This window comes from Mesocryomonas lacus, assembly GCF_055730105.2.
Window position 1 is genome coordinate 1,012,473 of the sequence record NZ_JBUZWF020000001.1, and the last position, 55,334, is coordinate 1,067,806.

Sequence of the window (55,334 nt, forward strand, 5' to 3'; positions counted from 1 at the left end):
ATCGAGACGCCGCAGAACTTGAATCGCCGCCAGCGCGAGCTGCTGGAGGAGTTCAACGCCATCTCGTCGTCCGACAATTCGCCGGAGTCGACGGGCTTCTTTGCGCGAATGAAGGACTTCTTCGAAGGGCTCAGCGAGAAGTAGCTGGCGGCCGACCGCAAGCCTGCCATCGCGCGGCCGCCCTGCGGTCACCGGGTCGACCGCCCTGTGGTCAAGTGCCGACCGCGCTGCGATCCCTCGACCGCAGCGCGGCAAAAGCGCATCCTGCCGCGAAAGGAACAAGAGTGGGCGCCATGACCGCGGCCGACGATGGTTCCCACAGGCCTTGCCGCCTCCACGCCGCCAAGGGCGGGCGAATGCGGCGAAGAGATCGGCAGGACGCATGACAGTCTCGACGCCGCTGAAAGCCAGCGACCCGCGCAACCGCTCGGAGGACGATGCCCGCTTCTTCAAGGGCTGGCTCCGGCGCCCGTTGCAGATAGGCGCGGTGTCTCCCTCGTCGAAGGCGCTCGGGCGGACGATGGCGGCGGCGGTCCCGGTCGAGGCGGTCCTTGCCGGCGGCATGACGGTGCTGGAACTCGGCCCCGGCACCGGCGTCGTCACGCAGTGCCTGCTGGATGCCGGCGTGCCGGAAGAAAGCCTCGTCCTCGTCGAGTATTCGCCGGAGTTCTGCGTGCTCCTGCGTGCTCGCTTTCCGAAAGCCCGGATCGTCCAGGGCGATGCCTACTGCGAAAGCGCGGATGTCGTCGCGGCGCTGGACGGGCGTCCGGTCGGCGCCGTCGTCTCCAGCCTGCCGCTGTTCACCAAGCCGGATGCGGTGCGCGAGGACGTCATCTCAGGGGCGCTCGCACGCCTGCCGGCCGGCCATCCGTTCATCCAGTTTTCCTATGCGCTGACGCTGCCGGTGAAGCCGGCAAGGGTCGGGGCAGCTGTGGAGATCAGCGCCTGGGTGAAGCGAAACCTGCCGCCGGCGCGGGTTCTCGTCTATCGTCGGCCCTGACGCCGGCCGGCATCGGCGGCAGGAGCACAGCATGAAAGACAATCGCATGGCTGCCGAGGATCGCAGCGGGGACTGGGGCCGCTTCTTCGCCACCTGGGCCCGCAACCCCCTGAAGATCGGCGCCGTCGCCCCCTCCTCGCCAAGTTATGGCGCGATGATGGTCGAGAAGGCGACGACGGCGCTGGAGGGCCCGATCCTCGAGATCGGCCCGGGGCTCGGCGTCGTAACGCGTGCGCTGATCGAAAAGGGCATCGCGCCGGAGCGGATCACCGCCATCGAATACGACCCGGACTTTGCCCGGACGCTGCGGCAGCGTTTCCCCCGTGTCGACGTGATCCAGGGCGACGGCTTCCGGCTCGATGAGACGCTCGGCGCCCGCAAGACGGAGAAATTCGCGGCCATCCTGTTCGCCGTACCCGTCGCCCATCTCGGTCAGGCGGAGAAGCAGAAGTTGTTCTGCGACTACATCGCGCGCCTCTGCCCCGGCGGCAACCTGACCCAGCTCTCCTACCTCATGACCGCACCGGTCAAGCCGGTTGCCGGGATGTTTGGCGTCTCGCATTCGCCGATCGTCTGGCGCAACATCCCGCCGGCGCGGGTGTGGATCTATACGCCCGAAGCCACGCGCGACGACACTGCGGGGAATGCCCGATGAGCCCGCGCATCCTCGTCCTCCCGGGCTCGGTGCGAACCGGCTCCTACAACAAGAAGCTGGCGCTCGAGGCGGCCCGTCTCCTGGCGCTGAGCCATGCGACCGTCTCCTTCGTCGACCTCGCCGACTACCCGCTGCCGCTCTACGACGGCGACCTCGAGGAGGCATCCGGCGTGCCGCAGAAGGCGGTGCAGCTTGCCGAAAGGATCGCCGCGCAGGACGGCATGCTCCTGGTCAGCCCGGAATACAACGCCTCCGTCCCGCCGCTCCTGAAGAACGCGCTCGACTGGGTCAGCCGCGTGCGAAAGGTGGAAGGGCGTCCGCTGCAGCCCTACAAGCAGCTGGTCGTGGGCCTTGCCGCCGCCTCACCCGGCCGCCTCGGCGGCCTACGTGGGCTCATCGCCCTCCGCCCGATCTTCCTGTCTCTCGGCGCCGAGGTGATGACGCCGCAGCTCACCCTCAACGACGCCGCCACCGCCTTCGACGAGCGCGGCCATCTCGCTGACGAGCGCCAGCGCCTCGCCCTCGACGCGCTGATCGAGCAGCTGATCGACCAGGCCCAGGCGCTCGGCCGGCACCAGCCTTAGACGGGCCTGCAGGTTAGTTCAGGGAAGAGCCGTCGTGGCCATCGGCGCTGCGCCTGTCAACTTCTGGATCTGGCCTTGAAAGGCCAGGAGGGACGCGATCACGGCCAGCGACAGCAGCAGCGCCGAAACGATGAACCCCTTGCCGGGCAGGTGCGTCACCTTCTCCTCGAGCCGGACCAGCCGCTCGCGCACGTCGCGCATGTCGGCCCGAAATTCGCGCACATCGAGTTTCAGTTCGCCGACATCCCGCTCGATATGCGCAAGACTCGCCTCCAATCGGGCAATACGCGGCTCCATGCCATCCCCTCCTGATCCCGCTGCCTGACTGCGCGCGATGGACGCGCGAAGGTTCGTTGGCGCTTCTGTCGCGGGAAAGAGGTCGCGGATGGTTTCGGCTGGGCTCATGCGGCCGCGCCGTCCGCCAGCAGATCCTTCACGAAACGCCGCAGGGTCTCCGCCGAGAGTTCGGAGGCGCTGACCATCTTCTCGAGGTCCTGCCAATCCGTGCTGCCGGCGGCCGTATCGGAGATCGCCTTGATCGCCCTCTCCTGAAACGAGATGTTCGACTGCAGGTGGGCGACGAGCAAGGCCAGGGCTGTCGGCCGGATCGTCACCTCCGGCTTTTCCAGCAAGGCGACGAAGGCTTGCTGGACCGAGAGATTTCCGACGCCGCTTTCGGCCGAGGACATCCGCCTAGATCTCCATCCCCAAATGCTTGGCGACCGTGTGCACGTCCTTGTCGCCGCGGCCGCAGAGATTCATGATGATGATCTTGTCCTTGCCCATTTTCGGCGCGCGCTTGATCACTTCGGCCAGCGCGTGGCTCGGCTCGAGCGCGGGGATGATGCCCTCGGTGCGGGTCAGCATCTGGAAGGCAGCGAGCGCCTCGGTGTCCATGATCGGCACGTAGTCGACGCGGCCAGTGTCCTTCAGCCAGGAATGCTCGGGGCCGATGCCGGGATAGTCGAGGCCGGCCGAAATGGAATGGCCTTCCTTGATCTGCCCGTCGCTGTCCTGCAGCAGATAGGTGCGGTTGCCGTGGAGGACGCCGGGCGTGCCGGCGGTCAGCGAGGCGCAGTGCTCCTCGCCATCGAGGCCGCGACCGCCCGCCTCGACGCCGACGATCTCGACCTCCTTGTCGTCGAGGAAGGGGTGGAACAGGCCGATGGCATTGGAGCCGCCGCCGACGGCCGCGACCAGCATGTCCGGCAGCCGGCCCTCGGCCTCGAGGATCTGCTCCTTGGCCTCGCGGCCGATCACCGACTGGAACTCGCGCACGAGCTCGGGATAGGGATGCGGGCCGGCGGCGGTGCCGATGATGTAATAGGTACTGTCGACATTGGTGACCCAGTCGCGCAGGGCCTCGTTCATGGCGTCCTTCAGCGTGCCGTGGCCGGAGGTGACCGGCACGACCTCGGCGCCGAGCAGCTTCATGCGGAAGACGTTCGGCGACTGCCGCTCGACATCGGTCGCGCCCATGTAGACGACGCAAGGAAAGCCGAAGCGCGCGGCGACCGTGGCGGAGGCCACGCCGTGCTGGCCGGCGCCGGTCTCGGCGATGATCCGCGTCTTGCCCATCTTGCGGGCAAGCAGGATCTGGCCGAGGCAATTGTTGATCTTGTGGCTGCCGGTGTGGTTCAGCTCGTCGCGCTTGAAGTAGATCTTCGCGCCGCCAAGCTCTTCCGTCAGCCGCTCGGCGAAGTAGAGCGGCGAGGGCCGGCCGGTATAGTGCTTGTTGAGATAGGCGAGCTCTTCCTGGAAGACCTTGTCCTGCCGGGCGTCCTTCCAGGCATCCTCCAGCTCGAGGATCAGCGGCATCAGCGTCTCGGCCACGAAGCGGCCGCCGAAGATGCCGAAGCGGCCGTCCTCGTCGGGACCGGCGCGGAAGGAGTTGGGAGCGGGCGTCTGGTTCACGATATCATCCGTTCCGGCTCGGCGAGAGCCGCGTGAGGGGAAGGCGTCCCCGGGGAAATTTCGCTGGCGGCGCCGCCGAGCGCATCGAAGAACGCGCCGATGAGGCCGATGTCCTTGACCCCCGGGGCGCTCTCGACGCCGGAGGAGACGTCGATGCCGGATGGCTTCGCCTGCTGCAATGCCGCCTGGATATTGCCGGCGTTGAGACCTCCGGAAAGCATGTATGCGACATCAGCGTCAAGCGCGGCCAGGAGCCGCCAGTCGAAGGCAACGCCATTGCCGCCGGGAAGATCCGACCCTTTCGGCTTCTGGGCGTCGAGCAGCAGGAGATCGGCAATGCCGCGGTAGGCGGTAACGCCCTCGATGTCCTCGGCCGAGCCGACGGAAATCGCCTTGATCACCGGCAGGCCGAAAGCCGCCTTCACCGCGGCGACGCGGGCGGGCGTCTCATGCCCGTGCAGCTGCAGCATGTCCGGCCGAACCCGGCGGACGATCTCGCCGAGCAGCGCGTCATCCGCATCGACGGTGACGACGACGAGCGCAGCGCCCCTCACCGCCGGCCGCAGCGCCGCCATCGCGTCGATGCCGAGATGCCGGGGGCTCTTCGGAAAGTGGATGAAGCCGACATGCGTGGCGCCGCGCGTCAGCACGGCGGCAATCGCCGCCTCGCTCGTCAGTCCGCAGATCTTGATGTCGAGCGTCATGCGCCGTCCTGTCGTGAAGTCAGGCGGATTATCGCCCCGTTCGGCCAGCCATGTAAAGCAAGACGCCCGCCTGGCGGATGCCGGACGGGCGTCTTGCCGGCGTTCCGGCGGGTCGTTGCGGTGCAGTGCGGCGCCTTACCGCAGCTGGGTCATCCGCCCGATCGCATTGGTGCGGAAATAGAACTGCTGCGCCAGCGCGCCGAGGACATGCAGGCCGATCAGCACCAGGAGCGGCGTCCAGAGCAGCGTGTGCAGCTGCGCGAGGCCATCGATGCCCGACAGCCAGGCCGCAAGGCCGAGGGCCGGCATCAGGAGGAGCACGGCATACATTGCGGCATGCGTCACCTTGGACAGGAGCAGCGCCCAGCCAGGCTCGGCGGCCGAGTGCGGCGGGCGACCGTTGCGCAGCCGGTCTGCCAGCCGCAGCGCCGCCGCCACCAGCACGACCGATCCGGTGATGATATGGACCCAGCCGTAGAAATGCGTCTCGGGCGTCAGGAGCCCGCCTTCGGTGGTGGCATCCCAGAGCCCCTCCATCGACTCGCTGACCAGATATTGCACGACGAGGAGAACGACGATCAGCCAGTGAAGGACGACGTTCAGCTTCGTCCAATGGGCGCGGGCGGGAACAGACATACGGATAGGCTCCAGGTGGATGACCCGCGCGATCCTGTCGGGCGGCACGCCGGCTTAGCGTGACCCGCCTCGCCCTGACCTCTCTGTGACTATACGGCTTGGTAATGCGGCCCCCCCGGGGGCTTGCGGCAAGGCGCGGCGGATCGCCTCAGTCGAAGCGGATCGCATGCAGCGTGGCGCCCTCGCGTTTCAGCCAGGCGCGACCCTGGTCCATGTCGGGGCAGAGGCGCCGGCACAGCGCCCAGAAGGCCGGGCCATGGTTCATCTCGCGAAAATGCGCCACCTCGTGGGCGGCGAGATAGTCGAGCACCGCCGGCGGCGCCATGACGATGCGCCAGGAAAAGGCGAGCTTGCGGTCGCTGGTGCAGGAGCCCCAGCGGCTGATGGTATCCTTCAGCGTCAGCGCCCGCGGCTGCAGCCCGACGCTGGCGGCGTGCCGCTCGACGGCGGCCTGCAAGTCGCGCCGTGCCTCGCGCTTCAGCGCATCCTGGACACGCCGGGCGAAATGCTCGGGCTCCCCGCCGACGAGCAGCTGGTCCCCCTCGAAGCGGGCGCTGCGCCGGCCCGGCTGATGCAGCACGGTCAGCGTGCCCCCGCGAAACGGCAGGACGGCGCCCGTCCCGACTGGCAAGGGTGCGGCCGCGCCGGCCATGCGGCTTTCGGCCCAGCCGCGGTGGCGTTCGATGAAGTCGAGGATGGCGCGGTTGGTGGCCCGTGGCGGCGCGGTGACGGAGAGCGAGGCGGCGCCGGGGGCGAGGCGCATGATCAGCCGCTTGGCCCGCGGATTGCGCCGGACCAGCAGCGGCACGCTGCCGGAGGCGAGCTCCACCCGTTGCGGCAGGGCCTCGGCGGTCTGGCGCGCCGGCCGTGTCAGAAATTTCGGGAGCTGCATCGGCCTGGCTCGAATCGGGATCGCATCGCGGCGACTGGACCATGCCGGCCATGAAAAAGCGACGGCAGCCAGGGCCACCGTCGCTTCGTCGTCTGTTCGGCATTGCCCGTTCGGATCGAACCCAGCTCCTTCGCAAGGGCAGGGTCTTACCGCTTCTTGCCTCCGGGGTACGCTGCAGCAGGAGCTGCAGCAGCGTACCCGCTTTACGCGGAGGCTGGTCCTTAGAGGTCGATCGTCGTTGCCGGGGCGCCGGTGCGGCGGCTGGCCATGAAGCGGTCGAACTCTTCCGAGTCCTTTGCGCGGCGCAGCTCGCGCGCATAGGCCTCGAACTCCTCGCTCGCCTGCATCAGCTTCTGGCGCTCGGCGTCGAGCCGGGCGAGTTCCTTCTCGCGCCAGTCGTCGAAAGCGACGTTGCCGGTGCGCGGGGTGGCGAAGGGGTTGGTGGCGCCCGAGCGCTTCAACCCGCCGAAGAAGCGGTCGGTGGAACGGCCGACATCGTGGCGAAAGCTCTCCAGGCGGTCGCCCCAGAGTATATAACCGATCATGGCAAGGCCGAGTGGCCAGTAGACCATAAAGCCGACAACCATCAAAGCAATCGTCGCTGGTGTCCAGGCCGGACGGATCAAAGCACGCGAAGTCATGGAGCTGTTCCTCTCGAAGAAACCTGCGACGCATCCAGCATCGCGATAGTTTCGAGATGGCCCCGATCGTTTTGACTTTCAAGAACGACAGAAATAAATTCGGCAGGCCTTGTACGACACAGCGCCGCCTTCTTCGATGCTGTCGGGAAGGGCCGGCGGCGGCAAGCGGCGGGGCAAGCCCCCGCCGGTGCCATACGGAAGCCGGTTGGCGGTCAGGCCGTCCGCTCCTCGACGATGACGGTATCGATGACGACAGCGGGCTCGTAGAGCCATTTCGCCAGCGCGCCGGCGACGACCGCACCGAGGATGGGCGCCAGCCAGAACAGCCAGAGCTGCCCCACATACTCCCCACCGGCGAAGAGCGCCGGCCCGGTGCTGCGCGCGGGGTTGACGGAGGTGTTGGTCACCGGGATCGAGATCAGGTGGATGAGGACGAGGGCAAACCCGATGGGGATGCCGGCAAAGCCGGTGGCGGCGCCCTTCGACGTCGTCCCGATGATGATGAAGAGGAAGAAGAAAGTGGCGAGGAACTCGGTCAGGAAGCCGGCCGCCAGCGAGAACTTGCCGGGGCTGAGTTCGCCATAGCCGTTCGACGCAAAGCCGCCCGCCACCCAGTCGGCCTTGCCCGAGGCGATGAGATAGAGAACGCCCGCGCCGGCGATGGCGCCCGCGACCTGGGCGAGGATGTAGGGAAGGACGTGCTTGTCGGCGCAGCGTCCGGCGGACCAGAGGCCGAGCGTCACCGCCGGATTGAAATGGCCGCCGGAGATGTGGCCGACGGCATAGGCCATGGTGAGGACGGTGAGGCCGAAAGCGAAGGCGACGCCGAGAAAGCCGATGCCGAGTTCGGGGAAGGCCGCCGACAGCACCGCCGCCCCGCAGCCGCCGAAGGTCAGCCAGAACGTGCCGAAGAACTCCGCACTCGCCCGCTTTAAAGTATCCCTTTCCATTGCTATGCCTCCCTGAGCAATAACCAACGCTATTGTCAGGTGACGCCTTCCCGCTTCTTGCGTCAAGACTGTCCTTGCAGGAACGGCACTGCGGTATTGATCGCTATCGGGACCGACAGGACCATCTGTTACTTGCCGACAGAGCCCGACAACGGCCAGAAGCTGGCCCTGTATGGAGCGCGCTGGCAGCCCTGCCGGCTTGGTAACGCAGCACGACGCATCCGGCGCGGCAGGGAAAGCTTTTTTGGAGATTGACGGGGCAGCATGCTGCCAAGCGGTGGAAAGCGATGAACCGCGGCCTTTCCGTCAAGCCTTGGTCGGCGTCTCCGGCGGGGCGGCGGGCTTTGTCCCGCGCGGCGCCGGAGCGCCCTTCCCGGCCACGGCCACCGGCCGCTTCCCGCGTGCGGACACCGGGGCTTCGGGTCTCTCGGCCTCAGGCTTGTCAGCCGCGGGCTCGACGGCCAGAGGCTTGCCAGCCATCGGCGGCTTGCCCGGGCTTGGCGCCTTCGCGGCAGGCTTCGGCGGGACCGTGCCGACGGGGGCTGCTGGCACCGGCGTGGACGCCGCCGCGGCAGTCCGGACCGGTGAGACGGACGCTGCCTCAGGCGGTGCCGCCGGCTCGGTGACGGCCGCAGGCGCTGCGGCGCCCGCCGCCTTGCGGGGCAGCTTGGCGGAGGCATGGGTGGTGCCGTGGGTCAGCGCGAAGTCGATGATGCGCGGCGCGATCTCGGCGCGGTAGCGCGAGCCGTTGAACACGCCGTAATGGCCGACCTTCGGCTGGAGATAGTGCACCCGCTTCTCCGGCGGGATCGACGAGCAGAGATCCTGCGCGGCCCGGGTCTGACCGACGCCCGAAATGTCGTCGTTCTCGCCCTCGACGGTGAGGAGCGCCGTGCGGCGGATCTTTGTCAGGTCAATGCGCTCCCCGTGATGGCGCATCTCGCCCCTCGGCAGCGCGTGGGTGATGAACACGCTTTCGACGGTCTGCAGGTAGAACTCGGCGGTGAGGTCCATCACCGCCATGTATTCGTCGTAGAACTCGCGGTGCTTCTCGGCGCTGTCGCCATCGTTCTGGACGAGGTGGCCGAAGAATTCTCGGTGCGCCGTGACATGCCGGTCGAGGTTCATCGACATGAAGCCGGAAAGCTGCAGGAAGCCGGGATAGACGTCGCGCATGAAGCCGGCATGCGGAAACGGCACCTTCATGACGACATTGTCGCGGAACCAGTCGATGCCCTTGTCCATCGCCAGCGTGTTGACCGCGGTCGGGTTGATGCGGGTGTCGATCGGCCCGCCCATCAGCGTCATCGTGGCGGGGGCGCAAGGGTCGTCCTTCGCCTCCATCGCGGCCACCGCCATCAGCACCGGCACCGCCGGCTGGCAGACCGCCATGACATGGGTGTCGGGCCCGAGGAACTGCAGCATCTCGATGACGTAGTCGACGTAGTCGTCGAGGTCGAACTTGCCGGCCGCGACAGGCACGGTGCGCGCATCCTCCCAGTCGGCGATGTAGACGTCGGCATAGGGTAGCAGTGCCTCGACCGTGCCGCGCAGCAGCGTCGCGTAGTGGCCGGACATCGGCGCGACGATGAGGAAACGCGGATCGGCCTTGTGCCGGGCCGGCAGCGCGCGCTCGAAGTGCAGCAGCCGGCCGAAAGGCTTTTGCCAGACCGGCTTGTCGACGACGGGAATGCGCAGGCCGTTGACCACGGTCTCGTAGAGGCCGAATTCCGGCTTGCCATAGACCCGCGTCGAGCGCTCGAACACCTCGGCCATCGCGGCGAAGGACCGGCCGGCCTCGGTCTGGGACATCGGGTTCATCGGGTTCTGGTAGAACATCCGCGCGGCTTCGGCGAAGGCGCGCATCGGCGCCACGGCAGCATGGTTCCACTCGTAGAACTGATACAGCATCGAAGCCTCCCGTTATTTTTTCAGCACGCTACCATCTTCTATTGCAGTGCACAAAGTACGCCCGGAGCGGCGACCGTTCAAACGGCGGGGGATGACGTCACAGCCATTTGACCATGACAAGCCTTTCGTCCGGCGAAACGCCCGGCGGGCATTCGGCCTGCCAGCGTTCCTCCAGAATAGCGGGCAAGTCTTGCCGCGAGATTGCGGTGAAGCCGGAAGCTTCGAAGAAGGGGGCGGTCGCCTGCGCGGTGGTGAGGCCGAGGGCACGGTGGAAGAACCAACCGGCGCGCGTGACGACGGCGCCGAGAAGCGCCCGCCCGACGCCTTGCCCCGCTTGTTCCGACGCGACGTAGAGCCCGGCGAGCCAGTAGAGCTCGCCGAGATCGCCCGCGGCCGCAAAGCCGATGGGCACGCCGGCCTTGGTCTCGGCGACGAAGATCTCGTGTTGTAGGAGCCAGGCGACGAAATCGCCGATCGGCTGGACGGGCGCTTGCACGGCGGCGGCAACGCCCGCCGCTTGCGCACGGATCGCCTGCAGCGCCGGTGCCTCGCCCGGTTCCATCATGCGGATGCGGAAACCCTTCGGCGCCATCTTGCGGAACCAGTCACGCTCGCGTTTGGCCATGCGCCTCCCCTTGCCGCCGCGCGCCAGCGCCCTCGCCTCCGGGCGCCCGGCGCCCTCTTCTCAGGGCGCCCGGCGCTTCTGCGGCTGGATCAGGCGACGCCCTCGACGATCAGCAGCTCGGACTCGGCGCATTCCTGCCGGATCTTCACGGCCACCTGGTAGGCCGGGCTGTCGTAGCAGGCCTTCGCTTGCGCAGCGCTCTCGAACTCCCAGACGACGTTGCGGGCCCGCGCCTGGCCCTCCAGAGGGGTCACCGCCCCGCCGCGGACCACGGCCTTCGCACCGAACTCGGCGAAGGCGGGGGCGGCGGCGGCGAGGTAGTCCTTGTAGCGCTCGGGGTCGCGGACATCGACGCGGGCGATCCAGTAGGCTTTCGGCATGCTCATTCCTTCATCGGCTCGGAAAAGGTGTGATCGGCGGTTTCGCGTCAGGCCGCAGCCATTTCCGCGAGGATGGCAAGGGCGGCAGCGCGCGGATCGGCCGCCGCGATGATCGGCCGGGCGACGACGAGGTGCGAGGCGCCGTCGCGGATGGCGTCGGCGGGCGTCGCGATGCGCTTCTGGTCGCCGGACGCGGCTCCCGCCGGGCGGATGCCGGGGGTGACCAGCGCCATGTCCGGCCCGATGATCTCTCGCAAGGCTTCCGCCTCCTGCGCCGAGGCGACGAGCCCGCCTATCCCGGCATCGCGGGCCTGCGCCGCCCGGCGGGCGACGAGATCCTTGACCGTCCCGGCATAGCCGGAGGCGGCAAGGTCTGCCTCGTCGAGCGAGGTGAGGACGGTGACCGCGAGCACCAGGAGCCCGGAGCCCTCGGCCGCCTTCGCCGCCGCCGTCATGGCATGGGGATAAGCATGGATCGTCGTCATCGCCGCGCCCATGCGGGCAATGCTCTCAATGCCCTTCTCGACGGTGTTGGCGATGTCGAGGAGCTTGCAGTCGAGGAAAACCCGCTTGCCGGCCCGGCTGAGCTCCTCCACCAGCGGCAGGCCGCCGGCGAAGGCCAGCTGGTAGCCGATCTTGTAGAAGGACACGCTGTCGCCCAGCCGCTCGACGATCGCCTCGGCCTCGGCCCGGCTGGAGACGTCGAGCCCGACGATCAGGCGCTCGCGCAGGTCGGAAGGGTTCGACATCGACGTCTCCGCATGACACCGGAGAAATCCGGCCTCTTCGGAAGCCGGGACTAGCGCATCCCTCTCGCCCGATCAATCGCGGCAGCCCAGCTGCTTCGGCAGCGAAGGAGAAGCGCGGCGGCGACGTGATGATCTCCCCACCCGAGGGGGAGATGTCGCCGAAGGCGACAGAGGGGGGCACGCTGCCGCAGCGTCTGGCAACACTGAGCGATCGGTCGGACGGATCGGCGTCACTCGAGGCGAGCGCAGCGGCGCACCACCCCCCTCTGCCCTGCCGGGCATCTCCCCCTCAGGTGGGGAGATCGGCTAGTCGCCCACGCTGCCTCAGTGCGCTTCGTCCCAGTTCAAGGCGGCGCGGGCGTCGACCACCAGCGGCACCGACAGGGCGACGCGCGGCACGGCGGCGTTCTCCATCACCGCCTTGACCACCGGGATCGTTGCCTCGATCTCGTCGTCGGGCACCTCGAACACCAGTTCGTCGTGCACCTGCAGGAGCATCCGCGCCGAGAGCTTGGCCTCGGCGAGCGCGTCCTCCATGCGGATCATCGCGCGGCGGATGATGTCGGCGGCGGTGCCCTGGATCGGGGCGTTGATCGAGGCGCGCTCGTTGAAGGCGCGGACCGACGGGTTGGCGTGGCGGATGTCGGGATAGTGCGCCCGCCGGCCGAACAGCGTCTCGACATAGCCGTGGCGCTTGGCGAAATCCTTGGTGGAATCCATGTAGTCGCGGATGCCGGGGAAGCGCTCGAAATAGCGGCGGATGTAGAGGCTCGCCTCCTCGCGCGGGATCGACAGCTGGTTGGCGAGGCCAAAGGCCGAGATGCCGTAGATGATGCCGAAATTGATCGCCTTGGCGCGGCGCCGGACATCCGACGGCATGCCCTCGACCGGGACGCCGAACATTTCCGACGCGGTCATCGCGTGGATGTCGATGCCCTCCTGGAAGGCGAGCGTCAGCTGCGGGATCTCGGCCATGTGGGCGAGGATGCGCAGCTCGATCTGGCTGTAGTCGGCCGACAGCAGCTTGTGTCCCTCGGCAGCGACGAAGGCGGTGCGGATCGCACGGCCTTCTTCGGTGCGCACCGGGATGTTCTGGATGTTCGGCTCGGCCGAGGACAGCCGGCCGGTCGTCGTCGAGGCCATCGAGAACGAGGTGTGGATCCGGTCCTCGCGGTCCATGTAAGCCGGCAAAGCGTCGGTGTAGGTGCCCTTCAGCTTGGTCAGCTGGCGCCAGTCGACGATGTGCCGCGGCAGGACGTGGCCCTCGGCGGCAAGGTCTTCCAGAACCTTGGCGTCGGTCGACCATTGACCGGTCTTGGTCTTCTTGCCGCCGGGAAGGCCGAGCTTGCCGAAAAGAATGTCGCCGAGCTGCTTTGGCGAGCCCGGGTTGAAGGCCTCGCCCGCCATCTCGGCGATCTCGGACTCCAGCGCCGCCGCCTTCTGGGCGAAGCGGCCGGAGAGGCGAGACAGGATCTGCCGGTCGGTGCGGATGCCGCGCTGCTCCATGCGCGCGAGCACGGCGACCAGCGGCCGCTCCAGCCGCTCGTAGACGGAGATCAGCCCCTCGGCGACGAGGCGCGGCTTCAGGACGCGCCACAGCCGCAGCGTCACGTCGGCATCCTCCGCCGCGTATTCGGTGACGCGGGCGATGTCGATGCTGGCGAGCGGCTTCAGCGACTTGCCGGAGCCGCAGAGCTCCTTGTAGCTGATCGGCTTGTGGCCAAGGAAGCGCTCGGAGAGCTCGTCCATCCCGTGCCCCTCGAGCGAGGACGAGGCGTCGAGCGCGTAGGAGATCAGCATGGTGTCGTCAAAGCCGGCGATCGCGATGCCGTAGCGCAGCATCACGAGGTAGTCGTACTTGAAGTTCTGCCCGATCTTCAGGATCGAGGCGTCTTCCAGCACGGACTTCAGTATCTCCAGCGCCGCGCCGAGCGGCACCTGCGCGCCGACGCCCGAGCGGCTCTCGTCGCTGGCGAGGAGGTCGCCGGCCTCGGCCGAGACGTGCGCCAACGGCAGATAGGCCGCCTCGCCTGGCCGGACCGCGAAGGAGACGCCGACGAGCTCGGCCGTCATCGCGTTGAGCGAAGTGCTCTCGACGTCGAAGGCGAGGATCCCTGTCTCGCGGGCCTTGTCCATCCAGGCTCTGAGCGTCGCGGAGTCGCGGATGGTCACGTAGGCGCTGCGGTCGAAACTCTCGGCGGACGCAGCCTCGCGGCGCGCGGCAACGAGATGCGACGGCGCCATCGGCAGCAGGCCCGCCCCTTCCGCCGGAACGAAGCCCGCGGTGCGGCCCGCGCCACCTTGCGGGTCGAGGTCGGGCCCGCGCGCCGGACCGTCGACGGCAATCGACGCTGACGCAATGGCGCTGGCGTCCTCGCCGAGCACGGCGGCGACGCGCCGCGTCAGCGTGTTGAACTCCATCGCCTTCAGATAGGCGATCAGCTTCTCGCCATCGGGCTCGTGGATGAAAAGGTCGTCCAGCGGCACGTCGAGGTCCATGTTCTGGTCGAGCGTCACCAGCTTCTTCGACAGCCGCGCCTGGTCGGCGAATTCGATGAGGTTGTCGCGGCGCTTGGCCTGCTTGATCTCGCCGGCGCGCGACAGCAGCGTCTCGAGATCGCCGAACGTGTCGAGGAGGTCGGCCGCGGTCTTCGGGCCGATACCCGGCACGCCCGGCACGTTGTCGGAGCTGTCGCCGACCAGCGCCTGCAGGTCGATCATCTTCTCGGGGTAGACGCCGAACTTCTCCTTCACCTCCTCCGGGCCGAGGCGCTTGTCCTTCATCTGGTCGTAGAGGATGACGGAGGGACCGACGAGCTGCATCAGGTCCTTGTCGGAGGAGACGATGGTGACGTCGCCGCCGGCCTCGACCGCAAGCCGCGTATAGGTCGCGATGAGGTCGTCGGCCTCAAAACCTTGCTTCTCGATGCAGGGCAGGTCGAAGGCGCGCACCGCCTCGCGGATCAGGCCGAACTGCGGCACCAGATCCTCGGGCGGGGCCGAGCGGTTCGCCTTGTACTGGTCGTAGAGCTCGTTGCGGAAGGTCGTCGAGGAATGGTCGAAGATCACCGCGAAATGCGTCGGCACGACGCCGACCGAGGTGTCGCGCGACTCCTCCACCAGCTTCCACAGCATGTTGCAGAAACCGGCGACGGCGCCGACCGGCGTGCCGTCGGATTTGCGCGTCAGCGGCGGCAGCGCGTGGTAGGCGCGGAAGATGTAGGCCGACCCATCGACCAGGAAGAGATGATCGCCTTTTTTCATGCGCGTTGCCTATCGCGGCGGGCGAAAAGAGTCCATCCGAGCCGCCCCGTCGCCGGCCCTCTTTGCCCCCGTTGAGGCAGCGGGCGGACGGCTGCGGGCCGCCAGCCGCCAAGCCCACGGCATCGCTCGGTTTTGTTGCGAATTCTTGGGAGAGACTTGGCGATCCTTTCCGAATGTTTAGGTTTTTTCACACGCAAGTGACGGATTTAGCCGCTACACTTCTTGATCACGACACCGCCAAGGCGCACATCTTCAGCAACGGCGCGCCAAGCGCCGTCTTCGGCCAGAGCGTCGTCCCCCGCTTTCGAGCCGAATAGAGCCGGCAGGTCCGATCCCCCCTCGTGGACCGCCGGCTGTTGCAACGAAGCCGTCGCGGCAGTCCCCCTCGTGCCGCGGCGGCTTTGTGCTGTGAGGGGCGCGTTCTTTCTTTTTTCTTTCCCTTTTTTTCGTCATCCCGGACTTGATCCGGGATCCATTCCTCAGCGCCGAAGACGTCAGAATCACTACAGAATTGTAGAATTTGTTGCCGGCGGTCCCAGTCCGGAGATGGCTCGGGCATGGATCCCGGATCAAGTCCGGGATGACGAGCGGAGAGGGCGCATCAGGTGATCCACTGGCCCACGGCGAGAGCTACCGGCCGCGTCCCGTCGCGCATACGACCCGCGTCATCTCCAATGCCTGCCCGCGGGCCCACGCCACCTGCTTCGCGCCACCGGACGAAGGCCCCCTGCGCCATGCCAGATCCCCATTGAACCACGCCGCCTCGCCGGTGCCGGAGCGCCGGCCTGCCTTGTCCTCCCGCCGAAACTTTGATCTAGACCCGGCAAGGCGGCAAGCCGCCATTCCTTCGCAAGGAGCCGACATGCCCAGCCTCGACAGCATCCTCGCCTGCCTTGACCTCAACCTCGACCGCTCGGTCGAGCGCCTCCGCGATCTCCTGCGCATTCCCTCGATCTCGACCGACCCGGCCTTTGCCGGCGACTGCCGCCGCGCGGCGGAGTGGCTGGCCGGCGACCTGTCCGCCATCGGTTTCCAGGCGGAGGTGCGCGATACCGCCGGCCATCCGATGGTGGTCGCCCACCACGACGGCCCCGCCGGCACGCCGCACGTCCTGTTCTACGGCCATTACGACGTGCAGCCGGTCGATCCGGTGGCGCTTTGGGACACCGACCCCTTCGACCCGCAGCTCGTGACCATGCCGGACGGCGCCAGGCGCATCACCGGCCGCGGCTCGTCGGACGACAAGGGCCAGCTGATGACCTTCATCGAGGCCTGCCGCGCCTTCAAGGCCGAGACCGGCGAACTGCCCTGCCGGGTGACGATCTTCCTCGAGGGTGAGGAGGAGTCCGGCTCGCCCTCGCTGCTGCCGTTCATGGATGCCAACAAGGCCGAGCTCACCGCAGACATCGCGCTGATCTGCGACACCAACATGTGGGACAAGGACACGCCGGCGATCTCGACGGGCCTGCGCGGCCTCGTCGGCGAGGAAGTGGTGATCCGCGCCGCCGACAAGGACCTGCATTCCGGCTATTTCGGCGGAGCGGCCGCCAACCCGATCCGGATCCTCGCCGAGATCATCGCCGACCTGCACGACGACGAGGGCCGGGTGACGCTCCCCGGCTTCTACGACGGCGTCCAGGAACTGCCGGACAGCGTCAAGGCGGTCTGGGATGCGCTCGGCTTCGACGAGGCCGCCTTCCTCGGCTCGGTCGACCTGTCGGTGCCCGCCGGCGAGAAGGGCCGCTCGGTGCTCGAGCAGACCTGGTCGCGGCCGACCGCCGAGGTCAATGGCATCACCGGCGGCTATGCCGGCAAGGGCTTCAAGACCGTGATCGCCTCGGAGGCCTCGGCCAAGATCTCGTTCCGCCTCGTCTTCGAGCAGAACCCGGCGGCGATCCGCGACGCCTTCCGCGCCTTCGTCACCGAGCGCCTGCCGGCCGACTGCTCGGTCACCTTCCACGAGCACGGCGCCTCGCCGGCGATCCAGCTGCCCTTCGATTCGGCCGTGCTGACCACGGCGCGCCAGGCGCTGTCCGACGAATGGCCGAAGCCGGCGGTGATGATCGGCATGGGCGGCTCGATCCCGGTCGTCGGCGAGTTCAAGCGGCGCCTCGGCATGGATTCGCTGCTGATCGGCTTCGCGCTCGGCGACGACCGCATCCATTCGCCGAACGAGAAGTACGAGCTGACCTCCTTCCACAAGGGCCAGCGCTCTTGGGCGCGGGTGCTCGCGGCACTCGGCGCAACCAAGGCTTGAAGCCGCCTTCCCGGCGCCTTCCCTAGCGGAATTCGAATGTGACGAAATCGCGGCAACGTGTTGCGAATCGTGGCCTTCCTGCAACGTTGTCTGGCCAAACACCGGCCCCGGGACGGTCCCGGCGCCGGTGTGTTGCTTTGGTGATTGCCGGCCCGGCGGTTTCAGACGAGAGCTTCATCCATGCACCGGCTCAGCCACCGAGCCGCCTCCCGGAGTTCGCAGATGTCCCGTACCCTTCTCGCCGCCTCTCTTCTCGCCCTCGTTGCCGCGGCCCCGGCCCTTGCCGCCGACATGACGACCTACGATGCGCCGGCCGAAGCCCCGCTGGTCACCACCAGCACCGACCTTATCATCGAGCTCGGCGTCGGCGGCCGGATCCAGCCGGAATATGAAGGCTCGAAGGACTACGAGGTCTCGCCCTTCCCGATCATCAACCTCGGCTACCTCAACATCCCCGGCGTTCTGGAGCTCGGCAGCACCTCGCCGCAGGGCGGCGGTCTGTCGATCGCGCCGTCCTTCGACTACATCGGCGAGCGCGAGGCGCGCGACTATGACGAGCTGCGCGGCCTGCGCGACGTCGACGCCACCTACGCCGCCGGCATCAAGCTCGGCTACGAGTGGCAGTATGCCGAGATCTACGGTGCCGTGCGCTACGCCTTCGGCGGCGCGGAAGGCTTCATGGGCGAAGTCGGCGCGAACCTCATCGCCCGGCCGACCCCGGAACTCGAGCTGAAGGCCGGCCCGGTCGTCTCCTTCGCCTCGGAAGACTACATGGACACCTATTTCGGCGTCTCGAACACCGAGTCCTTCAACTCGGGCGGCCGTCTCGGCGCCTACGATCCCGATGGCGGCTTCAAGTCGGCCGGCATCGCCGCCGCGGCCCGCTACGAGTTCCGCCCCGACTGGTTCCTCAACGCCGATGCGTCCTGGACCAGCATGATCGGCGACGCCAAGGATTCGCCGGTTGTCCGCGTTGGCGACAGCGACCAGTACACTTTCGGTCTCGGCATTTCGAAGCGCTTCACGCTCGACGTCTTCTGAGAAAACTTGAAGATCTCGGCCTCCGAGAACCGCGTTTTCAAACGATCCCGACATGACGCCATGGCCGGTCCGCAAGGACCGGCCATTTTGCGTTTCGCCCTTGTGCCTTGCCCGCTCACATGGCTGCGAGGAGGGAACACTCCCGGCATCCAGCGATTTGGGACACTCCAGCCCAGCGCCTGCCCTTTGCCCGGCGCCTGCCCTCTGTAAGGAGTCCCGCATGCCTTTCATCAAGACCGCCGACCAGACCGAGCTCTACTACACCGACTGGGGGACCGGCACGCCGATCGTCCTGATCCACGGCTGGCCAGTGACCTCGGCGATGTGGGAGTATCAGGCAGCACCGCTCGTCGAGGCCGGCTTCCGGGTCGTCGCCTATGACCGTCGCGGTTTTGGCAAGTCATCGCAGCCCTATGACGGCTACGACTACGACACGTTGTCGGACGATCTTGCCGCGGTGCTCGACCAGCTCGGCCTCGACAATGCCGTGCTCGTCGGCTTCTCGATGGGCGGCGGCGAGGTTGCCCGCTACATGTCGCGGCATGGTGGCAAGCGCGTCGCCAAGACGGTGCTGGTCTCGGCCGTGACGCCCTACCTCCTGAAGACCTCCGACAATCCGGAGGGCGTCGATGCCAGCGTCTTCGAGCAAATCCTCGACGGCCTGCGCGCCGACCGGCCGCATTTCCTTGCGGGCTTTGCCAAAAGCTTCCTCAACGCGGGCATGCTGAACTTCCAGATTTCGGCCGAGATCCTCGACCAGTTCGTGTCGCTCGCCCTCATGGCCTCGCCGAAGGCGACGCTCGACTGCGTCAACGCCTTCGCGCGGACCGACTTCCGGCCCGACATGGCGCATTTCAAGGTGCCGACGCTCGTCATCCATGGCGACGCCGACCAGACCGTTCCCTTCGCCGCCTCGGCAGAGCGCGTTCCGGCACTTGTCCCCTCAGCCGAACTCAAGGTCTATAAAAGCGCGCCGCATGGCCTCTACTTCACCGAGAAGGATCGCTTGACCGCCGACCTCATCGCCTTCGCCGACCGCTGAAACGACCTTCGACATCTCCATAAGAAGGGGCTGGCACAGGCGTGCCGGCCCCTTTTGCCTGTCGGCAGCGGCCGTCATCGCAGCGGGGTGCCCAAAAGCTGCAAACGGTCCCGTAAAGCCTTTGGCGACGGGCGCCAAATGCGCTAAAGCCGGACGATCCGACGCTGCGGCCTTGCTTAAGGCCCCGTTAAATAGCCGCATTTAGTGTCCAATCGACCCCGATCGCGGCAACGCCCCGCGGCCATCCCAGCGGTTTGGTATCCCGCCGGTCGGTCGCCGTGGCGACCCCCGACAGCAGCGCGTTCCCGCGGAGCGGCAAGGCAAAGGTATTCATGGCCCCACGGCGCAAAGGCGAACGCATCGAACCGAGCTTCGGCGCGGACCGGAAGGAAGATGATTTCCGGCTGTCGGCCGACGATCGTGCCGTCCGCAGCGACAGCGAGCCGTCCCGCAAGGCCCCCCGCCGACAGGCGAAGGCCGAGCCGGCCCTCGAGGATGACGGCCATGCGCGGCGCCGGCGTTTCTTCGGCGGCGGCGGCGGCAATAATGGGGACGGCGGCGGAAGCGGGGATGGGCGGGGCGGCCGGACGCCGCGGCGTCGGCGCAGCTTTTTCGGCCATGTGTTCCGGCTCGCCTTCTTCACCGGGCTCTGGGGCGCGCTCGCGGTTCTCGCTGTTATCGCCTATTTCGCCATCAAGCTGCCGCAGGAGGCCTGGGCGATTCCGGACCGGCCGCCGAACGTCAAGATCGTCTCGGTCTCCGGCGATCTCCTCGCCAACCGCGGCCTGACCGGCGGCGAGGCTGTCTCGCTTGACGAGATGAGCAGCTTTATCCCGCAGGCGGTGATGGCGATCGAGGACCGGCGCTTCTATTCGCACTGGGGCGTCGACCCCGTCGGCATCGTCCGGGCCTTTGCCGAGAACATGGCGGCGGGCGCGACCGTGCAAGGTGGCTCGACGCTGACCCAGCAGCTGGCCAAGAACATCTTCCTCAATCCCGAGCAGACACTGCAGCGCAAGGTGCAGGAGGCGATCCTCTCGATCTGGCTGGAACAGAAGTTCACCAAGGACCAGATCATCGAGATGTACCTCAACCGGGTCTATTTTGGCTCGGGCGCCACCGGCGTCGAGGCGGCGGCCCGGCGCTACTTCAACAAGTCGGCCAAGGACGTCGACCTCGGCGAGGCGGCGCTGCTGGCCGGGCTCCTCAAGGCGCCCTCGCGCCTCTCGCCGGTCAAGGACCCGGCCGCCGCCAAGGCGCGCGCGGCCGTCGTGCTGCAGGCCATGCTCGACGAGAAGATGATCGATAGGGCGCAGCTCGACGCGGCGCTCGAGGAAAAGTCGACGGGCTCTAAGAGCTACTGGAACGGCGCGGAGAACTACGCCGCCGACATCGTCATGCGCGACCTGAAGACGCTGGTCGGCGACGTGAAAGGCGACGTCGTCGTCGAGACGACCATCGACCTCGGGCTCGAGAAGGACGCCGAGAAGGCGATCCGCGAAACGCTCGACGGGGCGAAGGCCAATGCCAGCCAGGGTGCGCTCGTCGCCGTCGACGGCACCGGCGCGATCCGCGCGCTCGTCGGCGGGCGCGACTATGCCGACAGCCAGTTCAACCGCGCGGTCGACGCCAAGCGCCAGCCGGGCTCGGCCTTCAAGCCCTTCGTGTACCAGACCGCGCTGGAATACGGCTGGCGGCCGGAATCCATGGTCGACGACGCCCCGACCAAGATCGGCAACTGGACGCCGTCCAACTACGACCGGAAATTCCGCGGACCAGTGACGGTCGCCTATGCGCTGGCGCATTCGCTGAACACCATCGCCGCGCAGCTGACGAATAATGTCGGGGCCAAGGCGGTGATCGAGACCGCCGCCCGCATGGGCGTGAAGACGCCGCTCGTCGACAATGCCTCGATCGCGCTCGGCACGTCCGAGGTCTCGCTGGTCGAGTTGACCGGCGCCTACGCGCCCTTCGCCAATGGCGGCTACGAGGCGACGCCGCATCTTGTCAACCGCGTCACCGATTCGGCAGGCAAGGTGCTCTACGAGCGCGAGGCCTCGGTGCCGCCGATCATCGTCACCAACGACATCGTGGCGATGATGAACGCCATGCTCGAAGGCGTCGTGACCTCCGGCACCGGCCGCAAGGCCGCGATCCCCGGCTGGCAGGCGGCCGGCAAGAGCGGCACGACGCAGGACTTCAAGGACGCCTGGTTCTTGGGCTACACCGCCAACCTCACCACCGGCGTCTGGATCGGCAACGACAATGGCGCGCTGATGAAAAAGGTCACCGGCGGCGGGCTGCCGGCCGAGGCCTGGCATGCCTTCATGGTCGCCGCCCACCAGGGCCTGCCGGCCATGCCGCTGCCGGGCGACTACCAGATCGGCGGCGAGCATGAGGCGCCGCTCACCGCCTCGACCAATCCGGACGAGCCGACGGGCGGATTCTACGACAGCGAGCTGCCGCCGGCCGGCACCGACCCGAATGCCGGCATGCCGCCGCCGCGCGGAGAGCCGGAGGCCGAGGCGCCATCGGCCGAGCTGCCGCCGATGACGACGCAGCCGACCGAGATCGCGCCGCGCACCGTCGCCCGCGAGCCGGCGCCGCGCCGCCGCGAGGCGCTGCCGGACGACGACATCTACGGCGTCGACCCGCTGCCGCCGGAACAGGACATCTACGGCAGTGGCGAGCTGCCGCCGGAGGACGGCTATTACGACGGCGGCGGCGCCATGCGGGCGCCCGACGAGATCGCCCCCGCCCGCGGTCCCTCGCGCATTGTCCGCCGCGACCGGCCGGAGCCCGGCGCCATCCTGGAGGGCCCAGTCGACAATGGCGGCGGCGGCCGCGCCTCCGACCGCTCGCTGTTCCGCGACCTGTTCGGCGGATAGCCGCTGGACGGTTACCGGCCAGACTGCCGTGGACGACTTGGGCTTGGGATTGTCGCCACTAGGCTGCCGCACGTAAGCGACGCTCTCACAGGTCTTCTTGAGGCTATGCAGCTTGGTCGTCAGGCCCACGCCTCCGGGTCGCGGCGGAACCTTCCCAAGCCGGGCAGGTTGCAGTCTCTAACGGGCCGACAGTTTTAGCGAGCCCTGGGAGAGACGACGTGAGCCATACACCCCCACCCCGCCAGAGCAGCCTCAGCGCCGTCTGGTTCATTCTCGGCGGCCTCGTGGTGCTGGCGGTCCTCTACTTCGCCTTCTTCGCCGGCGGTCCGGCACAGACGCCGACCACGGGCGCGAACACCACGGTCGAGACCCCGGCGGCAACCCCTGTCGCCCCCGCGCCGGAAGCCGCGACCCCGCCGGCCACGGCAACGCCTGAGCCTGCAACCCCGGCTCCGGCAGGCCCTGCGACCCCGGCTCCCGCCAACTAAAGCAGCCAGTCGAGGGGGTGATTTCACCCGCTCGCTGAAGGCAGATCCCGCTACAGCGGGATCTATGGCTTCGGCGAAAATTCGGTGCTTCGAAATACTCTATTCACCAGAAGGCCGCCGGGCGATCCGGCGGCCTTCTGCGTTTTTGTGTTTCACGTGAATCATTCTGGCGGCCTCAGGCCGGCACCGCGATCTCCACCAGCACCACGGAGGCGTCGTCCGGCTTGGACTTCGAGCCGAAGCCGATCCGCTTCACCATCTTCAGCATCTGCGTGTTCTCGCGCAGCACCTCGCCGTGCACCCTGACGATCCCGCGTTTCCCGGCATAGGCGAGGATCTCGGACATCAGCAGCGAGCCGAGGCCGACGCCCTTCAGGTCGGAGCGGACCATCACCGCGAACTCGCCGGCCTCGCCATCGGGATCGGCGATCAGCCGGACGACGCCGCTGATCTCGTCCGATCCATCGGCCAGCGCCACGAAGGCCATTTCGCGGTCGTAGTCGACCTGGGTCAGCCGGGCAGCGAAGGCATGGCTGAAATCGCTGCGCGGGGCGAAGAAGCGCAGCCGGACGTCGTCCTGCGAAGACGCCTGCAGCATCCGCACGATCGCCGCCTCGTCCTCCGGCCGGATCGGCCGGACGGCATAGGCCATGCCCCGGTTCGTGCGGGCGGGATGGGCAAGCTCGCGCGGATAGGGACGGATCGCCGGCGGCGGCCGCCGTGTGCCCGCTGGCCTGAGGACGATCCGGGCGTCGAGCGCCAGCACGCCCCTGGCGCCGGCGATCAGCGGGTTGATCTCGAGCGACATCACATCGGCCAGGTCCGAGGCGAGGTGCGACAGCTGCACCAGCGCCAGCGCCACCGCCGCGCGGTCGACCGCGGTCCCGCCCCGGTGGCCGTCGAACAGTTTCGAGACGCGGGTCCGGGCGATCATCTCGCCGGCGAGGACGTCGTTCAGCGGCGGCAGGCCGACCACCCGATCGCCGATGACGTCGGCCGCCGTGCCGCCCTCGCCGAACAGGATCACCGGCCCGAACACCTTGTCTTCCGAGACGCCGAGGCTGAGCTCGCGGGTCTCGCCGCGGCGGATCATCGGCTGAACGAGGAAGCCGTCGACCACGGCCCCCGGCGCCTTCGCCCGTACCGCGGCCAGCATGTCGGCCGCCGCCTCGCGCAGCACCGCGGCCGAGCCGATGGAGAGATGAACCCCGCCGACGTCGGACTTCAGGTGAATGTCGTCGGACCGGATCTTCAGCACCACCGGAAAGCCGATCGCCTCGGCAGCCGCACAGGCCGCGTCCGCATCGGCGGCGACGGCGGTCTCGACCGTCGGAATGCCGTAGGCCGAGAGCAGCGCCAGCGCCGCCGGGCCGTGCAGCACACTGCGCCCGGCCGCGCGCGCCTCGGCGATCAGCGCCTCCGCCTGCGGACGGTCGAACCGCAGCGCCTCGGCCGTGCCGCCCGGCGTCTGCATCAGGAGATCCTGGTTGCGGCGGTAGTCGTCGAGCTGCACGAAGGCCTGCACGGCCCGCTCGGGGGTGGTGTAGGTCGCGACCTTGGCGCCGTCGAAGATGCGCCGCGCGGCATCGGCCGACTCGCCGCCGAGCCAGCAGGTGAGCACGGGCTTGCGCCGCTTGCCGGCGACCTCGGCCACCGCCTTCGCGGCCGCGAGGCTATCTGCCAGCGCCGTCGGGCAGTTCAGCACCAGCACGGCGTCGGCCGCCCCCGAATCCAGCAGCATCGCGGCGGCCGCGGCATAGCGCGTGCCGTCCGCATCGCCCCGGATGTCGACGGGATGGGCGACCTCGGCGCCTTTCGGCAGCAAGGCCGCGAGCGCCTCGAGCGTTGCCGCCGGCAGTTCGGCGAGGCGCCCCCCGGTGCGGGCGACGGCATCGGCCGCCATCACGCCGATGCCCCCGCCATTGGTCAGCACCGCCAGCCGGTCGCCGCGCACGCGCAAGCCCGAGGAGAGCGTCGCCACCGCCTGGAACAGCTCGCCGAGCGTGTCGACCCGCAGCATGCCGGCGCGCCGGAAGGCGGCGTCGTAGACGGCATCGGATCCCGCGACGACGCCGCTGTGCGCCATCGCCGCCAGCGCGCCCTCGGCCGTGCGCCCCGCCTTCACCACCACCACCGGCTTGGTGCGCGAGGCGATCCGCGCCGCCGAGATGAACTTGCGCGCCTCGGTGATCGCCTCGACGTAGAGGAGGATGATCCGCGTGTGCGGGTCGGATTCGAGAACATCGAGCATGTCGCCGAAGTCGACGTCGCTCATCGCGCCGAGTGACACGATATGGGAGAAGCCGATGCCGCGCTCAGCCGCCCAGTCGAGCACCGAGGTCGCGATCAGGCCGGACTGGGTGAGGAAGGCGATGTTGCCCGGCGCTGGCGCGCGGTGGGCGTAGCTTGCATTGATGCCGCTCTGCGTCGAGATCACGCCGAGCCCGTTCGGCCCGACGATGCGCAGGAGATGCGGCTTTGCGGCATCGAGCATCGCCTGGCGAAGGGCGATCCCCTCGGCCCCGCCATCCTCGCCGAAACCGGCGGTGACGACGATCGCCGCGCGGCATCCGCGCCGGCCGAGATCGTCGATGAGGCCCGGCAGCGTGTCCGGGGGCGTCGCGATGACGGCAAGGTCCGGCGTCACCGGCAGGTCGGCGACGCCGGGATAGGTCAGCACCGAGCGAATCACCCGGCGCTGCGGATCGACCGGCAGGATCGGGCCGTCGAAGCCGCTTTCCATGAGATTGCGGGCGAGCACCGCGCCGATCGAGCGCTCGACGGTGCTGGCCCCCAGCAGCGCGATGGCGCGGGGACGAAACAGGGCATCGAGGTTTCGAACCGACATCGGGATCCTTCCGGGCCGGAGGGCCCCTCTTGCGGGATGTCGCCCCCGCCCCCTGCAATTCAAGGCCTGAAGCATTTCAGGTCGGAGGCGGCGCCGTCCCAGCCCAAAATAAAATCCCAGCATCGTCAGATGCTTAGGTTTGGTGCCGGGCGGACCGTAAGCTCGGCACAGGGTCGAGAACTTAACGCCTTGTTAACGATGACGGGCTTAGATCGTACCGCAACCAAGCCTTAACCAAGATGACCGAAGCGTTAACCATGATCAAACCGGTCCGCCTCCGCGGCAGATCCTTCCTCGCTCTCGTCCTTTCGCCGGAGCTTCCGCTGAAAGACTGGCTGGCGAGCCTCGACGACCTCGCCAAGCGTTCGACCGGCTTCTTCCTGGGCAGGCCGATCGTGCTGGACATCGGCGGCCTCGGCATCGACCGCGAGGCGCTGACCGGCCTCATCGCGGCGCTCGGCGAGCGCAACGTCCGGATCATGGGCATCGAAGGCGCCATCCCCTCGCAGCTGTCGCCCGGCATGCCGCCGGAAATGCGCGGTGGCCGTGCCGCCGAGGACATCGAGGCCGTCGACGACGCCGCGGTTCCCTCGACGACCACGGCACCGTCCGCCGCAACCGCGCCACAACCGTCGCCCATCCTGCCGGCACAGGCATCGCTTCTCGTCGACGTGCCCGTGCGCTCCGGCCAGTCGATCATCTTTCCCGAGGGCGACGTCACTATTCTCGGCTCCGTCGCCTCGGGCGCGGAAGTCATCGCCGGCGGCTCGATCCACGTCTACGGCGCGCTGCGCGGCCGGGCGCTGGCGGGCTCGGCAGGCCAAGCCGGTGCGCGCATCTTCTGCCGCAAGCTGCAGGCCGAACTCATCGCGATCGACGGCCTCTACAAGACCGCCGAAGACATCGAACCTGGCCTTGTCGGCCAATCCATTCAGGCCTGGCTGGACGGCGACGAGCTGAAGACCGCCGTCCTCGCCTGAATTTGACGAATTGAAATAGAAGGAGGCCTGAGATGGCACGAGTGATGGTGGTGACATCGGGCAAGGGCGGTGTCGGCAAGACGACGTCGACGGCAGCCCTTGGCGCAGCCCTGGCCCAGGGCGGACAGAGCGTCTGCGTGGTCGACTTCGACGTCGGCCTGCGCAACCTGGACCTCGTGATGGGCGCCGAGCGGCGCGTGGTCTACGACCTCATCAACGTCGTCCAGGGCGATGCCAAGCTTGCCCAGGCGCTGATCCGCGACAAGCGGATCGACACGCTGCATCTCCTTCCGGCCTCGCAGACCCGCGACAAGGACAACCTCACCGTCGAGGGCGTCGACCGCGTGATGGCCGAGCTGCGCGAAAAGTTCGACTGGGTGATCTGCGACAGCCCGGCCGGCATCGAGCGTGGCGCGACGCTGGCCATGCGCCATGCTGACGTCGCCGTCGTCGTGACCAATCCGGAAGTCTCCTCGGTGCGCGACTCCGACCGCATCATCGGCATCCTCGATGCCAAGACCTTGAAGGCCGAGCGCGGCGAGCGGATGGAGAAGCATCTCCTCCTCACCCGCTACGACGTCGCCCGCGCCGAGCGCGGCGACATGCTGAAGGTCGAGGACGTCCTGGAGATCCTGTCGATCCCGCTGCTCGGCATCATTCCGGAAAGCCCGGAAGTGCTGCGCGCCTCGAACACCGGCACGCCGGTGACGATCAGCGATGCCACCAGCGCCCCGGCGCGGGCCTACATGGACGCCGCGCGCCGCCTAAACGGCGCCGACATTGCGATGACCGTTCCGGGCGACCGGAAGGGTTTCCTTGGACGCCTGTTCGGACGGAGGGCGGCATGAGCCTGTTCAGCTTCCTCAACAAGCGCACCACCGCCCCGGCGGCCCGCGAGCGCCTGCAAATTCTCCTCGCGCACGAGCGTTCGACGATCGGCCAGTCCGATCTGGTGGCGCTGCTGCGCGAGGAGATTCTCGCCGTCATCGCCAAGCATGTCGAAATCGATCGCGACAAGGTGAAGGTGAAGATGGACAGCGGCAATGCCGTCTCGACGCTCGAGGTGGACATCGAACTGCCGATCAGCCCGGTCCGGCTTGCCGCCGCGCATTGAAACGTCCGTCAAACCCCATCAACGGAAAGGAAATGCCATGACACGTGCCGATCTCCTGAAGCGCCTGCAGAACGTGCAGAACGCCCCGCAGCTCAAGGGCCGCGACGTCCGCTCGATCAGTGCCATCCTCAGCATGGACGCGCTGCTGAAGCATGTGGAAGTGTGCGAGGCGACCGCCCGCCAGCCGAACTGACAGGCTCGATGCGCCGGGCGGATCGCCCGGTGCATCCCCGCCAGAACACCGCCAGAACCCTGGTGCGACCAGCACAAACCCGCGGCGCCCACGGAAAATATCCTTCCTCGACAAAGGCAAAATCCGGCCGCGGCTGCCCCTGAAGACGCCTGACGCTGAACAGTGCGTCGCACCTGCCGGGATTTTGCGCTGCGATACGATCGCTTAGGGTCGGTTTACTTCCAACCTAAGGAACGTAAGCGACCATGACACTCGTGAAATCCCTGATCATCGCCTCGACCGCGCTCGTCGGCGTCTCCGCAGCTTCCGCCCAGACCATCGGCGTTCCCGCCGGCAGCTATGTCAGCGACCCCACCCACACCAACCTGCTCTGGTCGGTCAGCCATTTCGGCGTGTCCAACTACATCGGTCGCTTCGACGGCATCCAGGCGACGCTCGAGATCGACCCGGCCGATCCGACCAAGTCGAAGCTCACCGCGACCATCGACCCGGCCTCGGTCGACGTGAACTATCCCAAGGACGACAAGGACTTCGCCGCCGAAATCGAGAGCGACATGTTCCTCGACGCCGGCAAGTTCAAGGACATCAAGTTCGTCTCGACCGAGATCAAGACCACCGGCGCCGACACCGGCACGGTGACCGGTGACCTCACCTTCCACGGCGTGACCAAGCCGGTGACGCTCGACGTCAAGATGAACGCCGCGCTGAACCCGCACCCGATGACGAAGAAGCCGGTCGTTGGCTTCTCCGCCACCGGCACCATCAAGCGCTCCGACTTCGGCGTGGCCACGCTGGTCGGTCCGATCGGCGACGACGTCAAGCTGACGATCGAGACCGAGTTCGGCGCGCAGTAAGCCGCTTCCCGAAGGAAGGGCCCGGTCCAAGGATCGGGCCCTTTCTCTGTCAGCGCAGGAGAAGACGATGCCGGGAACGACGTTCAACCGCGATGCGCTCGACCCCGCCGGGCGTGAGACCGTCCGGGGCTACAATGCCGGGGCGATGCTGCTGCACTGGGCGATCGCGCTGGCGATGCTGTTCCAGCTCGCCATCGGGTTTGCGATGAGCCGGCTCGACATCTTTCCCGATACGCTGCGCTTCACGCTGTTCCAGTGGCACAAGACCGTCGGCCTCCTGGTGCTGACGCTCACCTTCGCGCGCATCGCCTGGCGGCTGTTCAACCCGCCGCCGCCGCATGGGGCCATGCGCCCCACCGAGGCCGCCCTCGCGGGCCTCGTGCATTTCCTGTTCTACGTCCTGATGCTGGCGGTACCGCTGTCCGGCTGGGTACTGGTCTCGGCCTCGCCGACCCGCATCCCGACGCTGCTCTTCCTCTCCGACCTCCTGCCCTGGCCGAACCTGCCGGTGGCGGCGAGTGCGACCACCGAGGAGACCGCCGAGACCGTCCATATCTGGCTCGCCTACTCCGTCGCCGGCCTGATCGTCCTCCACGTCGCCGGCGCGCTGAAGCATTCCCTCGTCGACCGCGCGCCGTCCTTCTCCCGCATGCTGCCGGTGGGCCGGCTGCCGCGCCAGTCGGCCGCGCTCCTCGCCATTCCCATTGCCATTGCCGCGAGCGCCATCTTCCTCGGCGGCGGCCTCGCCGTCGGGGGCGGGAGTGCCGCGACCGGGGCGACGAACGCTGCCGTGGTCGCCGCCCCGGCGGCATCCGGCACCCGCTGGTCCATCGACAAACCGGCCTCGACACTTGGCTACACCGCGACGTTCTCCGGCAAGACCGTCGGTGGTACGATCGGCAACTGGGATGCTTCCGTCGTCTTCGACCCCGAAAACCTCGCCAGCGCCTCGGCGAAGGTCGTCGTCGACAGCGCATCGGTGACCATCGACGACGCTTTCGTGCGCTCCAACCTTGCCGGCCCCGACGGCCTCGACGCCGCGGCGCAACCGCAGGCGAGCGTCGCGCTCGGTGCTTTCGAGAAGACCGCGAGCGGCTTTCTCGGCAAGGGCACGATGACGATCAAGGGCACCAGCCAGCCGATCGAGGTGCCTTTCAGCTTCACCGAGAACCCGGACGGCACCGCGCACGTCACCGGCACCGCAGGCTTCGACCGCATGGCCTACCGCCTCGGCGCCGAGAACGACGCGACCGGCCAGTGGCTCGCACTGACGGTCACCATCGCCTTCGACCTCAAGGCCCGCCGGCATTAGGGAGCGGCGGGGGGGATCACCGGCCGGTCAGGCTCCCGGGCGCTGACACAGCTGCCGTTTCGGCGCGCGCGGATCACTTCGCTGCGACGAGCGACCGCATCGGCGGCCAAAGGGCCCGTCAGGGTTGATCTTGACAGGGCCGGCATGGTCCAACGTCGATCATGATCCTGCCTGACCCCAGACGCTGCCGCCCGCTTTCCCCGGGGGAGCCTTCCATCCGCGACGCAAGCGGCGCGGAATGCCGGCTCCAAACGCGCGCCGGGCGGCCGGGTACGCTCGTGCCGGCCCTTCTCGCCGCAACCTTCGTCCTCGGCTTCGCCGCCCTTCCCGCCCCCGCGGCCGCAGCAGACGGGCCGCTGGCTGTCTGCACCGAGGCCAGCCGGAGCGACCGTAAGGCGACCTGCATCGAGGAGGGCGACATGGGCATAGAGAAGGGCCTCGCCTGGGTGCTGCTCGACGTCGACACGCCCTCGATCGCCAATCCCGGCTGTTCTGCGGAGAAGGCGGACGGCGAGGCGGCGCGGGCCCGGCTGATCGCCTTGATGGCACCCGGCTACAGCCTCATCGACAGCGGCCGGCGCGACCGCAGCCGAAGGGCGCGCGTCACCATCCAGCTTGCCGACGGGCGCGATGCCGGCAGCGTGCTGATCGCCGAGGACCTGGCGCAGCCCTGGCGGAGCAAGGGCAATGTCTGGTGCGGCTGGTAGGCGGCTGGCCGGTTCTGCGGGCCGTTTGAGCGCCCGTGCGCACCTCTCTCACGACCGAATGAACCAAACCGTACGCTGCGCATTTTCTTCCCCAGCGACACGGATGTCCGCGGGAGAAAATCGATGGGTAGCACGGGCGATAAGATTTCGGGCCTCGCCAACGAGGCAGTCGGCAACCTCAAGCAGGCGGCCGGCAAGGTCACCGGCAACGAGCGTCTGCAGGCCGACGGCAAGGCGCAGGAAGTGAAGGGCGAGGCCCAGCAGGCCGTGGGCGACGCCAAGTCCTCGGTGAAGAGCGGCGCCGACAGCCTCAGCGAGGCTGCGCACCGCAAGCTCTAGTCTTTCAGGACTGAAGCGGAAGGGCGGGAACCATGACGGTTCCCGCCCTTTTTCTCGTCCAGCTACGCGTACCCCTATATCCCCTGCGTCTCTCGGATCCACCGCCTTTCCAGCGGGATTCGGCACGGCCCGGGACTGACGCCAAGGACCGGCATGCCCCGCTCGACCGTTTCCATCCTCGTCCTCACGGCGGCCTTCGTCCTGCTTCTCTGGCTGACGCCGGACGTGCTTCTCGTCGTCTTCGCCGGCATCCTGATGTCGGTTTTCCTGCGCGGCGGCGGCAACTGGATCGCCGACAAGACCGGCATGGCACGGGGCACCGGGCTCGCGGTCTTCTGCGTCGGCCTGACCGTCCTCGCGCTGGTGTTCCTCGGGCTCGCGGGCGCCGCCCTCGCCGACCAGGTGCAGCAACTGTTCGACCGGCTTCCGGTGGCGCTGCGAACGGCGCGCAGCTACATCGACGACCATGCCTGGATCAACGATACGCTGCAGAAACTCGATCCGAGCAGCATCGCGCCGTCGAGCACCGGCGCCAAATCGGCGCTGTCCTCGACTTTCGGAGCTTTCGGGAACGCCGTCATCATCGCCTTCATCGGCCTCTACGGCGCCGCCAGTCCCGGCACCTACATGACCGGTTTCACGCTGCTCCTCGCCCCTTCCGCCCGGCCGAAAGGAAAGTCGATGCTGGTGGAAGCCGGCATCGCGCTGCGCGGCTGGCTGAAGGCGCAGTTCGTCTCGATGGCCGTCGTCGGCGTGCTGACCGGGATCGGGCTCTGGCTGCTCGGCGTGCCCCTCGCGCCGATCCTTGCGGTCCTCGCCGCGCTGATGACTTTCATCCCGAACATCGGGCCGGTCCTCGCGGCCGTGCCGGCCGTGCTGCTCGGGCTCTCGGATGGGGTGACGACGGCGCTCTGGATCGTTGGGCTCTACATCCTCGTCCAGACCATCGAGAGCTATCTCATCACCCCGCGCGTCCAGGAGAGCGCGGTCTCGCTGCCGCCGGCGCTGACCATCTCGGTCCAGCTGCTGTTCGGCACGCTCTTCGGCATCCTCGGCCTCGCGCTTGCGACGCCGCTCGCCGCCGTGGCGCTGCGCGTCGGGCGCAAGTTCTACGTCGAGGACTATCTCGACGCCGAGCCGAAAGTCCCCGCGGATGTCACCGCAACCGCCTGAAGCCGCCCGCTTTTCGTAAACACGGGAGTCAAGTGTTCGCGAGGCTGGTGGCGGAACCGCCTTCGCTGTGCCACCTCGAAGGGAGTTCGATGCGTCCCGCTTCCCGAGGAGACCTGCACGATGTCCCGATCCCCGTTCGCAACACGCCATTTCGATCGCCGCGCCGGAATGCTGGCGCTGGCGCTCGGCATGGCCCTGCCGGTCCTTCCGGCCGCCGCGCAGACCGCCGAATGCGCCGCCACGGAAACGATGCGCGGCGGCAAGAACAACTATGTCGCCAATGCCCCGCTCGTCGACGATCTCGGCAAGGGGTTCACCGTCTCCGGCACCGTCCGCAAAGCCGGCAGCTGCGAGGGCCTTGGCAATGTCCGGGTGCAAATCTGGGCATCGACCGAGCGGGGCGGCGAGGGCGAGGCCAGCAACCGCGGCAGCGTGATGACCGAGGCGGACGGGTCTTTCCGGCTGGAAACCTCGCCGATCGTGCCGAATTTCGGCCAGGCGCACATCCACATGGCCTATGACGATCCGCAGTTCGGCACGGTCTTCCTGCGGCCGCTTCTCGACAGCAGCCGCGACACCGGTATCGCCGTCGACGTCATCCTGGCGCCGGCCGATGCTCCCGCCGGCAGCTGAGGGCCGCCCCCTCCCGCTAGAGCACACGCCCTCGCCCGCCCGGCGCCCGTGGCGCCGGCGTCTCGGCTGGTTCGCCGTCCTCGCCATCGCCGTGGTGCCGGTGGCGCTCGCCGCCGCGAGCCCGCTTCAGGCGAGCCGCGACGCGCTATGGGTCATCGGCGGCATGGCCGGCGTCGTGGCGCTGGCCCTTTTGTTTCTCCAGCCGGTGCTGATCGGCGGGTTCCTGCCCCTCCTGCGGCCTGCGCGGCAACGCCGCTGGCACCGCATCACCGGCTCAGTCGTCGCCTTCCTCGTCTTCCTGCATGTGCTCGGGCTCTATCTCACCAGCCCGGAGGACATCACGGATGCGCTGCTGCTGGTTTCCCCCACCCCGTTCGCCGTCTACGGCGTGATGGGCCTCGTCGGTATCGTCCTGACGGCCTGCCTCGCGGCCGCACGGCGGCATCTCGGCCCGGCCTTCTGGCGGGGAGCGCATCTCTCTCTGGCGGCCGTCATCGTCGTCGGCAGCGTCGTCCATGCCGTTCAGATCGACGGCGTCATGGAGAACTTGTCGAAACTGGTGCTCTGCGGCTTCGTCTCGGCCGCAACGCTCGCCGTCATCCTGAAGGCCACGCTCGGAGCGCGGCAACCTCGTGCGCTGCCCGCCCGCCCGAACGCCCTTTCGAAAAGGGGACCGGACGGGCGAGGCTGAGGGACAGGCCCCGCCTTTCGGCAGCAGGCCGAGCGGTCAGTCCTTTTCCTTGTAGCCGAGCGCCGGAAAATTGCCTTGCGGCTGGTGGTAGCGGTAGGGCAGAAATTTTCCGGACATGGTAATGCGGACGCGGTCCCCGGCATCGTTCGGCTCGCGCTCCATCTGGAGGTCGAAGTCGATCGCCGACATGATGCCGTCTCCGAACTCCTCGTGGATGTATTCCTTCATCGTCGGACCGAAGACCATCATCGCCTCGTGGAAGCGGTAGAGGGTCGGGTCGGTCGGCGGCACCAGGCTCTGCTCGCCGCGATAGGGAACCTCGCCCAGCATCTTCTCCTCGTTTTCGGTGAGGCCGAAGAGCGCCGCCGCCTTTGCGGCCTGGGGCTTGGGCAGGCGCATCTGCCCGAGCAGCGCCGTCATGATGAAGAGCTGGGAATAGCCGCCGATCTCTTCGGCGATCGTCTTCCAGCTCAGGTTCTTCTCGCGCTTGACGTCGAAGATCTTCTCGACGAGCTCGATCCGTTTCATGGCATTCTTCCTCTGCGTCTTGCGGGGTATGGCACGCCGTCGCCGGCGTGCTGACGGGATGGGAGAGCCCTACGGGGGCCCGGGGCCCTACTTCTTGACGACGTCCTCCAGCCAGAAGCGGCCGAGCGGGTTCTGGTAGAAGCCTTCGATGTTGGTCCGGGTCACGTTGATGTAGGGGGAGTAGTAGAGGTCGACCCAGTTGACGTCCTCCTTCGCCGTCTCCTGCAGCTTCACGTACATCGCCTCGCGCTTGGTCGCGTCCGCCTCGGTGCGGGCCTCGGCGACCATCGCCTTCACCGCATCGTTCTTGTAGCGGGTCATGTAGTTGAGGTTGGTGTCGTGGCCGAGGACGAAGGTGGTCTTCTGGTCGGGGTCGAGCACGTCGTTCGTCCAGTAGCCGACCGCGACGTCGAAATCGCCGGCGGTGAACATGTCCCACTGCGTCGACGGATCGACCTTGTTGATCACCACGGTGACGCCGGCCTTCTGCAGCTGCTGCTGCAGGAGCACGGCGATCTGCTCGTCGACCTCGTCGCCGGCCTTGACGTTGTAGTCGAGCGAGAGGTCCGAGGCGCCGGCAGCGGCCAGCATCTCCTTCGCCTTCTCCGGGTCGTAGGGGCGCTGGATGTTGGCGGCGTTGTAGTAGAGCGCGCCCTTCGGAATGTAGGAATTGGCGACCTCGCCGATGCCGAACGTCACGGCCTCGACGATCGCCTTCTTGTCGATCGCCATGTCCAGCGCCTGGCGCACCGCCTTGTCGGCGAGCTTGCCGTGCTCGTGGTTGATGAGGAGCGCGTCCTCGCGGGTCGAGGGATCGAGCGTCACTTTGAGGTTTGCGTCCTCCTTCAGCGTCGAGACGCGCGAGAACGGCACGAAGATCGCGGCATCCAGCTCGCCCGCCTGGACGTTCAGCATGCGGGTGTTGTCGTCGGGCACCGAGATCCACTCGACGCCGTCGAGGCTCACCTTGTCGGCCTCCCAGTAGTTCGGGTTCTTCTCGAGGATCACACGGTCGCCGCGGATCCATTCCTTCACCGAAAAGGCGCCAGAACCGATCGGGGCGGCGGCGAAGGCTTCCGGATCGGCCTCGACCACGGCTTTCGGCAGGACCGAGACGTTCGGCAGCGCCAGCGAGGCGAGGAAGGGCACCGAGGGCTCCTTCAGCTTGACCGTCAGCGTCTTCGGATCGGTCGCGACGGCGGTGTCGACGATGGCGTAGGAGGACGACCAGAGCGAGCCCTCATTGTCGCGGATGCGCAGCAGCGAGAAGGCGGCGTCCTCGGCGGTGACCAGCGAGCCGTCGGAGAATTTCGCGTCGCGGAGCTTGAAGGTGTAGGTCAGGCCGTCGTCCGAGACGGTCCAGCTTTCGGCCAGGCCCGGCTCCAGCTTGGTGCCGGTCTTGTCGACGCGCACCAGCACGTCGAAGACGTTGGAATAGACCCAGTTGTCGACGTTCTGCGCCGAGAGGATGGGGTCGAAGGTGGTGGAATCCTCGCGGCGGCCGATGGTGAGGACGCCGGCGGCCTCGGCGATCGAGGTGCCGAGGGTCAGGCCGGCCAGCATGGTGGCGGCAAGAAGACGGGTCAGGCGCTGTCGGGTCATGCTGTCTCTCCGGGAGGGGCGGGTGGATGGGGCGGTGAAAGCGTGCCGGGCGGCAGGATGCAGGCCCAGCCATGGTCGTCGGCGCGGTTCAGCGCCGGGGGCGGCCCGCTGCGGCAGACGTCCTCGGCAAAGGCGCAGCGGGGATGGAAGGCGCAGCCGGCGGGGAGCGCCAGCGGGCTCGGCGGCTCGCCGGATATCGGCGCTGCCGGCAATTGCCGGTCGGGGTCGATCTCCGGGATCGCGGCGATGAGGGCGGCGGTATAGGGATGGCGCGGCGCCGAGAACACGGCCTCGGTCGGCCCCTCCTCGACGATGCGGCCGAGATACATCACCGCCACCCGGTCCGAGAGCCGGCGGACGATGGCGAGATCATGCGCGATGAAGATCAGCGTCAGGCCGATCTCTTCCTTCAGGTCGAGGAAGAGGTTGATGATCTGGCCCTGGATCGAGACGTCGAGGGCCGCGACGCACTCGTCGGCGATGACGAGCTTCGGCTCGACCGCCAGCGCCCGGGCGATGCCGACGCGCTGGCACTGGCCGCCCGACAGTGCCCCCGGCCGGCGGTCGGCGAGCGCCGGATCGAGCCCGACCAGCGTCAGGAGTTCGGCGACGCGGGCCCCCTCCCCGCCGCGCCGGACCTTGCCGTGGACGCGCAGCACCTCGAAGAGCGTCGCGCCGACCGTCATCTTCGGGTTCAAGGCGTTGGCGGGGTCCTGGAACACCATCGCCGTCTCGCGCCGCAGCCGGTGCAGCGCCTCGCGCCGGCCGTCGGAGACGCGGAGGTCATCGAAGACGACATGGCCGGATGCGACCGGCTCGAGGCCGAGGATGGCGCGGCCGAGCGTCGACTTGCCGGAGCCGCTCTCGCCGACGACGCCGAGCGTCTCGCCCGCCGTGACGCTCAGCGACACGCCGTTGACCGCCGCGAGCGTGCGCTTGGAGAGCCCGAGCGGGCCGCCGCCACCGAGCGCAAAGCGCACGACGAGATCGTCGACCTCGAGGATCGGGCGGGCGCTCATGCGGTCACCTGCGGGAACGGGGCCGGCATCCCGGTGGCGGGCGGCGCCTCGGCCACGGGATGGAAGCAGGCCGCCACCTCGCCGGGGTCGAAGCTTCGGAGCGGCGGCTGCTCGCGCCGGCAATCGTCCGCGGCATGGGCGCAGCGCGGGTGGAAGCGGCAGCCCGGCGGCATGGCGAAGGGCGAGGGCGGCTGGCCCTCGATCGTCCGCAGCCGGCGGAGGCTTGCGTCGCCGCCGGGCTGGCAGGCAATGAGGCCGGCGGTGTAGCGGTGGCGCGGCTGGCGCAGGATCTGCCGCACCGGCCCCTTCTCGCAGAGCCTTCCGGCATAGAGCACGGCGATGGAATCGCAGAGCTGCGCGACGACGCCGAGATCATGCGTGATGAAGATCAGCGACATGCCCCGCCGGTCGCGCAGCTCCTTCAGAAGCCGCAGCACTTGCGCCTGCACGGTGACGTCGAGCGCCGTGGTCGGCTCGTCGGCGATCAGGATTTTGGGGTCGGAGGCCAGCGCCACGGCGATCATCGCGCGCTGGCGCATGCCGCCGGAGAACTCGTGCACGAAGGCTTCCGCGCGCGCCGCGGGATCGGGAATGCCGACCTGGCGCAAGATCTCGATCGCCTCCCGCTTGGCCTCGCGCCGGCTGGCGCCCTTGGCGATGACGACCGTCTCGGCGATCTGCGCGCCGATCCGCATCACCGGGTCGAGATGGCTTGACGGGTTCTGGAAGATCATGCCGATCTCCCGCCCGCGGATGCCAGCGAACTCGGCCTCGCCGAGCTTCGAGACGTCGCGGCCGCCGAGGTGGATGGCGTCGGCGGAGATGGAAAGGTTCGGCGAGGTCAGGAGGCGCATCAGAGCGCGGCAGGCCATGGTCTTGCCCGAGCCGCTCTCGCCGACGAGGCCGAGGATCTCGCCTTGCCCGAGCGTGAAGGACAGGCCGTCGACGATGGCGCGGCGCGTCGCGCCGTCCCGGCTTTCGACCGTCAGGCCCTCGACGGAAAGCACCGCGGCGCTCATGGCCGCGCTCCGAGCTTCTCGCCGAGCCCGTCGGCGACGAGGCTGAAGGCGAAGGCGAGCGCCACGATGGCAAGGCCGGGAAAGGCCGAGATCCAGGAGGCCTTGGTGATGAAGCCTTGGCCTTCGGCGACCATGATGCCCCATTCCGCCAGCGGCGGCTGCACGCCAAGGCCGAGATAGGAGATCGAGGCGCCGGCCAGGAGCACCAGCACGCAGTCGGACATGGCAAAGACGATCGAGCCGGTCAGCGCGTTCGGCAGAAGGTGGCGGAACATGATGCGGGCGTGGCCATACCCCAGGCTGCGCGCGGCGAGCGCAAAGTCGCTCGACTTCAGGATCAGGATCTCCGCCCGCACCAGCCGGGCATAGGAGACCCAGCCGACCAGCGCCATGGCGATGTAGAAGCTCTGGAGGCCGGGCCCGAGCACGGTGATGATCGCCAGCATCAGGACGAGGAAGGGGAAGGCGAGGATGATGTCGACGAGCCGCATGAACAGGGTGTCGACGAGCCCGCCGAAATAGCCGGCGACGGTGCCGACCGTCGTGCCGATGAGGAAGGGGAAGGCGACGCCAAGGAAAGCCAGCTGCAGGTCGATCCGCGTCGCGAAGATCACCCGCGAGAGGATGTCGCGGCCGTAATTGTCGGTGCCGAACCAGTGCGCCAGCGAGGGCGGTGTCAGCCGCGCGGTGGCATCCTGGTAGATCGGGTCGTAGGGCGCAATCACCGGCGCCAGCAGCGCCACGAGGACGAAGGCGGCGAGCAGCAGCCCGCCGGCCCAGAGCGGCACGGGCGCGCCGGCAAGGCGCCGCCGCGGCGCGCGGGGCTCGGACACCGGCAAGGTCGCGGGAACCGCGCCCGGTAGGGGAACGGCGCTCACAGCTTCACCCGCGGGTCGATGGCGACGGTCAGGATGTCGGCGAGGAAATTGACAAGCACCGTGGCGCAGGCGAACACCATGGCGACGCCTTGCACCACCATGTAGTCGCGCGAGAAGATCGCCCGCACCAGCAATTGCCCGGTGCCGGGGATGGCGAAGACGGTCTCCACCACCACCGTGCCGCCGATCAGCCAGCCGATGTTGACGGCGAGGAGGTTGAGCGTCGGAATCACCGCGTTCGGCAGCACGTGGCGGCGGAAGATCATCTTCTCCGGAAGCCCGCGCGCCCGGGCGGCGAGCGCGACGTCCGAGCCGATCCCGGCGATGAGGCTCGCCCTGAGGCTGCGGGTGAGTACGGCCGAGAGCGACAGCGCGATGGTGAGCCAGGGCAGGATCATGTGGTGCAGCTTGTCGCCGAAGGTCCGGCCATAGCCCGAAACCGGGAACAGGCCGAGGGTGACGCTGAAGACGATGATCAGCATGATCGCCAGCCAAAAGTTCGGCAGGCCGAGGCCGGTGGTCGAGACCACGCGCACCGCCTGGTCGGCCCAGCCACCGCGGTTCTTGGCGGCGAGCGTCGCCATCGGCACGGCGATGAGGACAGACAGCAGCACCGCGCCGGCAACCAGCACCAGCGTCGGCTCCAGCCGGTCGGCGATGAGGCCGAGAACGTCGATCTTGTAGAGGATCGACTTGCCCATCTCGCCATGGGCGAGGTTCTTCAGGAAGTAGAAATACTGCAGCCAGAGCGGCTCATCGAGGCCGAACTGCGCGCGGATGCGCTCCAGCGCCGCCGGCGTCGCCTTGGTGCCGAGGATCAGCCGCGCGGGATCGCCGGGGATGGAGCGCACCAGCACGAAGGTGATCACGCTGATGCCGAAGAGCACCGGGATCAGCTGGAAGGGCCGGGTCAGGACGAAGCGGAAGCGGTGCATGTCAGGCCTTCGCGGACGGCGTCGCGGACGGCACGTCGAGGCCCGGCCTCGGATCCGGCAGCAAGAGCCGAGCGATCACGCCCGCCCTCCCCGCCGCGCCAGGAAGTCGGTCAGCACGGGGAAGAAGGCCTCCGGTTCCTCGAAGAACGGCATGTGGCTGGAATTCGCGAACACCGTCATCTCGGCGTCCGGCAGCGCGTCCCTCATCCGCGACGCGCAGGCCGGTGTCAGCTCGTCATGCGCCCCGACGGTGATCAGCACCGGCACGGTGATGCGGTGCAAGTCCGGTATGCGGTTCCAGTCCTTGAGGTTGCCGGTATAGGTGAACTCGTTCGGGCCCTGGATCGTCTCGTACGGCCCCATGTTCCAGTCGTCGAGCGACCGTTTCACCGGCGCCGGCCATTCGGCGAGACGGCAGACGTGGCGGTAGTTCAGCAGCGTCACCGCCGCCTGGTATTCCGGATGCGACAGTGTGCCCGCGGCCTCGTGCCGCTGCATCATCGCCACCGTCTCCGAACCCAGCGCCGCGCGCAGCCGGTTCAGCTCGCCGACGAGATGCGGGATGTCAGCAGCGGTGTTCTCCAGCACCAGCGTCTTCAGCGCCTGCGGATAGGTCAGCGCGTATTCGATCGCAAGCCAGCCGCCCCAGGACTGGCCGACGAGGTGCACCCGGCCGAGGCCGAGCGCCTGGCGGACCGCCTCCACCTCCTCGACATAGCGGGTGATGGTCCACAGCGCCGGGTCGGTCGGGCGATCGGACTTGCCGGTGCCGAGCTGGTCGAAGGCGACGACGCGGTAACCCTCGTCGACGAGGCAGGCATGTGAATCGCGGAGATAGTCGCAAGGCAGGCCTGGGCCGCCATTGAGGAGAAGCACGACGTCGTCGCCCTCGCCAAAACTGTAGGTGACGATCTCATGCCCGGCTACCTCGATGGTGCGGGTCTCGTCGGGGGTCATTTCGCGCCACATGCCACACGTCCTCTGCCTGCTCGCTTGCGGCGAAGCGCAAGCGTCGGCGGAGCGCTGGGTACCCCGCAGACGCGGCACCCTGCCATATCGTGCTTGAAAAGTAAGCGTGCTGAAAATAAAATCAGTTGGGGGCGATGCGGGCTTGACGCAGCTTTGCCGGGCCAACTTCGGCCGGCCTATCGGGCCGGCCCTCCCCTTCACGTGCGATGGTTGGCCGCACCCATGTCCCCGCAAGGGACGATCGCGCGGCCGACGCCGTTACGAGGCGCGCTGCTGGTGCAATTGCACGACGTTCGGCGCCTGGCGGGCGGATCCCGCACCGCCGCGTACGCTGCCGCCGACACGGCTGCGGAACCGCTCGACCATTCCGGCGAGATCGTCGGTCTCGTCGGACAGCGTCTGCGCCGCAGCCGTCGCCTCCTCGACCATCGCGGCGTTCTGCTGCGTCACCTGGTCCATCTGGTCGGCGGCAATCGACACCTCGCGCAAGCTCAGTGCCTGCTCCTTGGCGCTGGCCGCGATCTCGGCGACGACGACCGACATCGCCGCGACCTCCTGGACGATCTCGCCGAGCGACTGGCCGGAGAGCGTCACCAGCTCGACGCCTTGCCCGACCTGCTTGCTGGACGTCGAGATCAGCGCCTTGATCTCCTTGGCAGCCTCGGCAGAGCGCTGGGCGAGCCCGCGCACCTCCTGCGCCACGACCGCAAAGCCCCTGCCCGCCTCGCCGGCCCGAGCCGCCTCGACGCCGGCGTTGAGCGCCAGAAGGTTGGTCTGGAAGGCGATTTCGTCGATGACGCCGATGATCTTGCCGATCTTGTCCGAGGACTGCTCGATATCGGTCATCGCCGCGACGGCACGGCCGACGATCTCCCGCCCGGTTTCCGCATTCTTCTGGGCAGCATTGGCCCCGATCCGGGCCTGCGCCGCGCCATCGGCCGTCCGGGTGACGCCCTGCATGACCTCCGAGAGTGCTGCGACCGTCTCCTCGAGGCTCGCGGCCTGCTGCTCGGTGCGCTGGGCGAGATCGTTGGAGGCGACCGAGATCTCGGCCAGACCCGTGCGCAGGCTCGAGACGCCGCCGACCACGCCGCCGATCGCCGCCTCCAGCTTCTCGACGCTGGTGTTGAACTTGGCGCGGATCGGCTCAAACTCCGGCGCCACGTCCTGGCCCATCCGGACCGTCAGGTCGCCGGCGGACAGATCGGTGAAGGCGTCCTCGACCGCCTGCACGAAGGCCCGGAGATCCTCGGCCTTCGAATGGTCGAGGGCGGTCTGGCGATCCTGCTGGTCCTGCTGGGCCTGCCGACCGGTCTCGGCTTCCGACTCCAGCCGGAGCTTCTCGATCGCGCCGTCCTTGAAGACCTGGACCGCCCGCGCCATGGCCCCGATCTCATCGCGCCGATCCTGCGACTCGACGTTCGTCGAGAGCGTTCCAGCGGCAAGGCTTCCCATCGTGGTGGCGATGCGGCGGATCAGCCGGCCGAGGGAGCGGGCGAAGAGAAAGAAGCCGATCAGCGAGACGAGGCAGATCACGGCCATGCCGACGGCCGATTCCAGCAGCGCCGATCGCTGCCCGGCGATCAGCGGCGTGATGTCCGAGGCCAGCTCCATGACGCCGATCTTGGTCCCGGAAAAGTCGATGATCGGCTGGGCCGACACTGCAAAGCTCCGGTCGCCGACGCTGACCGTCCGGTCGGGAACGGTGCCGTCGAAAGCGGCCTGAATCTCCTCCGGCGACAACAGCGACTCGCCGGCGAAGGTGGAAGCCTGGCGGGCGAAACCCTCGTTCGTCCGGATGTGGATGGCGACATCCGCCGCTACCTCGCGGGCCAGCCGGGTGAAATACTCATTGGTCAGCTTGGTGCCGATGTCGACGACGCCGGCGGTCGTGCCGCGCAGGATGATCGGCACTGTCGCGAACATGCTCACCGCCGTCCGCCCGGGCTCGATGCCCTGGACCAACTGCCCATCCTGCAGCGCCTTGGCGACGGTCTTGCGCCGCGCAGCGAAGTTGTCGCCGAAGGTCGCAGGCTCGTGCAGGCGCAGGACGACGTTCCCCTTCGCGTCGGCGAAGGTCATCAGTTGCACCGCGCCATTGGCGACGACGGCACCGAAATTGCTGGAGAAGCGCTTCAGCAGCCCGTCATGATCGTTCGCCTCAACGAGCAGCCCGATATCGGGCTCGCCGGCGACGGCCAGCGCCAGCGCCGCGGCCACCCGCTTCTGGGCGTCCATGTCGGAACGGACGTGGGAGAAGTCGCTGGCGAGCTCGGTGCGGATGGACTCTGCGCCCATGCGGCTCTGCTGGAACCAGGAGAGCGAGCCGATGGCGGCGCTGGTGAACAGCACCGCGGCAAACCCGTAAGCGGTAATGCGCACCGCGAGCGGCCTCTGAACCTTGATGTCCGACATCCTGAGCCCCTCGCCCCCGTTCGTCACTGATCTATAACGTCAGTATCGGGAAACAATCTTCGCCGATCTTCCGTCTGCATCAGTAGAACGTCAGGATTTCGGAATCATAAAAAGCCGATCGCGAACGTGAGATACTTCGATGATTCTTGGGCATGAGAGGTCACCCTCGGTCAACACCGCCGATCGACCGCGAGCGTCAGCCCTACGTCAGCCGGCCGGCAGGTATTTCCATCCGTCATGATGCCGCCTTGCCGCAACAGCGATGCCAGCCAATGCGCCACTGCAGAGGGCAAGTCCGGCAACACCGCCTCGCCGCACGATGACCAACTCGCACCGCTGTCAGCGATATTGACCGCGCGGCTTGCTTTAATCTTCAGTTCAAGCAGCCCTGGGATGGCCTCAGCGCCCGGCGATGACGGTCAACGGCCCATCGGCGCGCAAGCGCCCTTCGACGCAGCGCACGGCTCTTCGGTAGAGCGATCGCATAGCAAGCCAGCACCGATAGAACCGGCGAAAGGAAGCTGCAGAGGAACGGCGGAAAATGGTGCACCCGACTGGATTCGAACCAGTGACCTCTGCCTTCGGAGGGCAGCGCTCTATCCAGCTGAGCTACGGGTGCGGACGGCGGCGGGGCCGGCCTTGGTCCGGCAGATGCTGCGCGGACGGAAACTTCCTAGCCGATACCGGACCGCCGGGCAAGGCGTTGCGGCAAGGCTCTTTGCACCGAGGCGACAGGTCCCCGCCGAAGGCGCCAGGAGACCGGACGGCGGCCGCCGTGCCCTGGAGCGGCAGCAAGGTCGCACCGAGGGGAAAAACCTGCGGAAATCGGGCAGTCACCCGATTTTCATTCTTTTCAGGATTGCGTAGGTCCCCACATTCCTTAACAGATACCGGCTCATCGAGCATTTCTTGTTTTGCTCCGGGAGCTGTCCGATGGTGTCTGCGTGGAATTTCATCTGGAAACGGCTTGCGGCCGAGGATGAGAAGCCGCCTGCGCCCGAACGGTCGGCGTCGGTTCAGCCGGTCGACGCGGTCGGCACGCCCCAGACCGCGCCATCGCGCACGATCGACATTCCCCGCGATGCCGGCCCGCTCGACAGCATCGGCCAGCGCAACGAGCTCCTGCGCGTGCGCTTCAGCCAGCTGTCGCACCGGCTGGAGGACCTGAAGTCGCTGAACGACGATTTCGCGCTGCTCGCCGAACCGCTGGAATCGATCTTCACCGAACTGCCGCAAGCGAAATCGCGCATTCTCGAGACCGAGGCTCTGCTCGCGCGCGAGCTCGAGAGCGGCCAGGCGCTGCGCCGCGAGGTCGACACGCTGTCGAGCCGGCTCTCGGCGATCTCCGGCGAGCTGCGCAACGAGAAGGCGCGGTCGCAGAAGACCGAGACCGAGCGCGGCGAGATCGCCGCAGCCTATGAGGAGACCCGGCTGACGCTGCGCGAGCGCAGCGGCCTGCTCGAGAACGCCGAGCGCCAGCTGACGCTCGAGATCGAGAAGCAGCAGGCGCTCGCCGGCGATCTCGCTCTGCAGCGCGCGGAATACCAGACGACCGAGAAGGCGCTCCTGAAGGCGGAAGGCGCGCTGCAGCGCGAATCCGAGCAGCGCTCGATGTTCGAGAAGGAGAGCCGCCGGCTCCAGCAGGTGGTCGAGGACCAGCTCGACCGGCTCTCCGGCCTGCAGGCGCAGAATTCCGACCTGACGCAGCAGCGCGACCGGCACCTCGCGGAGATCGCGACGCTCGACGCGAGACTCCTTGACGAGCAGGCGCACCATCAGAAGATCAGCGTCGACCATGAGACGGCGATCTCGCAGCTGACATCGGAACGCGCGACCATGACGCTGCGGCTCGATGCGCTGCTCGCGCGGCTCGGCACGACCGAGCAGATCCTCGGCAACATGCGCCAGCAGTACCGCGAGAAGGACGAGGCGCTGCGCGGCTCGGACCGTCAGCTGAAGGAGAGCGCGGCCGAGAAGCTGACGCTCGAGCGCCGTGTCGACGGCCTGCGCGGCGAGCTTGCGCACTACATCGCCCAGCTCGAGGAGAGCCAGCGCCAGCAGCAGGAGCTGAACGACCGCAGCGACATGCTGAACAAGGCATTGGCCGCCAAGGATGCGGCGCTCGAGAACGCGGTCAACAAGGCCAACAGCCTCTCCGACCGGATCGACAGCTTGACCCGGCGCTACGAGAACGACCGGCTTGGACAGGAGGCGGCCAACCGCCGGCTGATCGAGGAGCTCGAGAACGAGAAGGCGGAGCGGACCTTGGCCCAGGGCGCGCTGGAAATCGCGCGCGAAAACCGGACGGCGCTGCAGCGGCAGAACGAGTCGCTGAAGCGCGCCGTCCGGGCCGGCCAGGCGCATCCGGACGATCAGCCGCAAGGCCCATCGCAGGGTGGTCCGCGGCAAGGCGACGATCCCTATGCGCCGAATTCCAATGTCAGCTTCCTGTCCGAAAAGAAGACGGACTGACGCCAAAGGGCCCATGGGGCGGGACGGCGCAACCTCGCCGCCCTACCTCGACTTGTACGAGAAACGGCGACCCGCCGGTTGGAAAAGACAGAGCGTCCTGATGCGTCCGGCGAGGCGCGAGGCAGCCCTGGGAGAAAAGAATGGACGAGGCCATGGGTGAGACGACATCGAGATGGGCGTTGCGGGGCTCTGCCGAGCCGGAACGGGCCGATGCCAACCTGCACAACGCAGTAGCCTTGCCGCCGCAAGGGGCGGACATGGTCGATTCCGCGACCGAGGAGCCAACGCCGGCGGGACGGCGCGACTGGTCCTCGGCCCTCGACCTGATCCAGGAAGCGACCGAGGCGATCCGCCTCAGCGAGGAGCGGGTCGAAGAGCTCGAACGCCAGGCCGAGGAGCAGGAGATTCGCACGCGCGCCGAATATGCCGCGCTCCGCGACCAGCTCCAGCTCGCCCAGCGCGAAATCGAGAACGCCTATGCCCGTGCCGATGCGGCCGAACGTCAGGCGCAGGAAGCCAATGAATGGCTGTCGCGCCTGAACTCAGCGATCACGCAGGGCTTTGCGCGTTCGCCGAGCCTTAAGAAACCCCAGGCGTAGATCGGTCCCCACCATGAGCCAGGCCGACAGGAGATGGGCGGACGGTGCCGACGAGATGTCCGTGATCCACGCCACGCTGCGCCAGCAGCGTGACGCGTTCGCGGGACAGGACGATCCGGACCACCGGGCGGAGATGCCAACGCTGCAGGACCCGAGTGGGGAACACGGCCCGGCGGAGCATGCTGAAACTTTCCCGCTGTTGGCGCCCGGGGAGCCGCTTCCGCCCGCCAGCTGGGATACCGCGATCCAGCTGGTCGAGGCGGCCGCCGCGCGGATCAAGGCCTATGAGCGTAAGTTCAAGGCGATCGAGCTCGACGCCCTCGCCTTCATCGACCGCGTCGATGCCGAGCAGCGCCGGATGAACAGCCAGATCGCCGGGCTGGAGCGCGATCTGCGCAAGGCCGAGGACCGGGCGCTCGCCGCCGAGACCGAGGTCCAGGCGATGCGGCTGGAAACCTGGGAAGCCAAGCTATCGCGCCGCAACGCCGAACAGAAGCTGACGGATGCCGAGCTGCAGATCCGCACCTCGCAGCAATATCTCGGGCAGATCGAAAGTATTTTGCGCGGGCTCTGAGACACTTGACGGCATCTGGCGGCGCGAAGGCGGCGCCGGATGCCGTTGCGGAGCGGTCTGGCCCGAGGCGGCGGGCACCACCACCGCTGAGGTTCTGCATCTGCGCCGCCGAGGCGCAGATCGAACACGCTGACGTCCTAAATTTCGGCTCGCTTAAGTGTCGATATGGGATCCCATCGAAGGATGGCGGCAGGCGTCGCAGTGCGCCCGGGGTGGATGATCTCCGGTGCGAGCGGACGAAACCGACGGGAAAGCAAGCCGTGTTCGATCATTCCTTCATCCGCCACCACAAGCGCTTCCTCATTGCCGTGATGGCCGGCCTCATCGCCTTCTTCCCTCTGGGCGTCCTGCCGGCTGACCTGCAGCTGGTGATGAGCGGCGACATCTTCTTCCTCGTCTACCTCGTGCTGATCCTGCAGATGACGCTCGGCAGCGGGCCGGAGCGCTTGCGCGAGCGGGCGAAGACGGAGGACGAGGGCATCCTCATCATCGCCATTCTGACGGTCGCGGCGATCACCTTCAGCCTGGTCTCGATCTTCAGCCTGCTGAACTCGCCGACGGGCGACGATGCCTTGGGCATGGGGCTGGCGCTGGCCAGCGTGCCGCTCGGCTGGCTGACCCTCCACGTCATGGCCGCCCAGCACTATGGCAACCTCTATTATGCCGCCGATGCCAGCGAAGGCGAGAAGCCAGGCGACCGGGGCGGGCTGGACTTTCCCGGCGACGACGACCCGGATTCGGCCGATTTTCTCTACTTCGCCTTCGTCATCGGGATGACCGCGCAGACCTCGGACGTCGCCATCAGTCATAGACGCATGCGACGCGCGGCGCTGGCGCACGGCATCGCCTCCTTCGTCTTCAACACCGTCCTCGTCGCCGTCGCCGTCAATGCCGCTCTCGGCGGCGCACACTGAGGGGTTGGCGCCGACAGCGCCGTGCACCAAGGCAGACGTGATCCCGTAAGTGCTGGTCAGCCGCCGATGGGTAACCCGATCGAGTAAGGCTCAGGCGTCGAAGACGTGCGCTTGCCCGCTAACGCTCAGCGCCACCACGTCGCCGGCCGCGAGCAAGTCCGGCCCGCTGCCGCGCAGCACGATCGGCGGGCACCGTGCGGCGGACGGTCCCTCGGGGCCGCTGCGAAGCTGGACGGTGACCGTCGAGAACGGCCCGCCGAACTCGACGTCGAGAATGTCGGCCAGCGCAAGGCCCGCCGCATGCTCGGCTCGCGGCGCGATCGACACTTGCTCGCGCCGCAGCATGATTTCGGCCGGTCCGCTCCGCTCGGGCTGGTCGACGGGCAGCCGCCCGAGCGCGCAATCGGCGGCGCCCCCGGAAAGCACGGCCGAAAGGATGATGGCATCGCCGAGAAACCGCGCCGTCATCGCATCGCGTGGCCGCAGATACAGCTCGCGGGGGCTGCCGACCTGCTGCAGCAGCCCGTCGCGCATCACCGCCACCTGGTCGGCGAAGGACAGCGCCTCCGCCTGGTCGTGGGTGACGAGGATGGTGGTGATGCCGGCCGCCGAGAGAAGGTCGCCGACGGCCTTGCGGGTCTGCGCGCGCAGGCCGGTGTCGAGGGCGGAGAACGGCTCGTCGAGCAGCATGAGTTTCGGCTGCAGCGCCAGCGCGCGGGCGAGCGCCACCCGCTGCTGCTGGCCGCCGGAGAGCTCGTCCGGCCGCCGCTTCAGCATCGCCCGGTCGAGGCCGACCATGTCGACCAGCCCGTCGATCCGCGCCACGCGGCCCTCGGCGTTGCGGGGAAGGCCGAAACCGATGTTGTCGGCGATGCTGAGATGGGGGAACAGCGAGCCATCCTGCGTGACGATGCCGATTCCCCGCCGGTGCGCCGGCACCGCGCTCGGCCCGTCCGCCAAGAGCACGTCGCCGAGCGTGACCCGCCCGGCATCCGGCACCTCGAAGCCCGCAACGAGGCGCAAGAGCGTCGTCTTGCCGGAGCCGGAGGGGCCGACGATGGCGGTCCGGCTACCGCTGGCGACGCGCAGGTCGACGCCGCCGAGGGCCTGGACCTGCCCGTAGCGCTTGGCGAGGGATTGCAGTCGAAGCACGGTCACCGTCCCGCCGTCCGTTGCGAATGGGTGTAGAGCAACCAGGTCATCGGCAGCGAGAACAGGATCATCAGGAGGGCATAGGGCGCGGCGGCGGCATAGTCGATCTCGCTCGACAGCGCCCAGAAGGCGGTGGCGAGCGTGCGGGTGCCGTTCGGCGCCAGCATCTGTGTCGCCGTCAGCTCGTTGGTGATGCCGAGCGCGACCAGCACCATGCCGGCCCCCGCCCCCGGCGCGGCCAGCCGGATCGTCGTGGCGAAGATCGCGCGGGCGGGCGAGCGGCCAAGGCTGGCGGCCGCCTGCTCCAGCTCGACCGGCGCCTGCGCGATGCTCGCCCGCAGCGCCACCAGCGCCCGCGGCAGGAACATCAGCGTATAGGCGAGGAGGATGGTCGCGACGGTCTGGTAGAGCGGCAGCGCCACCTTGACGGTGACCGTCACCAGCGCCAGCGCCACGACGACGCCGGGCAGCGCGCCGACGATGTAGTTGCAGCCCTCCAGCCCGCGCTGCAACCGGCCGGGCGCGCGGATCGACAGCCAGGCGATCGGGACCGCCGACAGCGTCGCCAGAACCCCGCCGGCCAGTGCCAGCAGCAGCGTCTGACCGAGCGCTGCGGAAATCTGCGGCAGCCGCCAGACCTCGGTACCGCCGGCGATCAGCCAACGCGTCAGCGTCACCAGCGGCACGCCGAGCGCCAGCAGCGTCGTTGCCACCGGCAGCAGCAGCCAGAGCGCCGTCGCGCGGCCGAGGCGCGTGCGCGTCGCCGGCCGCGCCGCGCCGGCACCGAGCCGGGCATAGCGCGCGGTGCCGCGATAGGAGGCGTCGAGCGCCAGGAGGGCGAAGCAGAGGGCGACCAGGACGCCGGCCAGCATGTTGGCGGCCGGGCCGTTATAGCTCGACTGGAACTGGTCCATGATCGCGGTGGTGAAGGTGTCGAAGCGAATAAAGACGTAGAGCCCGTATTCGGCAAGGAGATGCAGGCCGACGAGGAGCGCGCCGCCGGCGATGGCAAGCCGCATCTGCGGCAGCACGACCCGGAAGAAGACGCGCACCGGCGACAGGCCGAGGGCGGCCGCGGTGTCCTCGAGGCCGGGATCGAGGCGCCGGAGCGCTGCCGAGATCGGCAGGTACAGGAAGGGGAAATAGGCGATCACCGAGACCAGCACGCCGGCGAACAGCCCGTTGAGGCCCGGCACCAGGCTGATCCAGGCATAGGAGTGGACGAAGGCCGGCACCGCCAGCGGCGCCACCGCCAGCCAGGCGAACAGCCGCGCGCCCGGCAGGTCGCTGCGCTCGGTCAGCCAGGCGAGCGCCAGCGCCAGCACGGTCGAGATCGGCACGGTCAGCCCGAGCAGCAGCAGCGTGTTGACGAGCAGCTCGCCGACCCGCGGCCGGAAAATCATCGCCGAGGCCGTCTCCCAGCCGGTGTCGACGCCGACATAGAGGATGAAGCCGAGCGGCAGCAGCGAGACCGAGGCGACGAGGACGGCGAGGAGAGCGATCCAGAACCGCCGGGGCAGCCGCAGCGCCATGCCGCCGTGCCCGCCATCACCACGGACGGCAGGGGCGTTGTCTTCGGGCAAGGAGCGCGTTGATACGGACAAACGGACCGGCTTGGCTGGAGGGAAACACGGCTTCCCGGGATCACCTGCGGCATAGCGCATGCCGAGGGAAAATGTGAGGGTGCGGCGAAGGTTTTAACGCCGCACCGCCCGGCGGCTGCCGGACGGTGCGGGGTTCAGGGCTGCCGCCGCGGCTCCATTTTGACCGGGCAGACGGGCTGCGCCGGACAGACGGGCTCAGAGCAGGCCGGCCGCCGTCATCAGCTCGGTCACCTTCTTGCTGTCGAGGGTCGAGGCCTCGACCTTCGGCGCCTGCAGGTCGGCGAGCGGCGTGAGTTTTGCGTTCGATTCGGCGCCGTTCCCAACGGCGTATTCGAACGAGGTGCCGTTCTTCAAGACGTCCTGGCCGGCCTTGCCGGTGACGTATTTCAGGAAGGCCTGGGCCTCCTTCGGATGCTTGCTGGAGGCCAGCACGCCGCCGCCGGAGACGCTGACGAAGGCGCCCGGATCCTCATTGCGGAAGTAGTGCAGCTTGACGTTCTTGGAGTTCTCGCCGGTCTTGGCCTGATCGCCGAACCAGTAATAGTGGTAGATCACCGCGCCATCGACCTCGCCGGCGTTCACGGCCTTCATCGCCGTGCTGTTGCCGCGATAGGCGACGAAGTTCGTCTTCATCGCCTTCAGCCAGTCGGCGGTCGCCGCCTCGCCCTTCAGCTGCAGCAGCGCGCCGACGATGGCCTGGAAGTCGGCGCCCGACGGCGAGGCGGCCCAGGCGCCTTGCCATTTCGGATCGGCGAGATCGACCATCGACTTCGGCAGGTCGGCCTCGGTCACCTTGTTGGTGTTGTAGGCGAAGACCGTGCTGCGCGCGGCGATGCCGACCCATTTTCCGTCGGCCGGGCGGTAGCTCTCGGGCACCTGCGCCAGCGTGTCGGCATCGACGGGGGCGAACAGGCCCGCACCGTCGACCAGCGCCATGGCGGGCGAATTCTCGGTGAGGAAGACGTCGGCCGAGGACGCCGCGCCCTCCTGGACGATCTGGTTGCCGATCTCGGTATCGCTGCCCTGGCGGAGCGTCACCTTAATGCCGGTTTCCTTGGTGAAGCCGTCGACCCATTCCTGGGTGAGGCTCTCATGCTGGGCGTTGTAGACCACGATGCCGGCGGCATCCTGGGCAAGACCGGCGGTCGGATAGCCGGAAAGGCTGATGGCAAGCGCCGCCAGGCTGGCGAAGCCGGAGAGAGAAGATCTCATGCTGACATCCTATGATTTTCCTGTACCCCCGCAGTCACGGAGCCATCGCTCAATGCTCACGCACCACGCTCCAAGTCAAACACGATGTTTTAGAATGGTTTTAAGGAAACATCGGATTCGAAGCGAAGCGTCGTAACGCTGACTACTTTATATTTCGATGTTCTGGCAGCAACACCAGGGGATGATCGTTTTTTTATTTATGTCTCGCGCATAAATCGAAAGCTCTATAGGGACCGACGCAGCCTCCATTCATACCTGTTTGCAGCCGCCACACTTCCAAGGCATGCGGTGACAAAGTCGTGAAGCGCGACGCCACCCGGCGTCTTGCCTTCCCGCGCGGGAGGGATGGCACTGGCATGAGACACGCTGTCGCAGCCGACGCTCAACGGAGAAACACATGCGCCCTCATCTCATCGCCTTCAGCCTCGCCGTGTCCGCGCTCTCGCTGCCGGCTGCGGCCGCGGAAGGACAGGGTCTGCCGGCCGCCTGCAACGTCGCTGCCCATGCCGACATGCCGGGCATGAAGGGGATGGCCGCCGGAGAAGACCACGCAAACATGCCGGGCATGGACGGAATGGCCATGGGGAAAGAGGGCGATACCGCCGATCCGATGATGCAGATGCACCAAGGCATGATGGCATCGGCGGAGATCAAGGATCCCGATCTCGCCTTCAACTGCGGCATGATCGCCCATCACCAAGGGGCGATCGCCATGGCCGAGACGGAACTGAAGAACGGCAAGGACGACGTGTCACGCAAACTGGCGGAGACGATCATCGCCGCCCAGCGCGAAGAAATTGCCGCCATGACCCGCTGGATCGAACAACGTCAGCCCTAGACCGGCTGCAACGCGAGGCTTCCGCAGCAGATACGAAAAGGCCCGCTTGCCAGTGGCAAGCGGGCCTTTCGCAAAATGGTGGCCCAGAGGCCTATTCGACGGAGATGACCTCACCGGAGACCCGGTCGACGACCACCTCGATATCGTCGCCGTTCCGATCCTTGCCCTCGATGTCGTAGTTCGAGCGGTCGCGCGTCACATCCTCGACTTCGCGCACGCCTTCCCCCTTGGCAATGCGGATGGCCTGGCGCTCGGTCAACTCGCGCGGGGTGCGGTCGCGGCGTTCCGGTCGCTCCTGTCGGTCCTGCCGCAGCTGGATGCCGTCACGGCCGAACTCGACCGACTGCGCCATGGCCGGCGCCGTCGATGCCAAAGCGATAAGGGCCATCAGCCCGGCGATCTTGCTGTTCTTCTGCATGCTTGCCTCCCGTTTCAGATTGAATGATCTGACGGGATAATCCGTAGCCGAACGAAGAGGTTCCGCGGGCCGCCGGCAGCGGCGACCTGTTGCGGGCGCGTCGCCTGAACAGAGGATCGAGCGTGCCCGCACGGCGATAATCGTCACCCGGCCTTCGCGGACAACGACCCTCGTGTCTGGTCTTTTGGATATCATCGCTGGCGGCGGCGGCATCGCCGCCCACCGCAGCCGGCTAGCGCAGTTGCGTCAGGCGCTTGGTCAGGTGCTTCTGCAGGCCGGACAGCTCGCGCATCAGGACCTGTGAATCCTCGGCCTTGGCAAATTCCGACAGGTCGGCGCCGACCTGGGCCCAGACGGCGCGGATGCGGTCCTGCGTCTCGAGGCCGGTGGGGGTGATCTTCACCATGGTCTTGCGGGCGTCGTTGGTATCGTTGACGCGGTCGACGAGGTTCTTCGCCACCAAGCGGTCCAGCATCTTCGAAACCGTCGGGGGACGGACCGAAAGCTTCTCCGCCAGCATCGCCACGCTGATCGGATTGGCCTCGTCGAGGGCGAGCATCGCCTCGTCCTGGCCGTTGTTGAGGCCGATTTCGGCCAGCTTGATCCCGAGAAGCGCCCGCACGGTCTTGGAGACCGACACCATCAGCTGCGTCACCTGCAGATTACGGTCCTCGTTCAGGAAGTCCGTTGCCACGGCTTCGGGATCAGCCTCGACTTCTCGTAAAAACATGGGAAACCTCCATAGCTGGCAAGCCAATTACGCGCTTAAACCAGCAAGATCAATGTAGTTATCGTACCGAAGCGTTAACTAGCTTTCGTCAAACCTAGGCACGCACACTTGCGCAGCACTGGATTTCCTGTCGGTACGCGAACCAAGTCGAAGTGTTGCCGGCTACAGTTAACTGAAGCCTGCTAATGAATGACGCCAATTTGGGATGACGAAGCTCAATCTATAGATCGCCGTCAGTAATCTTCATCCTGTCGCTCCCGATCTGACGAAGACGGGGGCAAACGACTAAGTTTTACTCAACGGTTTATCGCCAAGCCAGTTATTCAGCCGGCTAACTATTTAAGTCAGCTAATCCCGCATGCATACTTTCAGTTCCCCTGGCAGACAACGTGCCGCTCACGAAAAAGTTTCCAACGCCCGCAAGTTTTTTCCATGCGCGATGGTCAGGAGCGCCTGAGTGATAGAGCGTGGGCGTGCCGACAATATGGCACGGGCGGGGCCTCACGGCGGCCGCTGGACCAGATGGGCCCGATCAGGGTCTGATGTCTGTGCGTCGCTGCTGTTCTTGCGCCGGCCGACGCGCGGTGCGCAGTGCGCGCACGCACAGGGGCCAACGCACCTTCTTTTTCAGCAACCTTCGCGACTGGCCAGCCTGACAGGCCGAGAGCGAGCTGCGAAACCGGCCAAATTCGCGATCGGCGGGTAACCCGAAGCACGGGTCATCGGGCGTTGCAGGAAACGAGGACGCCCGACGGATGCCGTCTCTCGTCTGAACGGAGAGCGGCTTTTGGAGATGGGGCGTCTCCACCCCATCGACGCAAGCTCTAGCGCTGCGCCTGCAAATAATCCTTGCCGGCGCGCGTCGCCTGCCAGCGGGTGTCGAGCTTCTCGATGAAGCCGAGCTGGCGCAGATCCGGGATCAGGCCGCTGTCCGGCATTTCGGCAGGGGCACGAACGAGTTTGACCAGGAGAGCGCGGCCCTCCGGCGTCATACGGGGCAAAGCCATGGAGATTGTCCTTGAAGGGCCGGGCAGATCGGGCGAAGCGACAGGGCTTCGCGGACCACGCTCGGGCCAGAAACGGCACCGGGGATCGGGCGCGCTGCAGAGGCGACGTCCGCCGAAGGCGAACGCGTCGCCTTCCTTAGCAGCTTGTCGACCCGGAGGCGAATCACTCAGCTGGGAAACGAGACCGTCACCGACCAGACGAAGTCGCGGCTCTTCCCCGGCGCCAGCAGAAGAAGCCCCGGCTTGTCGGCAAACTCCCCGTCCCAGCCGACAGGGCTCGCCATCGAGTACCAGGGTTCGACGCAAAGGAACGGCGCCCCTTTCGGCGCCGACCAGAGGCCGAGATCGCGATAGCCTTCCCAGGCGAAGGTGAGGCTGGCCTTCTCAAACCCGTCCCCATCGGAGGCGACATAGCGAAGCCCCCGGCTGGCGACGTCCGGCAGCACCAGGGCGTCGCGGGCGAAGAGCGACGTCGACAGCGCCAGCCGGCTTCCATCGAACGGCAGGGGTTTGGGCGGACCGAGCAGTCCTCCCTCGACCGACAAAGCCTGTCCCGTCTCGGTGGCGTCGAACTCGATGAAGTGATCGTCCTTCGCGACGCCCTCCACCAGCGGCCAGCGAAAGCCCGGATGCGCGCCGATGCCGCAGGGAAGGACGGACTCGCCCGGATTGGACACCCGCGTCGTCACGGTCAGCGTCTCGCCGGCGACGGCGTAGATCATCTCGAGCCCGAAAGCGAAGGGATAGCGTGCGCGGCTCTCGGCGCTGTCGGTGAGCCGGAGCACCGCACGCGCGTCGGTCTTTTCCACCCAGTCGAAACGGCTGTCGCGGGCAAATCCGTGCTGTGTCAGCGCAAATTCGGCGCCGCCGTGCCGCAGCGAGTCGCCGGCGAGGCGGCCGACGATCGGGAACAGCACCGGGGCATGCCGCGGCCATTCCGGACCCGCCTGCCACAGCAATTCGCCGCCGACGGCATGGGTGAGC

53 protein-coding genes, 1 tRNA gene and 1 pseudogene (2 of these 55 cut by a window edge) are annotated in these 55,334 nt (G+C 67.7%); 25 read left to right on the top strand and 30 right to left on the bottom strand.

Annotation, left to right across the window (positions count from 1 at the left end):
* The 4 genes from dnaJ to ACZLZQ_RS04660 all read left to right on the top strand — a co-directional run.
* Positions 1-144, top strand: partial view of a molecular chaperone DnaJ gene (dnaJ, locus tag ACZLZQ_RS04645; protein WP_472948346.1) — the end only. 1,002 nt of this gene lie to the left of the window's left edge; 144 of the gene's 1,146 nt are visible here — the last part of the coding sequence; its start codon lies off the left edge, out of view; its stop codon occupies positions 142-144.
* Positions 145-382: 238 nt separating this feature from the next.
* Positions 383-1,000, top strand: a complete 618-nt coding sequence (locus tag ACZLZQ_RS04650; protein ID WP_472948347.1) for a class I SAM-dependent methyltransferase — start codon at positions 383-385, stop codon at positions 998-1,000.
* Positions 1,001-1,031: 31 nt separating this feature from the next.
* Positions 1,032-1,655, top strand: a complete 624-nt coding sequence (locus tag ACZLZQ_RS04655; protein ID WP_472948348.1) for a class I SAM-dependent methyltransferase — start codon at positions 1,032-1,034, stop codon at positions 1,653-1,655.
* Positions 1,652-2,239, top strand: a complete 588-nt coding sequence (locus tag ACZLZQ_RS04660) for an NADPH-dependent FMN reductase (RefSeq protein ID WP_472934304.1) — start codon at positions 1,652-1,654, stop codon at positions 2,237-2,239. Before ACZLZQ_RS04655 ends, ACZLZQ_RS04660 begins: the two co-directional genes overlap by 4 nt.
* Positions 2,240-2,257: 18 nt before the next feature.
* Here the strand turns inward: ACZLZQ_RS04660 and ACZLZQ_RS04665 are convergent, their stop codons facing one another.
* The 13 genes from ACZLZQ_RS04665 to polA all read right to left on the bottom strand — a co-directional run bounded on the left by ACZLZQ_RS04665 (position 2,258) and on the right by polA (position 14,905).
* A complete protein-coding gene (locus tag ACZLZQ_RS04665) occupies positions 2,258-2,644 on the bottom strand; it encodes a hypothetical protein (protein ID WP_472948349.1) in 387 nt (128 codons plus the stop codon).
* Positions 2,641-2,928, bottom strand: coding sequence for a hypothetical protein (locus ACZLZQ_RS04670; RefSeq protein ID WP_472934302.1), 288 nt, complete (start codon positions 2,926-2,928; stop codon positions 2,641-2,643). The genes ACZLZQ_RS04665 and ACZLZQ_RS04670 overlap by 4 nt, the downstream gene beginning before the upstream one ends.
* A 4-nt stretch (positions 2,929-2,932) precedes the next feature.
* On the bottom strand, positions 2,933-4,153 hold the full coding sequence (gene trpB, locus ACZLZQ_RS04675; protein ID WP_472948350.1) for a tryptophan synthase subunit beta: 1,221 nt from the start codon (positions 4,151-4,153) through the stop codon (positions 2,933-2,935).
* Positions 4,150-4,857 (bottom strand): phosphoribosylanthranilate isomerase, encoded by a 708-nt coding sequence (locus tag ACZLZQ_RS04680; RefSeq protein WP_472948351.1) that lies wholly within the window; start codon positions 4,855-4,857, stop codon positions 4,150-4,152. Before ACZLZQ_RS04680 ends, trpB begins: the two co-directional genes overlap by 4 nt.
* 135 nt (positions 4,858-4,992) lie before the next feature.
* Positions 4,993-5,493, bottom strand: a complete 501-nt coding sequence (locus ACZLZQ_RS04685; protein ID WP_472948352.1) for a cytochrome b — start codon at positions 5,491-5,493, stop codon at positions 4,993-4,995.
* A gap of 148 nt (positions 5,494-5,641) precedes the next feature.
* Positions 5,642-6,385, bottom strand: a complete 744-nt coding sequence (locus ACZLZQ_RS04690; RefSeq protein WP_472948353.1) for a M48 family metallopeptidase — start codon at positions 6,383-6,385, stop codon at positions 5,642-5,644.
* Between the two features lie 221 nt (positions 6,386-6,606).
* The gene (locus ACZLZQ_RS04695) at positions 6,607-7,026 is read right to left on the bottom strand and encodes a DUF2852 domain-containing protein (RefSeq protein ID WP_472934297.1); all 420 of its coding nucleotides are present in this window, start codon (positions 7,024-7,026) and stop codon (positions 6,607-6,609) included.
* Between the two features lie 212 nt (positions 7,027-7,238).
* The gene (gene aqpZ, locus ACZLZQ_RS04700) at positions 7,239-7,976 is read right to left on the bottom strand and encodes an aquaporin Z (protein ID WP_472934296.1); all 738 of its coding nucleotides are present in this window, start codon (positions 7,974-7,976) and stop codon (positions 7,239-7,241) included.
* Between the two features lie 306 nt (positions 7,977-8,282).
* Positions 8,283-9,887 carry a polyhydroxyalkanoate depolymerase gene (locus ACZLZQ_RS04705; RefSeq protein ID WP_472948354.1) on the bottom strand — a complete coding sequence of 535 codons (1,605 nt, stop codon included), beginning with the start codon at positions 9,885-9,887 and terminating at the stop codon, positions 8,283-8,285.
* Between the two features lie 97 nt (positions 9,888-9,984).
* A complete protein-coding gene (locus ACZLZQ_RS04710) occupies positions 9,985-10,512 on the bottom strand; it encodes a GNAT family N-acetyltransferase (RefSeq protein WP_472948355.1) in 528 nt (175 codons plus the stop codon).
* Between the two features lie 89 nt (positions 10,513-10,601).
* Positions 10,602-10,892 (bottom strand): DUF1330 domain-containing protein, encoded by a 291-nt coding sequence (locus ACZLZQ_RS04715; protein WP_472948356.1) that lies wholly within the window; start codon positions 10,890-10,892, stop codon positions 10,602-10,604.
* Between the two features lie 47 nt (positions 10,893-10,939).
* Positions 10,940-11,641 (bottom strand): orotidine-5'-phosphate decarboxylase, encoded by a 702-nt coding sequence (pyrF, locus tag ACZLZQ_RS04720; RefSeq protein ID WP_472948357.1) that lies wholly within the window; start codon positions 11,639-11,641, stop codon positions 10,940-10,942.
* Between the two features lie 324 nt (positions 11,642-11,965).
* Complete coding sequence (polA, locus tag ACZLZQ_RS04725) at positions 11,966-14,905, bottom strand: DNA polymerase I (RefSeq protein WP_472948358.1); 2,940 nt, start codon at positions 14,903-14,905, stop codon at positions 11,966-11,968.
* 862 nt (positions 14,906-15,767) lie between these two features.
* On the opposite strand from polA, the gene ACZLZQ_RS04730 reads away from it, so the two are divergent.
* From ACZLZQ_RS04730 to ACZLZQ_RS04750, 5 genes are all read left to right on the top strand, one after another.
* The gene (locus ACZLZQ_RS04730; RefSeq protein ID WP_472948360.1) at positions 15,768-17,162 is read left to right on the top strand and encodes a M20/M25/M40 family metallo-hydrolase; all 1,395 of its coding nucleotides are present in this window, start codon (positions 15,768-15,770) and stop codon (positions 17,160-17,162) included.
* Positions 17,163-17,384: 222 nt separating this feature from the next.
* Positions 17,385-18,203 (top strand): MipA/OmpV family protein, encoded by an 819-nt coding sequence (locus tag ACZLZQ_RS04735; protein WP_472948361.1) that lies wholly within the window; start codon positions 17,385-17,387, stop codon positions 18,201-18,203.
* Positions 18,204-18,423: 220 nt separating this feature from the next.
* Entirely contained in the window at positions 18,424-19,245 is an 822-nt protein-coding gene (locus ACZLZQ_RS04740) for an alpha/beta fold hydrolase (RefSeq protein ID WP_472948362.1), read from the top strand.
* Positions 19,246-19,577: 332 nt separating this feature from the next.
* Positions 19,578-22,133, top strand: a complete 2,556-nt coding sequence (locus tag ACZLZQ_RS04745) for a transglycosylase domain-containing protein (RefSeq protein WP_472948363.1) — start codon at positions 19,578-19,580, stop codon at positions 22,131-22,133.
* Positions 22,134-22,351: 218 nt separating this feature from the next.
* The gene (locus tag ACZLZQ_RS04750) at positions 22,352-22,621 is read left to right on the top strand and encodes a hypothetical protein (protein WP_472948364.1); all 270 of its coding nucleotides are present in this window, start codon (positions 22,352-22,354) and stop codon (positions 22,619-22,621) included.
* A 175-nt stretch (positions 22,622-22,796) separates the two neighbouring features.
* Here the strand turns inward: ACZLZQ_RS04750 and ACZLZQ_RS04755 are convergent, their stop codons facing one another.
* Positions 22,797-25,469 (bottom strand): bifunctional acetate--CoA ligase family protein/GNAT family N-acetyltransferase, encoded by a 2,673-nt coding sequence (locus ACZLZQ_RS04755; RefSeq protein ID WP_472948365.1) that lies wholly within the window; start codon positions 25,467-25,469, stop codon positions 22,797-22,799.
* Positions 25,470-25,708: 239 nt separating this feature from the next.
* On the opposite strand from ACZLZQ_RS04755, the gene minC reads away from it, so the two are divergent.
* From minC to ACZLZQ_RS04810, 11 genes are all read left to right on the top strand, one after another.
* The gene (gene minC / locus ACZLZQ_RS04760; RefSeq protein WP_472948366.1) at positions 25,709-26,449 is read left to right on the top strand and encodes a septum site-determining protein MinC; all 741 of its coding nucleotides are present in this window, start codon (positions 25,709-25,711) and stop codon (positions 26,447-26,449) included.
* 32 nt (positions 26,450-26,481) lie between these two features.
* Positions 26,482-27,297 carry a septum site-determining protein MinD gene (gene minD, locus ACZLZQ_RS04765; protein ID WP_472934282.1) on the top strand — a complete coding sequence of 272 codons (816 nt, stop codon included), beginning with the start codon at positions 26,482-26,484 and terminating at the stop codon, positions 27,295-27,297.
* The gene (gene minE / locus ACZLZQ_RS04770; protein ID WP_472934281.1) at positions 27,294-27,563 is read left to right on the top strand and encodes a cell division topological specificity factor MinE; all 270 of its coding nucleotides are present in this window, start codon (positions 27,294-27,296) and stop codon (positions 27,561-27,563) included. Before minD ends, minE begins: the two co-directional genes overlap by 4 nt.
* Positions 27,564-27,600: 37 nt before the next feature.
* Positions 27,601-27,756 carry a hypothetical protein gene (locus ACZLZQ_RS04775; protein WP_472934280.1) on the top strand — a complete coding sequence of 52 codons (156 nt, stop codon included), beginning with the start codon at positions 27,601-27,603 and terminating at the stop codon, positions 27,754-27,756.
* A gap of 245 nt (positions 27,757-28,001) precedes the next feature.
* Positions 28,002-28,610, top strand: coding sequence for a YceI family protein (locus tag ACZLZQ_RS04780; RefSeq protein ID WP_472934279.1), 609 nt, complete (start codon positions 28,002-28,004; stop codon positions 28,608-28,610).
* Between the two features lie 67 nt (positions 28,611-28,677).
* Positions 28,678-29,922 (top strand): cytochrome b/b6 domain-containing protein, encoded by a 1,245-nt coding sequence (locus ACZLZQ_RS04785; RefSeq protein ID WP_472948367.1) that lies wholly within the window; start codon positions 28,678-28,680, stop codon positions 29,920-29,922.
* 278 nt (positions 29,923-30,200) lie between these two features.
* Positions 30,201-30,629: a hypothetical protein gene (locus ACZLZQ_RS04790; protein WP_472948368.1), complete on the top strand. Its 429-nt coding sequence runs from the start codon at positions 30,201-30,203 to the stop codon at positions 30,627-30,629.
* A 123-nt stretch (positions 30,630-30,752) separates the two neighbouring features.
* The gene (locus tag ACZLZQ_RS04795) at positions 30,753-30,968 is read left to right on the top strand and encodes a CsbD family protein (RefSeq protein ID WP_472934276.1); all 216 of its coding nucleotides are present in this window, start codon (positions 30,753-30,755) and stop codon (positions 30,966-30,968) included.
* A gap of 153 nt (positions 30,969-31,121) precedes the next feature.
* A complete protein-coding gene (locus ACZLZQ_RS04800) occupies positions 31,122-32,141 on the top strand; it encodes an AI-2E family transporter (protein WP_472948369.1) in 1,020 nt (339 codons plus the stop codon).
* 120 nt (positions 32,142-32,261) lie between these two features.
* Positions 32,262-32,774, top strand: coding sequence for a peptidase associated/transthyretin-like domain-containing protein (locus tag ACZLZQ_RS04805; protein ID WP_472948370.1), 513 nt, complete (start codon positions 32,262-32,264; stop codon positions 32,772-32,774).
* Positions 32,755-33,465: a ferric reductase-like transmembrane domain-containing protein gene (locus ACZLZQ_RS04810; protein ID WP_472948371.1), complete on the top strand. Its 711-nt coding sequence runs from the start codon at positions 32,755-32,757 to the stop codon at positions 33,463-33,465. The genes ACZLZQ_RS04805 and ACZLZQ_RS04810 overlap by 20 nt, the downstream gene beginning before the upstream one ends.
* Positions 33,466-33,501: 36 nt before the next feature.
* Here the strand turns inward: ACZLZQ_RS04810 and cynS are convergent, their stop codons facing one another.
* From cynS to ACZLZQ_RS04855, 9 genes and pseudogenes are all read right to left on the bottom strand, one after another.
* Entirely contained in the window at positions 33,502-33,993 is a 492-nt protein-coding gene (gene cynS, locus ACZLZQ_RS04815; protein WP_472948372.1) for a cyanase, read from the bottom strand.
* A gap of 87 nt (positions 33,994-34,080) precedes the next feature.
* Positions 34,081-35,556, bottom strand: a complete 1,476-nt coding sequence (locus ACZLZQ_RS04820; protein WP_472948452.1) for an ABC transporter substrate-binding protein — start codon at positions 35,554-35,556, stop codon at positions 34,081-34,083.
* Positions 35,557-35,591: 35 nt separating this feature from the next.
* A pseudogene (locus ACZLZQ_RS04825) lies at positions 35,592-36,608 on the bottom strand (ABC transporter ATP-binding protein); the annotation flags it as partial.
* 2 nt (positions 36,609-36,610) lie between these two features.
* On the bottom strand, positions 36,611-37,633 hold the full coding sequence (locus tag ACZLZQ_RS04830) for an ABC transporter ATP-binding protein (protein ID WP_472948373.1): 1,023 nt from the start codon (positions 37,631-37,633) through the stop codon (positions 36,611-36,613).
* Entirely contained in the window at positions 37,630-38,466 is an 837-nt protein-coding gene (locus ACZLZQ_RS04835) for an ABC transporter permease (RefSeq protein ID WP_472948453.1), read from the bottom strand. The genes ACZLZQ_RS04830 and ACZLZQ_RS04835 overlap by 4 nt, the downstream gene beginning before the upstream one ends.
* A gap of 41 nt (positions 38,467-38,507) precedes the next feature.
* Entirely contained in the window at positions 38,508-39,446 is a 939-nt protein-coding gene (locus ACZLZQ_RS04840) for an ABC transporter permease (RefSeq protein ID WP_472934269.1), read from the bottom strand.
* A gap of 75 nt (positions 39,447-39,521) precedes the next feature.
* Positions 39,522-40,415 carry a proline iminopeptidase-family hydrolase gene (locus ACZLZQ_RS04845; protein WP_472948374.1) on the bottom strand — a complete coding sequence of 298 codons (894 nt, stop codon included), beginning with the start codon at positions 40,413-40,415 and terminating at the stop codon, positions 39,522-39,524.
* Between the two features lie 258 nt (positions 40,416-40,673).
* Entirely contained in the window at positions 40,674-42,830 is a 2,157-nt protein-coding gene (locus tag ACZLZQ_RS04850) for a methyl-accepting chemotaxis protein (protein WP_472948375.1), read from the bottom strand.
* A 542-nt stretch (positions 42,831-43,372) separates the two neighbouring features.
* Positions 43,373-43,449 (bottom strand) — tRNA-Arg (locus ACZLZQ_RS04855).
* 314 nt (positions 43,450-43,763) lie between these two features.
* On the opposite strand from ACZLZQ_RS04855, the gene ACZLZQ_RS04860 reads away from it, so the two are divergent.
* The 4 genes from ACZLZQ_RS04860 to ACZLZQ_RS04875 all read left to right on the top strand — a co-directional run bounded on the left by ACZLZQ_RS04860 (position 43,764) and on the right by ACZLZQ_RS04875 (position 47,389).
* Positions 43,764-45,302 carry a hypothetical protein gene (locus ACZLZQ_RS04860; protein WP_472948376.1) on the top strand — a complete coding sequence of 513 codons (1,539 nt, stop codon included), beginning with the start codon at positions 43,764-43,766 and terminating at the stop codon, positions 45,300-45,302.
* Between the two features lie 140 nt (positions 45,303-45,442).
* A complete protein-coding gene (locus ACZLZQ_RS04865; protein WP_472934265.1) occupies positions 45,443-45,901 on the top strand; it encodes a hypothetical protein in 459 nt (152 codons plus the stop codon).
* A gap of 13 nt (positions 45,902-45,914) precedes the next feature.
* Positions 45,915-46,475, top strand: coding sequence for a hypothetical protein (locus ACZLZQ_RS04870; RefSeq protein WP_472948377.1), 561 nt, complete (start codon positions 45,915-45,917; stop codon positions 46,473-46,475).
* A gap of 260 nt (positions 46,476-46,735) precedes the next feature.
* Positions 46,736-47,389 carry a DUF1345 domain-containing protein gene (locus ACZLZQ_RS04875; RefSeq protein WP_472948378.1) on the top strand — a complete coding sequence of 218 codons (654 nt, stop codon included), beginning with the start codon at positions 46,736-46,738 and terminating at the stop codon, positions 47,387-47,389.
* Positions 47,390-47,479: 90 nt separating this feature from the next.
* Here ACZLZQ_RS04875 and ACZLZQ_RS04880 read toward each other — a convergent pair whose 3' ends face one another.
* The 3 genes from ACZLZQ_RS04880 to ACZLZQ_RS04890 all read right to left on the bottom strand — a co-directional run bounded on the left by ACZLZQ_RS04880 (position 47,480) and on the right by ACZLZQ_RS04890 (position 51,357).
* Positions 47,480-48,547 (bottom strand): ABC transporter ATP-binding protein, encoded by a 1,068-nt coding sequence (locus tag ACZLZQ_RS04880; RefSeq protein WP_472948379.1) that lies wholly within the window; start codon positions 48,545-48,547, stop codon positions 47,480-47,482.
* On the bottom strand, positions 48,544-50,073 hold the full coding sequence (locus tag ACZLZQ_RS04885; protein WP_472948454.1) for an ABC transporter permease: 1,530 nt from the start codon (positions 50,071-50,073) through the stop codon (positions 48,544-48,546). Before ACZLZQ_RS04885 ends, ACZLZQ_RS04880 begins: the two co-directional genes overlap by 4 nt.
* Positions 50,074-50,340: 267 nt before the next feature.
* Positions 50,341-51,357 carry an iron ABC transporter substrate-binding protein gene (locus ACZLZQ_RS04890; RefSeq protein WP_472948380.1) on the bottom strand — a complete coding sequence of 339 codons (1,017 nt, stop codon included), beginning with the start codon at positions 51,355-51,357 and terminating at the stop codon, positions 50,341-50,343.
* 397 nt (positions 51,358-51,754) lie between these two features.
* On the opposite strand from ACZLZQ_RS04890, the gene copM reads away from it, so the two are divergent.
* Positions 51,755-52,195, top strand: coding sequence for a CopM family metallochaperone (gene copM, locus ACZLZQ_RS04895; protein WP_472948381.1), 441 nt, complete (start codon positions 51,755-51,757; stop codon positions 52,193-52,195).
* 91 nt (positions 52,196-52,286) lie between these two features.
* Here copM and ACZLZQ_RS04900 read toward each other — a convergent pair whose 3' ends face one another.
* From ACZLZQ_RS04900 to ACZLZQ_RS04915, 4 genes are all read right to left on the bottom strand, one after another.
* Positions 52,287-52,613 carry a PepSY domain-containing protein gene (locus ACZLZQ_RS04900; RefSeq protein ID WP_472948382.1) on the bottom strand — a complete coding sequence of 109 codons (327 nt, stop codon included), beginning with the start codon at positions 52,611-52,613 and terminating at the stop codon, positions 52,287-52,289.
* A gap of 232 nt (positions 52,614-52,845) precedes the next feature.
* Complete coding sequence (locus tag ACZLZQ_RS04905; RefSeq protein ID WP_472948383.1) at positions 52,846-53,343, bottom strand: MarR family winged helix-turn-helix transcriptional regulator; 498 nt, start codon at positions 53,341-53,343, stop codon at positions 52,846-52,848.
* 824 nt (positions 53,344-54,167) lie between these two features.
* Positions 54,168-54,350 (bottom strand): hypothetical protein, encoded by a 183-nt coding sequence (locus ACZLZQ_RS04910; protein WP_472934257.1) that lies wholly within the window; start codon positions 54,348-54,350, stop codon positions 54,168-54,170.
* Between the two features lie 167 nt (positions 54,351-54,517).
* Positions 54,518-55,334, bottom strand: partial view of an aldose 1-epimerase family protein gene (locus ACZLZQ_RS04915; RefSeq protein WP_472948384.1) — the 3' portion only. It continues 74 nt past the right edge of the window; the window shows 817 of its 891 coding nt (coding positions 75-891); its start codon lies beyond the right edge, outside the window; the stop codon is at positions 54,518-54,520.

Excerpts from the sequence above, each read along its gene's own strand:
- ACZLZQ_RS04685 (WP_472948352.1), bottom strand. The coding sequence starts at position 5,493 with ATGTCTGTTCCCGCCCGCGCCCATTGGACGAAGCTGAACGTCGTCCTT.
- ACZLZQ_RS04785 (WP_472948367.1), top strand. The coding sequence starts at position 28,678 with ATGCCGGGAACGACGTTCAACCGCGATGCGCTCGACCCCGCCGGGCGT.
- ACZLZQ_RS04830 (WP_472948373.1), bottom strand. The coding sequence starts at position 37,633 with ATGAGCGCCGCGGTGCTTTCCGTCGAGGGCCTGACGGTCGAAAGCCGG.
- ACZLZQ_RS04810 (WP_472948371.1), top strand. The coding sequence starts at position 32,755 with ATGCTCCCGCCGGCAGCTGAGGGCCGCCCCCTCCCGCTAGAGCACACG.
- ACZLZQ_RS04650 (WP_472948347.1), top strand. The coding sequence starts at position 383 with ATGACAGTCTCGACGCCGCTGAAAGCCAGCGACCCGCGCAACCGCTCG.
- ACZLZQ_RS04795 (WP_472934276.1), top strand. The coding sequence starts at position 30,753 with ATGGGTAGCACGGGCGATAAGATTTCGGGCCTCGCCAACGAGGCAGTC.
- ACZLZQ_RS04800 (WP_472948369.1), top strand. The coding sequence starts at position 31,122 with ATGCCCCGCTCGACCGTTTCCATCCTCGTCCTCACGGCGGCCTTCGTC.
- ACZLZQ_RS04780 (WP_472934279.1), top strand. The coding sequence starts at position 28,002 with ATGACACTCGTGAAATCCCTGATCATCGCCTCGACCGCGCTCGTCGGC.
- aqpZ (WP_472934296.1), bottom strand. The coding sequence starts at position 7,976 with ATGGAAAGGGATACTTTAAAGCGGGCGAGTGCGGAGTTCTTCGGCACG.
- ACZLZQ_RS04710 (WP_472948355.1), bottom strand. The coding sequence starts at position 10,512 with ATGGCCAAACGCGAGCGTGACTGGTTCCGCAAGATGGCGCCGAAGGGT.
- ACZLZQ_RS04885 (WP_472948454.1), bottom strand. The coding sequence starts at position 50,073 with ATGGCGCTGCGGCTGCCCCGGCGGTTCTGGATCGCTCTCCTCGCCGTC.
- ACZLZQ_RS04820 (WP_472948452.1), bottom strand. The coding sequence starts at position 35,556 with ATGCTGGCCGGCCTGACCCTCGGCACCTCGATCGCCGAGGCCGCCGGC.
- ACZLZQ_RS04745 (WP_472948363.1), top strand. The coding sequence starts at position 19,578 with ATGGCCCCACGGCGCAAAGGCGAACGCATCGAACCGAGCTTCGGCGCG.
- copM (WP_472948381.1), top strand. The coding sequence starts at position 51,755 with ATGCGCCCTCATCTCATCGCCTTCAGCCTCGCCGTGTCCGCGCTCTCG.
- cynS (WP_472948372.1), bottom strand. The coding sequence starts at position 33,993 with ATGAAACGGATCGAGCTCGTCGAGAAGATCTTCGACGTCAAGCGCGAG.
- ACZLZQ_RS04695 (WP_472934297.1), bottom strand. The coding sequence starts at position 7,026 with ATGACTTCGCGTGCTTTGATCCGTCCGGCCTGGACACCAGCGACGATT.
- minE (WP_472934281.1), top strand. The coding sequence starts at position 27,294 with ATGAGCCTGTTCAGCTTCCTCAACAAGCGCACCACCGCCCCGGCGGCC.
- minC (WP_472948366.1), top strand. The coding sequence starts at position 25,709 with ATGACCGAAGCGTTAACCATGATCAAACCGGTCCGCCTCCGCGGCAGA.
- ACZLZQ_RS04860 (WP_472948376.1), top strand. The coding sequence starts at position 43,764 with ATGGTGTCTGCGTGGAATTTCATCTGGAAACGGCTTGCGGCCGAGGAT.
- pyrF (WP_472948357.1), bottom strand. The coding sequence starts at position 11,641 with ATGTCGAACCCTTCCGACCTGCGCGAGCGCCTGATCGTCGGGCTCGAC.
- ACZLZQ_RS04775 (WP_472934280.1), top strand. The coding sequence starts at position 27,601 with ATGACACGTGCCGATCTCCTGAAGCGCCTGCAGAACGTGCAGAACGCC.
- ACZLZQ_RS04715 (WP_472948356.1), bottom strand. The coding sequence starts at position 10,892 with ATGCCGAAAGCCTACTGGATCGCCCGCGTCGATGTCCGCGACCCCGAG.
- ACZLZQ_RS04905 (WP_472948383.1), bottom strand. The coding sequence starts at position 53,343 with ATGTTTTTACGAGAAGTCGAGGCTGATCCCGAAGCCGTGGCAACGGAC.
- ACZLZQ_RS04705 (WP_472948354.1), bottom strand. The coding sequence starts at position 9,887 with ATGCTGTATCAGTTCTACGAGTGGAACCATGCTGCCGTGGCGCCGATG.
- ACZLZQ_RS04670 (WP_472934302.1), bottom strand. The coding sequence starts at position 2,928 with ATGTCCTCGGCCGAAAGCGGCGTCGGAAATCTCTCGGTCCAGCAAGCC.
- ACZLZQ_RS04740 (WP_472948362.1), top strand. The coding sequence starts at position 18,424 with ATGCCTTTCATCAAGACCGCCGACCAGACCGAGCTCTACTACACCGAC.
- ACZLZQ_RS04730 (WP_472948360.1), top strand. The coding sequence starts at position 15,768 with ATGCCCAGCCTCGACAGCATCCTCGCCTGCCTTGACCTCAACCTCGAC.
- ACZLZQ_RS04870 (WP_472948377.1), top strand. The coding sequence starts at position 45,915 with ATGAGCCAGGCCGACAGGAGATGGGCGGACGGTGCCGACGAGATGTCC.
- ACZLZQ_RS04850 (WP_472948375.1), bottom strand. The coding sequence starts at position 42,830 with ATGTCGGACATCAAGGTTCAGAGGCCGCTCGCGGTGCGCATTACCGCT.
- minD (WP_472934282.1), top strand. The coding sequence starts at position 26,482 with ATGGCACGAGTGATGGTGGTGACATCGGGCAAGGGCGGTGTCGGCAAG.
- ACZLZQ_RS04665 (WP_472948349.1), bottom strand. The coding sequence starts at position 2,644 with ATGAGCCCAGCCGAAACCATCCGCGACCTCTTTCCCGCGACAGAAGCG.
- ACZLZQ_RS04690 (WP_472948353.1), bottom strand. The coding sequence starts at position 6,385 with ATGCAGCTCCCGAAATTTCTGACACGGCCGGCGCGCCAGACCGCCGAG.
- ACZLZQ_RS04680 (WP_472948351.1), bottom strand. The coding sequence starts at position 4,857 with ATGACGCTCGACATCAAGATCTGCGGACTGACGAGCGAGGCGGCGATT.
- ACZLZQ_RS04660 (WP_472934304.1), top strand. The coding sequence starts at position 1,652 with ATGAGCCCGCGCATCCTCGTCCTCCCGGGCTCGGTGCGAACCGGCTCC.
- ACZLZQ_RS04755 (WP_472948365.1), bottom strand. The coding sequence starts at position 25,469 with ATGTCGGTTCGAAACCTCGATGCCCTGTTTCGTCCCCGCGCCATCGCG.
- ACZLZQ_RS04655 (WP_472948348.1), top strand. The coding sequence starts at position 1,032 with ATGAAAGACAATCGCATGGCTGCCGAGGATCGCAGCGGGGACTGGGGC.
- ACZLZQ_RS04900 (WP_472948382.1), bottom strand. The coding sequence starts at position 52,613 with ATGCAGAAGAACAGCAAGATCGCCGGGCTGATGGCCCTTATCGCTTTG.
- ACZLZQ_RS04865 (WP_472934265.1), top strand. The coding sequence starts at position 45,443 with ATGGACGAGGCCATGGGTGAGACGACATCGAGATGGGCGTTGCGGGGC.
- polA (WP_472948358.1), bottom strand. The coding sequence starts at position 14,905 with ATGAAAAAAGGCGATCATCTCTTCCTGGTCGATGGGTCGGCCTACATC.
- ACZLZQ_RS04805 (WP_472948370.1), top strand. The coding sequence starts at position 32,262 with ATGTCCCGATCCCCGTTCGCAACACGCCATTTCGATCGCCGCGCCGGA.
- ACZLZQ_RS04840 (WP_472934269.1), bottom strand. The coding sequence starts at position 39,446 with ATGCACCGCTTCCGCTTCGTCCTGACCCGGCCCTTCCAGCTGATCCCG.
- ACZLZQ_RS04910 (WP_472934257.1), bottom strand. The coding sequence starts at position 54,350 with ATGGCTTTGCCCCGTATGACGCCGGAGGGCCGCGCTCTCCTGGTCAAA.
- ACZLZQ_RS04845 (WP_472948374.1), bottom strand. The coding sequence starts at position 40,415 with ATGTGGCGCGAAATGACCCCCGACGAGACCCGCACCATCGAGGTAGCC.
- ACZLZQ_RS04890 (WP_472948380.1), bottom strand. The coding sequence starts at position 51,357 with ATGAGATCTTCTCTCTCCGGCTTCGCCAGCCTGGCGGCGCTTGCCATC.
- ACZLZQ_RS04735 (WP_472948361.1), top strand. The coding sequence starts at position 17,385 with ATGTCCCGTACCCTTCTCGCCGCCTCTCTTCTCGCCCTCGTTGCCGCG.